The 57,671-nt window shown below is 41.3% G+C and carries 46 protein-coding genes and 3 tRNA genes (1 of these 49 running past the window's edge); 4 read left to right on the top strand and 45 right to left on the bottom strand.

All coding sequences use genetic code 11. The annotated features are described in order from the left end of the window. The 4 genes from CST_RS00260 to CST_RS00245 form a co-directional block, all read right to left on the bottom strand. Positions 1–203, bottom strand: the 5' end (the start) of a protein-coding gene (locus CST_RS00260) for an ABC transporter permease (RefSeq protein WP_015357783.1). 718 nt of this gene lie to the left of the window's left edge; only the first 203 of its 921 coding nucleotides appear in the window; the start codon lies at positions 201–203; the stop codon falls past the left edge of the window. 217 nt (positions 204–420) lie between these two features. Continuing rightward, positions 421–2,121: a peptide ABC transporter substrate-binding protein gene (locus CST_RS00255; protein ID WP_015357782.1), complete on the bottom strand. Its 1,701-nt coding sequence runs from the start codon at positions 2,119–2,121 to the stop codon at positions 421–423. A 103-nt stretch (positions 2,122–2,224) separates the two neighbouring features. After that, positions 2,225–3,397 carry a MalY/PatB family protein gene (locus tag CST_RS00250; protein WP_015357781.1) on the bottom strand — a complete coding sequence of 391 codons (1,173 nt, stop codon included), beginning with the start codon at positions 3,395–3,397 and terminating at the stop codon, positions 2,225–2,227. A 116-nt stretch (positions 3,398–3,513) separates the two neighbouring features. Then, positions 3,514–4,101 carry a GntR family transcriptional regulator gene (locus tag CST_RS00245; protein WP_015357780.1) on the bottom strand — a complete coding sequence of 196 codons (588 nt, stop codon included), beginning with the start codon at positions 4,099–4,101 and terminating at the stop codon, positions 3,514–3,516. A 197-nt stretch (positions 4,102–4,298) separates the two neighbouring features. Here CST_RS00245 and CST_RS00240 point away from each other — a divergent pair, with 197 nt between their 5' ends. Then, the gene (locus tag CST_RS00240; protein WP_015357779.1) at positions 4,299–4,901 is read left to right on the top strand and encodes a GntR family transcriptional regulator; all 603 of its coding nucleotides are present in this window, start codon (positions 4,299–4,301) and stop codon (positions 4,899–4,901) included. Between the two features lie 13 nt (positions 4,902–4,914). Here CST_RS00240 and CST_RS00235 read toward each other — a convergent pair whose 3' ends face one another. From CST_RS00235 to CST_RS00200, 8 genes are all read right to left on the bottom strand, one after another. After that, positions 4,915–6,288, bottom strand: a complete 1,374-nt coding sequence (locus CST_RS00235) for a TldD/PmbA family protein (RefSeq protein WP_015357778.1) — start codon at positions 6,286–6,288, stop codon at positions 4,915–4,917. Positions 6,289–6,290: 2 nt separating this feature from the next. Further along, positions 6,291–7,676: a TldD/PmbA family protein gene (locus CST_RS00230; protein WP_015357777.1), complete on the bottom strand. Its 1,386-nt coding sequence runs from the start codon at positions 7,674–7,676 to the stop codon at positions 6,291–6,293. 280 nt (positions 7,677–7,956) lie between these two features. Then, positions 7,957–8,766 (bottom strand): MetQ/NlpA family ABC transporter substrate-binding protein, encoded by an 810-nt coding sequence (locus CST_RS00225; RefSeq protein ID WP_015357776.1) that lies wholly within the window; start codon positions 8,764–8,766, stop codon positions 7,957–7,959. 33 nt (positions 8,767–8,799) lie between these two features. Then, positions 8,800–9,462 carry a methionine ABC transporter permease gene (locus CST_RS00220; RefSeq protein ID WP_015357775.1) on the bottom strand — a complete coding sequence of 221 codons (663 nt, stop codon included), beginning with the start codon at positions 9,460–9,462 and terminating at the stop codon, positions 8,800–8,802. Further along, positions 9,455–10,453: a methionine ABC transporter ATP-binding protein gene (locus tag CST_RS00215; RefSeq protein WP_015357774.1), complete on the bottom strand. Its 999-nt coding sequence runs from the start codon at positions 10,451–10,453 to the stop codon at positions 9,455–9,457. The genes CST_RS00220 and CST_RS00215 overlap by 8 nt, the downstream gene beginning before the upstream one ends. A 318-nt stretch (positions 10,454–10,771) precedes the next feature. After that, entirely contained in the window at positions 10,772–12,727 is a 1,956-nt protein-coding gene (locus CST_RS00210) for an FAD-binding protein (protein WP_015357773.1), read from the bottom strand. A gap of 39 nt (positions 12,728–12,766) precedes the next feature. Further along, positions 12,767–13,534: a 3-ketoacyl-ACP reductase gene (locus tag CST_RS00205; RefSeq protein WP_015357772.1), complete on the bottom strand. Its 768-nt coding sequence runs from the start codon at positions 13,532–13,534 to the stop codon at positions 12,767–12,769. 47 nt (positions 13,535–13,581) lie between these two features. Further along, positions 13,582–14,805: a Gfo/Idh/MocA family protein gene (locus tag CST_RS00200; RefSeq protein ID WP_015357771.1), complete on the bottom strand. Its 1,224-nt coding sequence runs from the start codon at positions 14,803–14,805 to the stop codon at positions 13,582–13,584. A 209-nt stretch (positions 14,806–15,014) separates the two neighbouring features. On the opposite strand from CST_RS00200, the gene CST_RS00195 reads away from it, so the two are divergent. Further along, the gene (locus CST_RS00195) at positions 15,015–16,343 is read left to right on the top strand and encodes an oxidoreductase (protein WP_015357770.1); all 1,329 of its coding nucleotides are present in this window, start codon (positions 15,015–15,017) and stop codon (positions 16,341–16,343) included. A 42-nt stretch (positions 16,344–16,385) separates the two neighbouring features. Here CST_RS00195 and CST_RS00190 read toward each other — a convergent pair whose 3' ends face one another. The 10 genes from CST_RS00190 to CST_RS00140 form a co-directional block, all read right to left on the bottom strand. Further along, positions 16,386–19,502, bottom strand: a complete 3,117-nt coding sequence (locus CST_RS00190; protein ID WP_015357769.1) for a glycosyl hydrolase family 2 protein — start codon at positions 19,500–19,502, stop codon at positions 16,386–16,388. An 18-nt stretch (positions 19,503–19,520) separates the two neighbouring features. Continuing rightward, entirely contained in the window at positions 19,521–19,979 is a 459-nt protein-coding gene (locus CST_RS00185) for a RidA family protein (RefSeq protein WP_015357768.1), read from the bottom strand. 205 nt (positions 19,980–20,184) lie between these two features. Next, entirely contained in the window at positions 20,185–21,123 is a 939-nt protein-coding gene (locus tag CST_RS00180; RefSeq protein WP_015357767.1) for an MTP-1 family protein, read from the bottom strand. A 630-nt stretch (positions 21,124–21,753) separates the two neighbouring features. Continuing rightward, the gene (locus CST_RS00170) at positions 21,754–22,977 is read right to left on the bottom strand and encodes a DNA polymerase Y family protein (protein WP_015357764.1); all 1,224 of its coding nucleotides are present in this window, start codon (positions 22,975–22,977) and stop codon (positions 21,754–21,756) included. A gap of 150 nt (positions 22,978–23,127) precedes the next feature. Further along, positions 23,128–24,096, bottom strand: coding sequence for an ABC transporter ATP-binding protein (locus CST_RS00165; RefSeq protein ID WP_015357763.1), 969 nt, complete (start codon positions 24,094–24,096; stop codon positions 23,128–23,130). A gap of 55 nt (positions 24,097–24,151) precedes the next feature. Beyond that, complete coding sequence (locus CST_RS00160) at positions 24,152–24,973, bottom strand: ABC transporter permease (protein WP_015357762.1); 822 nt, start codon at positions 24,971–24,973, stop codon at positions 24,152–24,154. Next, complete coding sequence (locus CST_RS00155) at positions 24,970–25,800, bottom strand: ABC transporter permease (protein WP_015357761.1); 831 nt, start codon at positions 25,798–25,800, stop codon at positions 24,970–24,972. Before CST_RS00155 ends, CST_RS00160 begins: the two co-directional genes overlap by 4 nt. Before the next feature lie 450 nt (positions 25,801–26,250). Continuing rightward, complete coding sequence (locus tag CST_RS00150) at positions 26,251–26,697, bottom strand: Hsp20/alpha crystallin family protein (RefSeq protein ID WP_015357760.1); 447 nt, start codon at positions 26,695–26,697, stop codon at positions 26,251–26,253. A 264-nt stretch (positions 26,698–26,961) separates the two neighbouring features. Continuing rightward, complete coding sequence (locus tag CST_RS00145; RefSeq protein WP_015357758.1) at positions 26,962–28,518, bottom strand: putative polysaccharide biosynthesis protein; 1,557 nt, start codon at positions 28,516–28,518, stop codon at positions 26,962–26,964. Positions 28,519–28,631: 113 nt separating this feature from the next. After that, complete coding sequence (locus tag CST_RS00140) at positions 28,632–29,282, bottom strand: TraR/DksA C4-type zinc finger protein (RefSeq protein ID WP_015357757.1); 651 nt, start codon at positions 29,280–29,282, stop codon at positions 28,632–28,634. A gap of 160 nt (positions 29,283–29,442) precedes the next feature. On the opposite strand from CST_RS00140, the gene CST_RS00135 reads away from it, so the two are divergent. Next, the gene (locus tag CST_RS00135) at positions 29,443–29,928 is read left to right on the top strand and encodes an LURP-one-related/scramblase family protein (protein WP_015357756.1); all 486 of its coding nucleotides are present in this window, start codon (positions 29,443–29,445) and stop codon (positions 29,926–29,928) included. 42 nt (positions 29,929–29,970) lie between these two features. On the opposite strand, the gene CST_RS00130 is transcribed toward CST_RS00135, so the two are convergent. The 18 genes from CST_RS00130 to CST_RS00040 form a co-directional block, all read right to left on the bottom strand. Next, entirely contained in the window at positions 29,971–31,338 is a 1,368-nt protein-coding gene (locus CST_RS00130) for a GerMN domain-containing protein (protein WP_015357755.1), read from the bottom strand. Next, positions 31,338–31,895, bottom strand: a complete 558-nt coding sequence (locus CST_RS00125; RefSeq protein ID WP_015357754.1) for an RNA polymerase sigma factor — start codon at positions 31,893–31,895, stop codon at positions 31,338–31,340. Before CST_RS00125 ends, CST_RS00130 begins: the two co-directional genes overlap by 1 nt. Before the next feature lie 434 nt (positions 31,896–32,329). Next, positions 32,330–32,406 (bottom strand) — tRNA-Arg (locus CST_RS00115). A gap of 391 nt (positions 32,407–32,797) precedes the next feature. Further along, positions 32,798–33,739, bottom strand: coding sequence for a magnesium transporter CorA family protein (locus CST_RS00110; RefSeq protein WP_015357752.1), 942 nt, complete (start codon positions 33,737–33,739; stop codon positions 32,798–32,800). Between the two features lie 146 nt (positions 33,740–33,885). Further along, the gene (gene gnpA, locus CST_RS00105) at positions 33,886–36,072 is read right to left on the bottom strand and encodes a 1,3-beta-galactosyl-N-acetylhexosamine phosphorylase (RefSeq protein WP_015357751.1); all 2,187 of its coding nucleotides are present in this window, start codon (positions 36,070–36,072) and stop codon (positions 33,886–33,888) included. A gap of 59 nt (positions 36,073–36,131) precedes the next feature. Continuing rightward, positions 36,132–38,072: a glycoside hydrolase family 127 protein gene (locus tag CST_RS00100; RefSeq protein ID WP_045750373.1), complete on the bottom strand. Its 1,941-nt coding sequence runs from the start codon at positions 38,070–38,072 to the stop codon at positions 36,132–36,134. A gap of 191 nt (positions 38,073–38,263) precedes the next feature. Then, positions 38,264–39,880, bottom strand: coding sequence for a mannitol dehydrogenase family protein (locus tag CST_RS00095; protein WP_015357749.1), 1,617 nt, complete (start codon positions 39,878–39,880; stop codon positions 38,264–38,266). Between the two features lie 117 nt (positions 39,881–39,997). After that, positions 39,998–40,693, bottom strand: a complete 696-nt coding sequence (gene sfsA / locus CST_RS00090) for a DNA/RNA nuclease SfsA (RefSeq protein ID WP_034842229.1) — start codon at positions 40,691–40,693, stop codon at positions 39,998–40,000. A 36-nt stretch (positions 40,694–40,729) separates the two neighbouring features. Then, complete coding sequence (locus tag CST_RS00085; protein ID WP_015357747.1) at positions 40,730–41,125, bottom strand: secondary thiamine-phosphate synthase enzyme YjbQ; 396 nt, start codon at positions 41,123–41,125, stop codon at positions 40,730–40,732. A gap of 50 nt (positions 41,126–41,175) precedes the next feature. Further along, complete coding sequence (gene mutT / locus CST_RS00080) at positions 41,176–41,562, bottom strand: 8-oxo-dGTP diphosphatase MutT (protein ID WP_015357746.1); 387 nt, start codon at positions 41,560–41,562, stop codon at positions 41,176–41,178. Between the two features lie 32 nt (positions 41,563–41,594). Beyond that, positions 41,595–42,422: an AmmeMemoRadiSam system radical SAM enzyme gene (amrS, locus tag CST_RS00075; protein WP_015357745.1), complete on the bottom strand. Its 828-nt coding sequence runs from the start codon at positions 42,420–42,422 to the stop codon at positions 41,595–41,597. Next, entirely contained in the window at positions 42,419–43,804 is a 1,386-nt protein-coding gene (amrA, locus tag CST_RS00070; RefSeq protein ID WP_015357744.1) for an AmmeMemoRadiSam system protein A, read from the bottom strand. The genes amrS and amrA overlap by 4 nt, the downstream gene beginning before the upstream one ends. Before the next feature lie 751 nt (positions 43,805–44,555). Next, positions 44,556–44,632, bottom strand: a tRNA-Met gene (locus CST_RS00065). Between the two features lie 26 nt (positions 44,633–44,658). After that, positions 44,659–44,745: transfer RNA gene (locus tag CST_RS00060), tRNA-Leu, on the bottom strand. Between the two features lie 188 nt (positions 44,746–44,933). Next, positions 44,934–46,229 carry a serine--tRNA ligase gene (gene serS / locus CST_RS00055; protein WP_015357743.1) on the bottom strand — a complete coding sequence of 432 codons (1,296 nt, stop codon included), beginning with the start codon at positions 46,227–46,229 and terminating at the stop codon, positions 44,934–44,936. A gap of 27 nt (positions 46,230–46,256) precedes the next feature. Beyond that, positions 46,257–46,727 carry a DUF4446 family protein gene (locus CST_RS00050; protein WP_015357742.1) on the bottom strand — a complete coding sequence of 157 codons (471 nt, stop codon included), beginning with the start codon at positions 46,725–46,727 and terminating at the stop codon, positions 46,257–46,259. A 200-nt stretch (positions 46,728–46,927) separates the two neighbouring features. Next, the gene (locus tag CST_RS00045; protein WP_034843548.1) at positions 46,928–47,782 is read right to left on the bottom strand and encodes a ParB/RepB/Spo0J family partition protein; all 855 of its coding nucleotides are present in this window, start codon (positions 47,780–47,782) and stop codon (positions 46,928–46,930) included. Further along, positions 47,779–48,546, bottom strand: a complete 768-nt coding sequence (locus CST_RS00040) for a ParA family protein (protein WP_015357740.1) — start codon at positions 48,544–48,546, stop codon at positions 47,779–47,781. Before CST_RS00040 ends, CST_RS00045 begins: the two co-directional genes overlap by 4 nt. Positions 48,547–49,520: 974 nt before the next feature. On the opposite strand from CST_RS00040, the gene CST_RS00035 reads away from it, so the two are divergent. Then, the gene (locus CST_RS00035) at positions 49,521–50,591 is read left to right on the top strand and encodes an IS30-like element ISCth3 family transposase (RefSeq protein ID WP_003511744.1); all 1,071 of its coding nucleotides are present in this window, start codon (positions 49,521–49,523) and stop codon (positions 50,589–50,591) included. A 919-nt stretch (positions 50,592–51,510) separates the two neighbouring features. On the opposite strand, the gene gyrB is transcribed toward CST_RS00035, so the two are convergent. From gyrB to dnaA, 5 genes are all read right to left on the bottom strand, one after another. Further along, positions 51,511–53,442 (bottom strand): DNA topoisomerase (ATP-hydrolyzing) subunit B, encoded by a 1,932-nt coding sequence (gyrB, locus tag CST_RS00025; RefSeq protein ID WP_015357739.1) that lies wholly within the window; start codon positions 53,440–53,442, stop codon positions 51,511–51,513. A 27-nt stretch (positions 53,443–53,469) separates the two neighbouring features. Beyond that, entirely contained in the window at positions 53,470–53,727 is a 258-nt protein-coding gene (gene remB / locus CST_RS00020) for an extracellular matrix regulator RemB (protein ID WP_015357738.1), read from the bottom strand. Positions 53,728–53,766: 39 nt separating this feature from the next. Further along, positions 53,767–54,849 (bottom strand): DNA replication/repair protein RecF, encoded by a 1,083-nt coding sequence (recF, locus tag CST_RS00015; RefSeq protein ID WP_015357737.1) that lies wholly within the window; start codon positions 54,847–54,849, stop codon positions 53,767–53,769. Between the two features lie 24 nt (positions 54,850–54,873). Then, on the bottom strand, positions 54,874–55,965 hold the full coding sequence (dnaN, locus tag CST_RS00010; protein ID WP_015357736.1) for a DNA polymerase III subunit beta: 1,092 nt from the start codon (positions 55,963–55,965) through the stop codon (positions 54,874–54,876). 283 nt (positions 55,966–56,248) lie between these two features. Continuing rightward, the gene (dnaA, locus tag CST_RS00005) at positions 56,249–57,571 is read right to left on the bottom strand and encodes a chromosomal replication initiator protein DnaA (RefSeq protein WP_015357734.1); all 1,323 of its coding nucleotides are present in this window, start codon (positions 57,569–57,571) and stop codon (positions 56,249–56,251) included. Positions 57,572–57,671 lie beyond the last annotated feature (100 nt).

Raw genomic sequence — 57,671 nt, 5'->3', positions numbered from 1 at the left:
TTCATATAGGTAAAGTACTGTTCTATCAACGGCCTGTCCAGGCCGTAATAAGCCATCATTCGTTCCTGCACTTCAACGGATATAAGCTTTTCGGTCTGAAACGGGTTACCGGGCAGCACGCGCAAAAGAAAAAAAGTTATTGTTGCGAGGAGCCATATTGTCAGTATTGAAATGATTAACCGTTTAATTATGTACTTTACCATTTTAAGTCCCTTCTGTTTAATTACATTTTAAGGAAATTCAGATTATAACAGATGAAAAAACTGATTTGCCTTTTCAGTTTTCTTATCTGTTATAATAGACCCCCATTTGATGAAATTCAAATGATTTTTATGGCAAATTGTCGCCCAGAGCCCTGACACAGGCTCCGGGCTTAATTTGCCATTCCCCCCCTGTTAAAAAGCAACATTATTTAAAATTTTAATGAGCCAAAATCCTTGCATATATAAATTCTATTGAACCCGTCTCACGCCCGTAATAGAGTCCGTCTACATAATCTCTAAACAGGTATGCCGTGCCCGGTAGCCACAGCGGCGCAACGGGGCATTCGTCCAAAATCAGCTGGTGAGCCTGCTGCAGCTTGGTAAAACGTTCTTCAAGGCTATCTGCATTTGTTGAAGCATTCATCAGCTCGGTATATTTGTCATTGGACCATTTGGCGTAGTTGTTCGGATTGTCTTTTGTATAATTGTCCAGAAGCGTATCGGGAGACACTCCGGTGCTCATACCGTTAAGGAATATGTCAAACTCGCCGGCCAGAAGGCTTCCAATGGCCTGCGGCACGGGCATGATATTGATGTTTACATTCACTCCCAGCACATCTTTCCACTGTGCCTGAAGGGCCTCGGCATATGCTCTGTGGGTCGGGGAATCCAGACATACGTAATTTATTTCCGGAAGCTCCGAAGGTGAAGAAAGGCCCATTTCTGACAAAGCAGCATTCAGATATTCCTTTGCCTTTTCGGGATCTCCGTTCGGCGGAACATGACTGGAAGCAGGATACTTTTCAATTATTGATTCACCGTTCAAAGATATTTCGGGATCAATCATGCTGTCTGCGACAACGGTTCCCGGCGGTGATATCGCTTTTACGATGGATTCACGATCTATTGCATAGCTTAATGCCAGACGAAGGTTTTTGTTCGACAGCACAGCCCCTTCCTTAGACATGAACACCAGATGCTGCAGCGTGCCTCCTGCGCGGGTTCCGTACTCGCCGCTGTATTTTACCGTCTGAACGGCGGAAATACTGTAGATACCGTCGACTTCACCCAGGTCATACATGCCGACACGGGTGTTTTCATCACCGACAATATACTCAACCACTTTTTCAAGAACTATATTGTCTGCATCCCAGTACAGGGGGTTCTTCTCCATAACGATTTTCGACCCCTGAGACCATTCCGTAAGAACAAAAGGCCCGCATCCGATAAAGGTTTCAGGACTTGAACCGTAATTTTTCCCGTACTTTTCCACATAATCCTTCCGGATGGGATAGAAATTTATCCCCTGTGCCATTTCCTCAAGGAAAAATGGATCGGGTTTGGCAAGGGTAATAACCAGCGTTTTTTCATCTGCGGCCTTAATACCAACCTCAGACGGATCGGTTATCTCACCGTTGGCATATGCCATTGCATTCAACACCGAACTGAAGGATTCAATCTGGGAAGAGCCGGTGTCAGGACTCAGAAGACGCAGATACGCATACTCGAAATCATAAGCCGTTACAGGCTCACCGTCGGACCATTTCGCATCGTGCAAATGGAATGTGTAAACAGTGCCGTCATCCGAAACTTCATACCTCTCGGCAATACCCGGGATTATTTTCCCTTTGCTGTAACGTATAAGCGCTTCATTTACAGCGTACATAACCAGCGCAGACATCTCGTCGTTCATCAGACTTACGTCAAGGGTAATCATATCATTATGTCCGACAAAAGTAAGAATCTGCTCATCCGCCAGCCGTGATTCGGTTGAAGAAGCGTCCTTTTCTCCTTCGATAGCACCGGTTTCGGTTTTTACACCCCCGGAATCTTTTTTATTCCCCGTGGTGGTACAACCGGCAAGGACACCACAAATAACGGCAAGTACCAAAAATAATGCGGACAGCTTTCTTATCATTTTCTCTCCTCCTTACAATACTCCGGATATATTGAGCTTCCCTGCATACCGGCACAAATCCTTAAATAACGGCATAGTCAGGAAGCGCTTTACAACCCCGATATTACTTAATAATACCGCGCCTTTTTCCTGCTTCCAGAAGCCTTTCCAGGGCAGTTTCAAGTTCACTGCGCGGTATGCCGACCTGAAAACGGCAAAACCCCTCGCCCCCCGGGCCGTATTGACTGCCGCGATCCATTAAAATTCCGGCGTCATTGGTTAAGAAATCGTGAAGCTGCTCCTCGGTAAGGCCAAGTTTGTTAAAGTCAGCCCACAAAAGAGTCCCGGCCCTGTGCCTGCATATTGTCACGTCGGGCAAATATCTGCTGAAAAAATCCTTAACTTTTTCTATGTTTTCAGTGACAAAATTTATCAAGGCGTCGATCCATTCCTTGCCCTCCCTGGAATAAGCGGCGACAACGGCGGTATACATGAACGGATCCAGGCTTCCGTAGTGTTCGGCATCCCTTTGAGTGACGTATTTTTTGCGAATTTCCTCATTGGGAATTATTATGTTGGAATGGCTTGTCCCGGTAAAATTGAAGGATTTTCCGATTGACGTACATACAATACAATTATCCGCCGCTTCGGGTATTGTGGAATAAGGTGTAACCCTGTTTCCGTAAAATACATGTTCCGCATAGATTTCGTCAGCCACAACCAACACATTGTATTTCTTCGCAAGCCTGGCTACCGTTTTCAGTTCCTCCTCTTCCCAGATATCCATAATCGGGTTATGAGGATTGCAAAGTATCATCATTTTGTTTTCAGGCCTGGCCATTAAATATTCGAGGTTTTCAAAGTCCATTTCATAATAACCGTTCCTGTATATCAACGGATTATAGACAATCCTGCGCCTTGCATTAGTTATTACGCGGCTGTACAGCACATAAACGGGCGGCTGCACAATTATACCGTCATTTTCATCCGTAAAAGCCCTTATCGATGTGCTTATTGCTTTCAGTGTCCCATAGGAAGGAACTATCCACTCTTTTTTTATTTCATAAGCCCTTACTTCTTTCATCCAGTTTTTAACGGCATTTATATAAGCCGGACGATCCGAAGCCGTCCATCCGTAAAGCCCCGACGCAGCTCTTTTTATAAGAGCCTCTATCACGCACGGGGCTGTTTTCAAATGTAACTGCGCCCCTGACAAAACAATTAAATCAGGATTATAGTCAGTGCCTAAATCAACGTCCTGTGCATCAGCCAATGTTTCAAAGTCGAAATTCCTCACTTTAAACGCTGCCTCTTTTCTGGATTATTTACTGAACATTTCAGTGAGTTAATTAGTTACATTATATTGTTCCAACCGATTAATTGTCAATGCACTTTTTAAGAAAATCTGAAAGATTATTTTCCAAAACTTGAGTTTCCGAGTTTCAAATCCATCTCCAGAAATTTAAGGGCCTTTTCTTCGTCACGGGCTTCAATCGCGTCAACAATTTCGAGATGATAGGTTTTCAGATTACTGCCGTTTAAACGGTTTTTTAAGTTAAGGGTACGCGTTGAAATATCAAGAAGATTTGCTACAATGTCCCTTAAAAATTTATTTCCCGTAAGTTCGGCCATTTTACAGTGAAATTCGGTGTTTGACACACAGTCACTTTTATCAGCCATCGCCCTGAGTATTTTTATATCTTCAGGGCCGGCCTCCCTCACGAGGATTCTCACAGCAAACCCTTCGTTAATTAAACGCAGTTGCTGGGTTTGGTAAAATTCCATTTCATTCAGCGAAACAATAAGATAGCCTTTTCTCGGATAGCTTATAAGGCGCCCTTCCCTGCATAAACGGTGAAGCGCTTCGCGCACCGGAGCCTTGCTTACGCCATAACGCTCCGCCATTTCCCGTTCCACGATAAACTCGTCCGGGTTTAACCTGAAATTGTTTATATCATCTTTTATCGCCCTGTACACTTTATCGCTCAAAGTTTCCCTCATGTAACTCCACCCGTTTTGAAAGCATATAAACCTTTCTTTGGCTTTATTAATTTTTTTGTATAATAAATAAAATCTTTCTACAGGATAAATTAAGTTTAACTTATAACGGCTATAACTTCAATAATCAAATAAGTGTTTGATCAAAGGCTGAAAAACTGATATAATCTTCTGCGTGCCGGAAAGGATGAGCGAGACATATGAGCCAGTCTGTTTCGGATAAGGTTTATGAAATTTTACGGGACAGCATTATTACTGGGAAAATATCCAACAGAGAAGTGCTTCTCGAACAGTCCATAGCCGATGAATACGGAATCAGTAAAATAACGGCGCGTGGAATTCTGCAAAAACTTTGCCACGAAAAATACCTGATTTGTTACCCAAGGAAAGGCTACCTTGTTAACGAGATTACTCCGGAACAATGCCGGAAAATCCAGCAGCTTCGGTATCAGATTGAAGCACTGGCCCTTCGTTTAATTGCAAGGCAGAATCCCGGCAAAGGCCTGGCAACGCTTAAAGAAATTCTGGAACAACAGGATGATTCCAAGGATCCGTACCAAACCATCAACACCAGGTTTCATCTTGCCCTTGCAAAACTGTCGGGTAACGAGTACATATACGACGTACTTTACCCGTATCTGGGATATGTTGCCCGTTACGCGATAACAAGCATAGAACGCGGGCGTTTTTCGCCCGAGAACAATTTCCACCGGGAAATTGTATTTTCCCTTGAAAATAACGACATTAACGCCGCATTGAACTTCCTGCGCCTGGATCTGCAGCTTGACGAGGATGAAATATGATTTCTGCTTTCTCCTATTTCCCGTTTACCTGCAGCTTCGTTAGGCGGATACTCGGCGATCCGACGCAGTAACTTCTGAGTAAAAATTCGTCTATAAGCAGATCATTGCCCGTCTCCTCCACATTTCCGAACAGCTCTGTAAGGTTCCCGCATATGGTTAAAGCTGAAACGGAACGGTAAGGCTTCCCGTCTTTTATGACAATGCCCCTGCACGGAATTGCAAAATCCCCTGAACCGATATTTATTGAATGGAATATATCATAAGATTCGGTTATATATACACCGTCACCCATGCTCTGAAGCATTTCCCCGGCCGGACGGGTGCCCGGCTTTATATAGCATATTTTCGGAGTTACAATTATTTCCGTCGGTATATTGCCCGTCAGCAGTGCAACCCTCCCGGCATTCCCGGTGGGCTCGGCATTTAACTGCGACGCACTGAACAAATTATGCATAAGGCCTGTGAATTTCCCATTGTCCACCAGTATTGTTTCCCTTCCCGGCGTGCCTTCACAGTCAAATGGAAAGCAGTAACCGGTACTGTTGTGGAAAGGTGTGTCAATAATACTTAACGCCGGTGAGCCAATAACCTCGCCAAGCCTTCCCTTCAGTGCGGTTGAGCCGTCACAGTATTTAAAACCGCTGAACAGCTGCCACGCTGTCATCATGATGTTTACGCCGACATTCGGGCTTAATACGACGGGATATTCCCCCGGCCTGAAAGTGCCGGGTTCCATTTTGGTTCTGAGGAAATCTTTAACTCTGTCCGTCAGAGAATCAAAATCAAGCCTTTCAAGAGAGCCGGACGAAACCGATGCCTCGGCATCCACATTTTCCCCATGCAGCTCGGCGGTAATTTTTATCTGGGCATAATAAACATTTCTTTCAAAAAACACATCAACGCCCTTTGAATTAATAACTCTGGACGAAAAGGTATCCACCCTTATACCCGCGTAGGAACTTCTTAAGGACGGAACCGCGTCACGGACAATTTTTTCAAGTAATAACGCCTTTTCAATGATACCGGAATATTTTACGCCGGATTCCCCGAAATACTTTTCAAACTTTGGGGCGTTACCGGAATTAAATGCGGTTTCAGGCGCGTTTATTACGTCCCTTTTGCTGACGTCCGAAACAATGCCGTTATTGTAAGCCTTTAAAATCACTTTATCCGGTTCTTCATCAAGATCTTCGGTATATGCATAACCTGTTTTTTCCGACGACGCGCGCACATATACCGATGTAACGTCCGAATCGGCGCTTTTTACAATCTGTCCGCCGCTTACGCCGATAAGTATGCTCTTTTTTCGTTCTATGTCAACCTCAGCTTCCTTTATGTTTTCAGGTAAATTACTAACCGCTTTCTTATATCTGTCAATAAAGTCCATGTTTATCCCTCCCCGCCTACAGTCATCGACGAAACGCGTATTCTCGGCTGAAAGCTTGTTGTAGTAACGAGCCCCGAAACAGAACCGCAAAAACCTCCGCTGTCGGGTTTTAACTTGCTTCCTACCCGATCCACCTTGTTTATCAGGTCAATGCCTCTTGCATTAAGTGTCAGACCTTTTACCCGGGGGCCTATTTTTCCGTCCTTTATCCAGTAGCCTTCGGTCACCGCTACCGAGAATTCCCTTCCGCTGTCACCGCCGCCCAAACGTTTTACAAAAAGCCCCTCGTCAATTGTCCTGATCATCTCATCCTCATCATCGGTGCCCGGAGCCAGGTATGTGTTGGTCATCCTTGCGGCGGGAGGGAACATATACCCCTGACGTCTTCCGCTGCCCGTAGACGGCATGTTCAGTTTTCTGCCGCCCAGTCTGTCACACAAATACCCCTTCAGGATCCCGTTTTCAATCAGTACGTTTTTTTGTGTCGGATGCCCCTCATCATCAATGGCGGCCGAACCATACATCCCCGGTATCGAACCGTCGTCAATAATCGTGACTTTTGTAGAAGCAACCTTCTGGCCCAGTTTTCCGACAAAATCGCTGTTATTCGCCGCAATTGCAGTCGCCTCCAGCGGATGCCCGCAGGCTTCATGCCATAATACCCCGCATGAGCCGGCTTCAAAGACGACAGGAACGACGCAGGACGGAACGGTTACGGCATGGAGACTGTCGGCCATATCATTAATGAAATTCCTTGCAAAGGAAATATAATCATTTTTGTCTCTGAATGTTTCAAAACCGTGCGGGCTTGGAAAGTCGGCCCATTCGTAATGGCTGTTGTTTCCATCCTCTACAGTGGCCTGTATACGCAACCGGGTTGTTATCCGCCTGTCTTCGGCGTATAATCCCTCGCTGTTCACTATAAGGATTCGCTGATCGGTATCGAAATAATCAACATTCAGCTGCCTTACGGTGTGCCCTGTGCTCCTTGCGGCGGCATCGGTTTCCCTTACCACCTGAATTTTTTTCAAAATGGGTACAGTTCCGGGATATTCGGTTACCGAGTTAGGGTTCTTCACACGTTGCATTGAAAAAATAATTTGCCCTCTGTCCAGCCTTTCGCAGGAATCCAGCAGTTCCGCTGCTCTTCTTGCGGCGTCCAGAAGTCCTGAATAGGATAAATTATTCGTGTAAACATACACACTCCGTGTTCCCGAAAGCACATAAATTCCAGCTCCAAAGATGTGCACGCTGGTTACGCCCTTCAAAACCTGCTGGGAACATTTTATATTTAACTCGTCCTTGTCTTCGAAGAAAAGCTCTGCAAAATCTCCGCCGCCCGAAAGAGCAGTCTGAAGGATTTTTTCCATTTCACCCGTCGTTAACAATGTGAAGCCCCCTAACTAAAATGTTCAGTGAATAGTTTAAAAATAGTATATTGCCGTTTTGAGCTGTTTGTCAACTTAATCAGTCAATTTCTTAATCCTGAATAACTTTTACAAATACAACCTCTTTTGGTCCGGGCGATTAATTTGACAATGAACCGAAGTTTTCTGAAGAAGACAAAAAGTCATATAAACTTGCAGCAAAAAAAAAACAATGCCGGTTTTTTTCAAAGTTAACCCGGCATTGTTTTTAAATATTTGGGGGATATTAATTTAAGCCATTTTAGAATACCGGTATAACCGCACCTTCATACTTTTTATTTATGAATTCTTTTACTTTCTCGCTCTTAAGTGCTTCTATCAGCGCCTTAATTGCTTCGTTGTTTTCATTTCCTTCCTTTACGGCCACTATGTTCGCATATGTCTGAGCGGCTTCGGATTCTTTGTCTTCAATTGCAAGTGCGTCCCTGTTGACGTGCAGTCCGGCTTCAATGGCATAGTTCCCGTTAATAACCGCAAGATCCACATCCTGTAATGCCCTTGCAAGCTGAGCGGCTTCCATTTCCTTAATCACAAGTTTTTTCGGATTCGACTCGATATCAAGCACCGTTGCGGTAAAGCCCACATCCTCTTTTAACTTGATTAATCCCTGAGCCTCCAAAAGTTTCAGCGCCCTTGCCTCATTTGTACCGTCGTTAGGAATTGCTATAACCGCTCCGTCCTTAAGCTCATCAAGGGACTTTGTTTTTCCGGGGTAAATCCCGAAGGGTTCATAGTGAATGGCTGCAACCGAAACAAGCTTTGTTCCGTTTTCCTCATTAAAATTCTGTAAGTACGGAAGGTGCTGGAAATAATTGGCGTCAAGTTCTCCGGTGTCGGTGGCAATATTGGGGAGTACATAGTCGTTATACTCTATAATTTCAAGATTATATCCCTTCTCAGCCAGAATTTCTTTTGCAACCTGAAGAATTTCGGCGTGGGGTGTAACACTTGCGCCTACCTTGATGGTGGTGTTCTTTTCGGTTTTGTTGCAGCCTGTCAGCAAAGAAGCAAACAATGTAAGAAAAATAAGTACACTTAAAAATTTTTTCATATTCATCCTCCTTTTATATTTTATTTAATAAATTTACTTAATCCTTTTGTCCGAATGCTTTGCAATTCGCATACCGACTTCCTGAAATATCTGAACAATGATTACAAGCAAAACCACCGTAACAGCCATAACATCACGCTGATACCTGTAATATCCGTAATTCACCGCTATCGTACCAAGGCCTCCGCCCCCGACAAAACCCGCCATTGCCGAATATCCAAGTATCGTGGTTATCGTAATTGCGGCTCCTATTATGAGCGAAGGCTTGGCTTCGGGAAGAAGAACCTTGTATATTATCTGAAACGTGGTGCTTCCCATTGACTGAGCCGCTTCGATGACTCCTCCGTCCACCTCTTTCAGTGAAGACTCAACCATCCTTGCCACAAACGGCGAAGCGGCAATTACAAGCGGTACAATCGTTGCGGTGGAACCTATTGTCGTTCCCACAATCGCCCGTGTAAGCGGAATAAGGAACACAAGCAAAATCAGAAAAGGAACCGAGCGAAGAAAGTTGATTATAAATCCCAGTATTTTATTTACAGCCGGTATCGGATAAATACCGTCCTTGTCGGTCACGTATAACAGTACACCGAGGGGCAGGCCGAATGCATATGCCAGCGCCGTGGAACCCACCGTCATATACAGCGTTTCCAGAATTCCCATTCCCAGTAATTCAAGCATTCCCCTGTCAAACATTTATCTCTTCCTCCCTGTAATAAATTCCTTTTTCGTCGAGGTACGCAAGTATCCGCTTTATTGACGTTTCATCGTCGGGAAGCTGCAGAAGCATTTCGCCGTAGGCTTTTCCTTCAATACTTTTCGTGTTTGCATACAATATGTTCACAACCGCCCTGCACTCAAGGGTCATGTTTGAAATAATGGGTTCAAAGGCGGAATTGCCGTCGAAAATTATGCGCAGGCATTTTTTCCCGGTCATTCTGTGTATTTCGCCGCTCTTTGGCAGGATAAGCTGCTTTGCGGTTTCGGAACGGGGTCTGAGGAAAACCTCCTTAACGTCACCCATCTCCACAATCCTGCCACCGTTGATTACCGCAACACGATGGCATATTTGCTCAATAACCTCCATTTCATGAGTTATCATCACTATCGTGACTCCCATGGTACGGTTTATGTTTTGCAATAACTCCAAAATAGAGCGGGTTGTGTTCGGATCAAGCGCGCTGGTGATTTCGTCACACAGCAGGACTTTTGGATCGGTTGCCAGAGCCCGCGCAATTGCAACCCTTTGCTTCTGCCCGCCCGATAACTGGGACGGGTAAGCGTTCAGTTTATCCGCCAGCCCGACCATCTCCAGCAACTCAACAGCCTTTTTCCTTGCCCTGTCTTTCGGAACATGGGCAATTTCCAGTGGATAACACACGTTTTTTAACGCCGTCCGCTGCTGTAAAAGGTTAAAACTCTGAAATACCATGCCCATGGACTGCCTTACTTTAAGAAGTTCCTTCCTGCTTAATTTCATCAGATTCATTCCGTCGAAAATTATTTCTCCTGAAGTGGGCTTTTCCAGAAGGTTGATACATCGGACCAGCGTACTTTTTCCCGCACCGCTCAGCCCTATAATGCCAAAGACTTCACCTTTTTTTATATCCAGATCGATATTTTTCAGAACCTCCACTGGCCCATTGGCCGTTTCAAAGGTCTTGCACAGATTTCTCAGGCTTATCAATTAATATCCCCCTCAAACCAAAAAAAAGTAGGAAGCTTTCTGCTTCCTACTTTTTCTATGATAAATCATTCATAAGATCTTTCTATATGTACAGTGATACTAAAGATAGGAGCAGAAAGCAATATGAGAACAGCACGGCATGGACATGCACATACACATGTACATATCTGAAAGACACATATCGGAAGCATTCATATTCAAATATGCCGATACGTTGGTTCTCATAATGCACTCCTTACCTCAAAATAAAATAAGAACTGATTAGTGTGATAATATAACAGTTTTTCTTATATGTCAATAGGGTTTTGGAATTTTTACCTAATAAACACTACCGTTCTCCCTGAAAAGCCGCCATATATTCTCAAAGAAGCCGTCTTCGGCAGGGATCGGTCTTACCGGACGCCAGTTAAACTTTACACCTGTTCTGGTGAGGGTTACTTCCTGCACCATGTTGCTCATGCCTTGATCATCGGGTTTAAACCTGAACATTTCAGGCAGATTTCCGATTAATTCCCCGTCGGGATCATAATACAGCGCAGAACCCCTGCTTTTTCCCCCGCGCTCGATGTAATCTTTCATTGCGTTTAAATACACATACTGGCTTATCAGCGTGTCGTAAAGGATGAATACATCTTTAAGTTCCCGCCTGTCGCTGATGCAAACCTTTTCGGCAAAATTTTCAATCAGGCCTGCAACATACCGGATATATTCCTCAATTCTGTGGATATCCCGCACGGCTGCAGCAACCTCACTCATCCTCCTGCGGGTATAATCCAGCAATTCATTCACATTGGAACGGTTTTTAAAAACCTTTGCGGCGAGCCCCGTTATTTCTTCAATCTGAGGACGGCTTATTTCCTCAAAGGATGCAATATCCGCAGGATCACCTGTGCGTTTTGACGCAATGAACCTTGCGGCCCTGAAAGCCCCTACCTGACCCGCGTTCAACGCACTGCCGCCGGGCCGGTATACGCCATGGGTCGCCGCAACCTCTCCGACGGCAAACAAGCCTTCAATATTGGTCCGCCACCAGATGTCAACATCAAGCCCACCGTTGTTATGCTGCGCACAGAGGGCTATTTCAAGTGGCTCCTTTGACAGATCAATGCCGTGGTTTTTATAAAACTCCACCGCCGGAGCGTTCATATGAAGAAGCCTCTCCACCGGGGTGCCAAACAGTGCCCCTGCTTTTTTAAGGTAATTGTATGCTTCATCATTCAATACCGAAAAATCAATATTCTGAACAGGATTTTTTGTGAAATCAAGAAAAACACGCCGGTTTTTTAAAAACAGCTCAATATAAACAAGAATATCTATTACCGACGACCCTTTTCTGGCCTTTCTCACGTCAAACGGCCACTGATATCCCTTCAAAAAGGTTTTTGAAAGAAGTTCCCCGTCATTTTTAAAATATTCCCTTAAGAATTCTTTCCTGTCGGAACCGTCCTGCCTTGTGGAAAAAAAGCACGGTAGGCACTGCATATATGTTCCCGACACATTCCACCTCGGCTTTACCGACGACAGGCCATACTGCCATTCGGTAAGGTTTTTGCCCCTCACTCCCGCCAGAAAAGCCACCCCGGTTGCGCCGTGCTGGCTTTCGGGGTACACTGAATGGGCATACATGCCCGCCGGGCCGCCTGTGGCGTAAACAATGTTTTTGCAGCAGAACGCGGTAAACATCTTTTCCCTGTCACAGCCGGGCGTCAGATTCAGGCACAGTAATCCGGCAACTTTATCGTTCTCTTTCAGGATTTTAACAATAAGGAGGTGCTCAAAAACAGGTATGTTTTTTTCGCGGACTTCTCTTTCCAAAGCCTCGGTCATCAGCCTGGACGTAAGGGGACCTGCAGAGGTTGCCCGTTTCCGCGGGTCGTGATCGGTCTTGTAGCCGATAAATTCCCCGTATCTGTTCACAGGAAACGGAACGCCCATATCCACCAGTTTCATAAAACATTGAACCGACAATGCGGCCTCCACCAAAGCTATGTCTCCGTCCACACACTGTCCTTCAAACAAAGTTTCAGCCATTTCCCTTACCGAATCGGGTTCAGAGCCTTCAAGCGAAAGCTTGTAATACGTCTGCTTATCCGAGCCGGTATTCCGGGATGTGCCGGCTGAAATGTCCTCGGTCACTATTGCGATATCCTTCTGACCGAAATCATAAAGCCTGACCGCGGCACTCAGGCCTGCGGCACCGCTTCCTGCAATAACGGTGTTGCAGGAATACACGGGTATCTCATAGTCTCCGACGGTGATTTTACAAAATCTCACCGGATTATCCCCCTTTTATTCCATAATCGTTTCACACACTTAAAGCCGGCGGATATGGAAACCTCCGTCCACGTAAATGCATTGTCCGGTGGTATACCTGAATTTGCCAGAACACAGAGCCGAAACCGCAAGACCTACATCTTCAGGGGTTCCCCACCTGTTTATGGGACATATTCCTTCCTGAAACATCCGATCATATTTGTCCTTGACTTTAGCCGTCATATCTGTTTCAATTATACCCGGCCGGATTTCATAAACATAAATGCCCTCGGGCGCAAGCCTGTCGGCATAAAGCTTCGTGAGCATTGATATTCCGGCCTTCGAAATACAGTATTCCCCCCTGTTTACCGAAGAGACTTCGGCCGAAATAGAGGATATATTTATTATTATCCCGCGGACTCCGTTTACAGGCTCCTGAATCATCATTCTCTTGGCCGCGTACTGAGTCATAAACATCGTACCTTTGGTGTTTATATTCATAACGTAGTCATAGCTTTCTTCGGTCATGTCAAGAATGTCTACGCGTTCTTTCGGAGCAACGCCGGCATTGTTGACAAGTACGTCTATTCTGCCATACCTTGCAACCGCCATGTCAACACATTTTACTCTGTCACTGTGTTTGGCTATATCACCCTGAACATATAAATAATCCACATTTCTTTTTTTCAGTTCATCAAGCGTTCCCCTGTATTTTTCCTCCGGTCCTGACGACATTATAACCACTGAAAAGCCGTCGGCCCCAAGCTGCTTGACAATTCCCAGCCCTATTCCGCGGCTTCCCCCGGTGACTACCGCCGTTTTTTTCACAGCCTATCCCTCCTTTTCATCCGGTAAAAGTATAATTTTCTTCTGAGCTAAAGAGTCTGCGCAGGAAAGAATGAATAACCCGTCAGGTTTATTTCCTTTCCGGCTTTTGCCCACGCAATACCCTTTTCGCTTGGTAACTTCCAAAGCTCATAGCATTCGGTCAGGGTATTCTCAAGACCTTCGACGAAAATTACCTCATCCCCGTCAGAGAGTTTTTCCCTCTTAATCAGATTATCCGGGAAAGTTACAATCCCGGGCATTGATTCCTGCATGCCGTTAACGCACAAAATGTGGGAATAAGCCGCTTCAGGGCCGCAGGAGACCGGTTCATTGTTCCCTACCTGTTCAATAAATCTGCAAAATTTTGAATAGCTGTCAAGAGACGGATTATTATAACGAATTACCGAACCATTTTTCAGACGGGCTTCAAAGGAAATGTTTCCTCTCTCATCGGAATAGTAAATCGTGCCTTCGGTGAATTCATAGCAGAATTTCAGTATTTTCCCTTCAGCTGCATGGGCATGGGAGGCAAAAAACATCATTTCGGTGTTATCATCAGTAAAAATTCTTGCCGCCACGGTGTCAAAGTTTTCAATGTCGTTCGCCCGGTACAATTCAGCCTGAACGGTTTTCGGAACCGCACTGATGTATTTGCTTTTTCCGGTTACAAAAAACATGTTATGAAGATAATGTGCTGCGGCGTTGTTGGCAATACTGTCAAGGATCCATCTGCCCGACGCGTCCCTTAACTTGCCTGCCCAGCTTCTGCTGTAATATTTAACGCCCCTGGACCACAAAACAATTGTTTTCAGTCTCTTCGGCCGGCCGTAAAGCCCCGAAAGTATATTCTTTTTCAGCTGCTGAATTTCATCACTGAACGACCACTGATAGCCTATTGCGAGAATTTTTCCCGATTTGTCCCTTGCTTTCATCATTTTTCTTGCGTCCTGCACCGTTGCACTGATAGGTTTTTCGCATAAAACATGGCTCCCCATTTCCAAAGCGTAACAGACCTGATCACTGTGGAACTGAATTGGTGAGACGATAACTGCAAAATCTGCAAAACTGCTTGAATAAAATTCCTGAAGACTTCTGAAAACGGGTATGTTTCTGTTTTTTATTTCGGCAATGCATGCGCAGTTTTCCGGATACGGCTCGACAACCCCCGCTATGTTTATCTTGCATCTGTCCCCGTTATGGAATATTCCTTTGAGATAACTGTAACCAAACCCTCCGATTCCGACAACAACAACCGAAACCGACCTTTCCATTGATAAATCCCCCCCGTTTTGTATCCGGCATAAAAAAAGCAAATTAATAAGCAAGTATGTTGTAGAATTTCAGGCAATGATAATATATACTATCTTTAAAGGCATGACCTATTAACTAATTTCATCTTATCACAACTTTCTCCACAATAACAGGAAGTAAAATTTTTGCGGTAATTTTTTATATTTAAAAAGAACAGGGTGAAATCATAATGGAATTTAGACCTTTCAGTTATCGCAATATCGAAGAGTTCAAAAACGACATTTCAGAAAACCGACTGGATATCCCTCTTTCCCTTAACACGGAATACTTATCAAGAAAAGTCAAAATCGGCGGTTTCACATTGGCGAACTCGCTGGCAATAAACCCGATGGAGGGCTGTGACGGGAAATATGACGGAAGTCCTGACGAACTTACGTTCAGAAGATATGAACGGTTTTCCCGAAGCGGGGCCGCACTGATTTGGTTTGAAGCAGTGGCCGTCGTGCCCGAAGGAAGGACAAACCCTCGCCAGTTGTGGATTCACCGGAATAATGTCTCGTCATTCCGGAAACTGTGCGGCAATATAATTGAAAATTCCAATAAAGAATTTGGTTTTACCCCGTTACTGATTATGCAGCTTACCCATTCGGGAAGGTTCAGCAAGCCCGACGGCAGGCCTGCGCCGGTGATAGCGGCTCATAACCCCTACCTGGATCCCATGCTTGACATTGACGAAAATTATCCGGTAATCAGTGACACAGAGCTTGAACAACTGGAAGACAAGTTTGTTGAAGCGGCGGTACTTGCAAAAGAAGCAGGTTTTCACGGCGTGGACGTCAAATGCTGCCACAGGTACCTTAATTCCGAGCTTCTTTCGGCATTCACCCGCAAAGGCAAATACGGCGAAACATTTGAAGGAAGGACAAGGTTTCTTCTTAATACCGTGAAAAAAATCAGGGACAGGCTGGGTGATGATTTTATCATAACCACCCGTTTGAACATTTATGACGGAATTCCGTATCCGTACGGATTCGGAGTGGATAAGGAGGATTATTTAAAACCTGATTTTTCAGAACCCGTTCGGCTGGTTAAAATCTTAAAGGAATCAGGAATGCCTCTTATTAACATTACTATGGGAACACCATACTACAATCCTCATGTGAACAGGCCTTACGACAGGGGAAGTTATATTCCCCCCGAACATCCTCTTGAGGGTATTTGCAGGCTGATATCGGGCATAGGGGAGATACAGAAAAATGTTCCCGATATTGCCGTTGTCGGTACAGGCTACAGCTGGCCAAGGGAATTTGCTCCGTTTATTGCGGCGGGAGTGCTGGAAAAAGGCCTTGCAAAGATTATAGGTTTCGGTCGCCAGTCTTTCGCATATCCCGATTTTGCAAAAGACATCCTATCGGGCAAAGGCCTTGATAGGAACAAATGCTGTATTACATGCGGAAAGTGTGTGGAAATAATGCGCGCTGGAGGAACTACGGGCTGTGTTGTCCGCGACGCGGAAATATATGCCCCGCTATACAGAAAATACTGCATGAAACAGTAAAAAGGCATCCGGGTCAGGCTGCCTTCTATACCGCCTTTTCATTTATTCAATATATATAAGCGGGGCGGCTATAATTCCAAATTCACGAAGCTGGTATTCGTAGGCGAAAGCGTTCCCTTTCGTACGCCAGGTATTAGGGCCGTAGTATTTTTCAACCCTGTTACAGTTGTGCAGCTGGCCGAACATGTTAAACCTGTTGCCGTAAAGGGTTATCTCAATCGTATGCTCTCCCTGCGATACGTAACCCAAATTCAGCCTGTACGGCGAGAATATAATATCCCCTTTTTTGGCATTATCCAGCGCAACTTCCACAAGGGCACCCCTGTACTGCGGGATTTCTACTGTCATTTCCCCCTCAGGGACGTCAATATTTACAATATACGTAATATTGCCTCCGTAAAAACTCAGTCCCTGCCTTGTCACGTCACCGAAAAACAAGCGTTCCGGAGGATTCGTAATAATGACTTTATCACCTTTTACGCACGTTCCGAAATTGCCTGTGATAAAACACCACTCCAGGTCGGTTTTTTCCCCGAACGGAACGGTCAATACAAGCTGATTTACGCCCTTTTTTATCCCCGGTAATTTCATAACATTAAAGCATTTATCGATGAAAAAGCCGTCCGCCCGGTCTGTTACAGCCACGTTATTCCATTCCGCGGTGACTCCTTTCCCCTCAAAGGCGAGCTCCGCTTCATGCACATCGGTTTCCGACTCGATTTCGAAATACAGTTTTACCGTATGCGGGCATTCGGCCTCAGCCGGTGAAAGCCATGGCTGCGGAAAACTGTCGGTCCTGAGAGGGTAGCCGAGTTTTGTTCTTATTTTGTCGTCAATCCTGAGTACTTCTTCCCTTTCAGAAATTTCGCCGTTATCAAGGCTGTACCTGGCCATGTCCAGCAACAGTACGTTCTTTTCTGAAAGCCTGTATTCCCACGGGCCGTTTAAATATTTGATATATTTCACGCCTTTATTGACTTGTCTACCGACGCCGGAGCTTACGGATTTTTCGGTCGTATCGTTCGTCCCGGTTTTCAAAAGCCGGTAAAGGAAACTGTCATGCTCATATGCCGTCTGTTCAAAATATGTCCACCCGTCTTTTCCGCGCGCCTGTATTTTCTGTTTTTCTCCGGTAAAAGTGTCGTAACGCCATACCTCATAGCTTCCCCTGACCTTTACGGTCAAAACCTTTTCTTCAGGCAGTTTCAATGCCTCCACCGGTTTGCCCGGGGCAATGAACAGCCATTTGCATTCGGCTTCATCCCGTAACTGGTACAGGTAATTTTCATTCCTTGAACTGTCACGGTTGACAATGTCTATCTGTCTGAAAGGCTCCAGCGCGTCCAGCAAATCGTACTTGGAATTGTTAATAACACATTCTCCCAAACATTCTATGTCAAATTTTCTGTCTGAATCCCCGTCGATTATTTTCGGAAGGTTTCCGAGTATTATGACCTTTCCGCCGTTTTCCAAATGGTTTATCAGCATTTTCACCGTCTCGGAACGAATTGTAATCAGCTCGGGTACAATCAGTACTTCATATTTCATATCTCCGAATTGAGTATGCCTGTTTCCGGAACCCCTGTACAATTCTTTTACCATTGACTCGGCAATAAAATCAAAATCCAGATTTGAAAACAGAAGCCAGTCAATTATGCTTTCGAACTCCTGCTGGAGTTTAAGCCGTTTCTGTTTTGTCTGACTGTCGGGCCCCCACAGGAGCCAATAGCTTTCTATCGGATGGATAACGGCGATATTGACGCAAGGTACACCCCTGGTCATGCAGACATTTACCCTTGAAAAATGATCTTCTATGATATGGTATTTTTTGTACCATGGAGAATGATAATCAACCGGCGCGGGATAATCCCTTTTGGATTCTCCGCCCATGCCGAGCCAGCTCAGATGCGGCACCCTTACGCTCACTCCCATTGCGGCCTGCCAGTCGCCCTGAAGTTTATGCCCGCGAAAATCAAAATCCCAGTTCGTAACCCCGTACAACTCGCTTAAAACCCCCGCCTTTCCAAACTGCCTGGCCACACTCTGAGCCTGTTTTACCGTGCTGTATTCGTATTTGTTTGCCAATATATCAACGCCGGGAAGATCAAAGCTGCGATAGGATCTCATGGCTTCGCCCAACGCTCTGGTTTGGGATTCCAGAGTGCTTTCAGCCATCATATGGCCTGTCAGCATGAGATTGTGTTCCCTGCACCATCTGCCCACGGTATCTGCAAAGGAAGAAGCAAATAATTCGGCTATGTGTTCATGGTACCAGTATCTTATACGGGAAAATTTACCTCCCTCAAGTTCCCAGAATATTTCGGGCAGACTATCAAGAAAACTGCATCCGAATCTTTGCCTGAAGGATTCCTCAAACAAGTCTGTATACGGAATTCCCACTTCCTGTCTGCTGTCGGGTTCAGGCAGGTTTTGTTTCAGAACAAACTGAGGTTCATCGGTAAAAACAGCGGGTACCGATTTTGAAAATTCCCCGCCCAAAATTTCAAAATACTTTTCATGGGTGACTTCAATGAATTTCTCTACAGCCTTTTTATTAAGCGTATCTACGTAGGCCTGGTTGTTAAACCATGGTAAATCCCCTGATATCACCCGGTAGGCATACCAGGTTTCACCTTCCGCACTATCATTATCACCGGATTCAATTCTCTTATACGAGCTTAGGTATCCGTTTTTAAGCACCACTTTATACTCGGCGATTAACGAAAGATACCCGTCTATGCCAAGGCGGTTTTCCCGGGGAATATGCCGTTCATAATAACCGCTCTGATGATAGAACGGTGAGAACAGCAAATACCTGCTCCTGAAATTGTGGTCTTTCGTGACAAAGCCTCCTCCAAATCCCGACGGCCATTTGTCTTCATCGTAGAGCCAGGTCAACATTCCCAGTTCTTTGGCTTTGGCATTGCATTTTTTGACGTAATCGAGGAATTCATCGCTTAAATACGGAGTGTTAAGACCTATTCTGGAGTGGATATGAAAGCCGCCCATCCCCATTTCCTTAAAAATTTCTATATGCCTCTCCATGTCTTCCCAGTCCAGTTTTTTATTCCAGGCCCAAAACGGAGCACAGCGATATTCCGAAGTGGGGTTGCGGAAAAGAGACTCGTCAAATTCTTCCCGGCTATTTTTAAAAAACATGTCAGATGCCTCCTGATGTCATTCTTCAATTTCAATTATTCCCTCTACCTCAACCGTAACATTAAGCGGAAGCTGGCTTACGCCAATTGCGGACCTTGCCGCCCGTCCCTCCTCTCCGAATATGTCTATTAACAGTTGGGACGCACCGTTTGCAACAATATGCTGTTTGTCAAAATCGGCGTCGCTGTTAACCATAACGGTAATCTTCACTATCTGTTTAATTTTGTCCAAATCTCCCACTTCACTTTTAACGGCGGCCAACATATTTAATACACAAAGGCGTGCCGCATCCTGGGCATATTCAATATCACGTTCCTTACCTGCCCTGCCCCAGTATTTCACTTCTCCGTTGACCCAGGGTATTTGCCCTGAAACATAAAGAACATTCCCCACTCTTCTCACTGGTTTGTATAATCCTGCGGAAGATACCTCTGGAAGTGTATATCCGAGTTCGGATATTTTGTTTTCTATCCTCATAACCATCCCTCCGGATTTTTGTTTGACGGCATAATATCAAAAAGTTAAGAAATGCGGATATTTAAGTACAGTATATTGTTATTTTTTTTTAGCTGTCAATAAAAAACCCATTTTCCCAATTTCCAAAAAATAAAAAAACAGCAGAAGCCTTTCAGCTCCTTTCTGTTTTCCGCAGTTTTGTAAGCAGAACCAATCTTTTTCCGATTTAATTTTCATATTGAATAAACGGATCGGGAATTACTATTTTGTGCGCTTCTGCATCGCTTACACCAACATAAAGCTCTGCGTATCCGTCTTCCCGTCTGATAAGGCCTCCGCTGAAAACCACGTTTTTTAAATCGCTTCTTTTGAATTCACCTTCTTCAAAGTTTTTCCTCGCCGCAATGATTTTCAGAGGCGAAGCCTTTTTAGTTACAGGATCAAACATAAACACCATGGGATAATAATGCCTGTTGCCCTCATCGTCAAAGCGGGCGATATGCCCCAATACTCCTATTTTGCCGTTTTTCAGGAGATGAAGCTCATTAACTCCTCCCCACTCTTCGTCTATAAACTGGTTCTCGATAAGCGGCGCCCGTTCAATTACTTCTTCGTTGAGTTCCTCCAAAGTATTTATGACAGTAAAGCCTATCTTTCCTCTTCCCCCGATTTTTCCCTGTGGTCTTGTAAATATCCCGATTTTTTTATCGGCCAGTTCCACCAGTCTGATGTCTTTCATTCCCAACGGGCCTTTTGCAAAAAATTTCAGATCATAAATGCTTTTTCCACGGTAGAAAAAAGTTCTCCACAGCAGCTGGTGCGGAGCGTTTTCATTTTGGAAAACATCTACGCCGCCGAAAATAATTTCATCATTGATTTTGGTTACAAACGGATCCTGAAGATCAAATACCGGCGTACCTTTCATAGGAATCCAGGTTTCACCGTCGTTTACAAAAAACATCACTTGCGAGAATTCAGAGTCCCGTTTTTCCACTCTTGCAGCTATTACTTTTTTCCCGTCAACATCAAAGGGAGCAGTTATGTTATAAACATCTCTGCCTTCCACATTGGCAAACTTAATTTTTTCGCCCTTTGCCATAAGCTGCGTTTTTTCAAAATTTTCAAGCAACTCAATGCAACTTTGAGCCTTAATGTTTACTTCCATAACTATCCCCTGTCATTAAAATTTATAATATCCTGTAATATTTTATATATATAATCGGCTGTTCGGCTACAAATATAAGAGAACTTCAAAAGCACAGATGCCCCGCCGAACACCCTTTCAAATACGGTTTTCAGCCTTTCTACCCGGATATCCGGTTTTATTAAATATAGCGCGGAATCATCGGCACAACACCGGAAAAAATTTTCTTGAAGTGTTTGGATTTTTTAATCCCTTTATTTTTATTTTTTCTATTATTTATTTACCCGGACAAACGTAATTATAAAAAAATTTTTAAGATTTTGTTGCTTTCAAAAAAAGGCAAACTTCCTGCCTTAATCGCCGCCGGTATTCTCAAATTTTACTGCGGAAATTTCAATATCAGTTATATTTAAACTAAAGGTGTTGTATTTTGGTACAACACCTTTAGTTAATTGTCAATATGTGCTTTCTCCTTTTAATCGCATATTTGGTTAGCAATGATTTCCGGATATTTTTCCGGAAACATTCAATCAACGGCGGCAATGCCGTGACAGGTGAAAATGTGGTATACCAGCCTATTTATTAAATTCCTGCTTTTTTCAAAATAATCCGGGAAATAAAAAGGCGTAAAAAAAAGGCGCAGGAATACAACTACATGTTTTTGCCGAAGTCTTTGTTAAAATTCAGCAAGGATGCTCTGACAATATATTTGCTTCCGTATTTTTCCCTTATCCTGTCTATACTTTCATTAAGCTTTTTCCTTTGATATATTTTTTCCGGCAGGCTGTCAAACATGCTTAACTGTATTACGGGCTCCTTTACAAGGTCGGACGTCGCAACGCCTATAAGGCGGATGGGATCTTTCCTCCAGGCCAGATCAAACAATTCGGTGGCAGTTTCAAATATTACATTTGTATCCTGAGTCGGAACGTTCAGCTTTTTTCTTCGGGAGTAGGTTTCAAAACTGCTGTTCTTAATATTAACGGCCACCACTCCGGCATACAGGCCTGCTTTCCTGAGACGAGTACCGACAGTTTCGCATAAGGACAGAATATACATCCTTGCCGTCTCCCTGTCGGTAATGTCAAATTCCACGGTGGTTTCGTTGCTTAAATCCTTTGCCTCGCTTTCCTCGGTCTGTACTTTGGAATAGTCTATGCCGTTGGCATATTCCCATATCATTCTCCCGTATTTTCCGAACTTCTGTTCCAATAACGAAACGTCGTATTTTGCCAAATCACCTATTGTTTTAACACCCAACGCGTGCAGTTTGCCGCATGTAGCCCTACCTACCATAAAAAGCTCTGAAACCGGAAGGGGCCACATTTTTTCCGGTATTTCTTCCTTGAAAAGCGTATGAATCTGATCGGGCTTTTTCAGGTCCGACGCCATTTTCGCCAGCAGCTTGTTCTCCGATATGCCTATGTTGACCGTAAAGCCCAGCCTGTCCCTTATCTGATCTTTTATTAAATAAGCCAGTGAAATAAAATCATTCCCGTATTTTAACTTAAGTCCCGTGACATCCATGAAGCATTCGTCAATACTGTACTTCTCTATGTCAGGAGTAAAGGTCTGAAGCAGATCGGTCATGGCCTTTGAATATTCGGCATAGGCGGCATGGCTTGGCGGAACGATAATCAGACCGGGACACTTTTTCAACGCGCTGACAACGGGTTCACCGGTAACTATGCCGTATTTTTTTGCAGGAATGGACTTGGCCAGAACCACGCCATGCCTTTTTTCGGGATCGCCCGCCACAATCGCCGGCACTGTCCGAAGATCGATATCACTTCCTCTTTTCAACCGTTCCAGAGCTTCCCAACTTAAAAAAGCCGAATTTACGTCAATATGAAATATTACTCTGTCCGATATCATAAAAACCACTTAAACCGTTTGGATAACCCCCAATACAGTAAAAATTATAGCATAAATAAAATACAAAATCCTGTATTCCGTCTGCAAAATCATATCCCGACGGAATACAGGAATAACAAACCGGGCAATAGAGGGGAATTTCCCAAAAATTCAAGCGGTATATAATTTTTTTATTATTTCTTCCAGTTCAGGCCCTTCTATGGACATATCCCTGATTTTACTTTTCTCGTTTATTTGCTGTATGAACTCATTAAGGTTTATTTTTGAAAGGTCAAGCTCCACTTCCACATCCCACTCCGACGGCCGTTTCCTAATGTCAATTCCGTCCCCGCCTGCAAGATTTATTTTTTCCCACGTTGCAATACGCAAGGTCCGTTTTTCTCCCAAATGTTTTTTGAGCTTATCCATGCTGCCGTCAAATACAATCTCGCCGTGATTGATGACAATGACACGTTTTGCAAGCCTCTCCACATCTTCAAGGTCATGGGTTGTCAATATAAAAGTAGTACCCTTTTTGTTCTGTTCCCGGATAAAATCCCGGATTTTTTCCTTGGCTATGACATCCAGACCTATGGTAGGTTCATCAAGGAAAATTATAGGCGGCTTATGCAGCATTGCCATTATGAATTCGCATTTCATGCGTTCGCCAAGGGACAGCTGGCGGGTTGGCTTTTTGACCAGATCTTTCAGATCGAGCATTTCCACCATTTCATCAACGGTCTTTTTGAATTCATCGTCCGGGATCCTGTAAATGGCCTGATTCAGATAAAAGGCATCGAGGGGAGGGATATCCCACAGAAGCTGGGACTTCTGCCCAAAAACCGCACCTATGTGCCGGACATATTTTTTTCTTTCCTTCCATGGCGTGAACCCCATAACATTCACGGTTCCCGACGTGGGGTGCAAAATGCCCGTCAAAATCTTTATTGTTGTTGACTTTCCCGCGCCATTCGGCCCCAAAAAACCAACCAGTTCACCCTCCTCAATGTCAAAGGATATGCCTTTTACCGCTTCCACAATCTTTTTCTTCCTCACAAAAAGGCTTAACAATGCTTCTGTGAAGCTGCTCCCGCGCTCATACGAGACAAATGTCTTTTTAAGTTCGGATACATGTATCATAATGATCACCTGAAGCTACAAATGTCGCGTTTTCGAAAATAACAGGTGTTCTGTATCAGCCACCAGCGCTGGTATAATTTTTTACCATCCTGTAATAAAAAAGAAAACCCAGCAGTAAAAAAACAATTGAAGACACCAAGGCCAAAATAACGGTCTTGTCCACACTCCCCAGCAGCGCCGATGCAGGGTATGACGCCAAAAGGCTTACCGGAATTATATAAGTCAGAACCGACTGAAATGATTTTGTGAATATGGACTTAGGATACATACCAAACTCCATCACCGACATAAATATGTCGTATATTCTGTAGTTTCCGACCCAAATTATTCCGAGCCCCGCCATAAACAATCCGAAAGCGAACATAAGTATAAGGGAAAACAGAAACAGTATGAAAAAAGAAATCCAGTGAGACAGGGGCTGGGGAGGCAGTTTTTTAAGGGCAAATCTGAAAAGCAGAATCCCGCCTATCAGTTTTCCCAAATCCTCACTGTCGAAGGAAGTTGCCAGAGTCATAAGAAGTATTGAGCGAGGTTTTATAAGCAGCAAATCAAAGGTTCCTTCCTGTACCCGCCCTATTGTATTCCATACCATTCCCATGAAAAAAGGAAATGAAATTCCACGGGAAAGCAGAAATATGCCCTGGAGAAGCAAAACTTCATATTGGCTCCATCCAGGGAAAGACGCCCCGTTTTTATATATTATCAGCGTAATAACTGGCCCTGCAAACTCAACCACCATCATAATAAACATACTCATGATAAAATCGCCGCGGTATGCCATACGGGATGCCAACGCCGTTTTCATGCCCTGCAGATACACGCCCAGCGCGGAAAAACGCAGACTTCTTATTCCGGAAGCATTTTTCTGTTTTGTCATGCTCCCACCCCCGTAAAACGTTTTATGCCGAAATACCACAAGATACGGTTAAACAGAAACATGACAATAACCATTACCGCCTGGATAAACACTATATGCGGGATGGGCATGCTTATTCCCGCCAGTTCGTATTTTCCGATAAAAACTCTTACCGGCACGTAGGAGACAAACTGGAAAGGCAGGAAAAAAAGAAATTTCTGAAAACCGTAAGGATACAAATTAAGCGGCAGAAACGCGCCCGAACAAATGCTTGTTAACACAACCACCGCCCTGCTGATCCCGGCGGTTTTTACAAACCAGAAAGCTAAAGTTCCGATTGTATATCGTATCAGGAACGACAAAATGAACCCGAGAATCAATGAAATCAAAGCCCAAAACGGTTCGGCAGGAATCAGTCTTACGCCGAACAGTATGTAAAAACACATCACCGGAATAACTTCTATCAAAAAAGCAAGTAACCTCTGACCTATCTTCTGTAAAAACGAAAAATATATATGGGATACAGGCCTTAGCTGGAAAGTAATAAACTGGCCTGTCTGTATCAGCCTTTGCAGGATATTCTCCGAGTTATCCCAATTCAAAAATTCAATCAGTGAAGATACGGCGAAATAAAGTATCATCTGATCAAAACTAAATCCCGAAACCTGGTCCCTGCTTTGGTAGATCGCTCTCCATATAAAATAATGGACCAAAAAATAGACAGGCTGAGAGAAGATTGAAACGGCCATCTGGCTTCTGTATGCGAAATTTTCTTTATATGTAGTCATTATAACCGTTTTAAAAACCCGCGGCGGCTTATTTTCTTTTTTTGTAATCCTGTCTTTCATTACATTACTACTCCAATTCCTAAGCGCAGCAAAAGCATAACGTTCTCGCAAAAGAAAAATATGTAAATGTAATACATAATTATATTTATATTAAAATGAATTTTCAATATGAACCTGGTTTTGTAAATTTATAATAACACCTCTTTCGGTTTGCCGGAAAACAATATTCTGCTTTAACGTTGCAATAAAGTAAAAAAGGCAAAATAAAAATTTATTTAAATAAAAAAAAGGCTGAATCTAAATCCGATTCAGCCCAATCTATGTAAAGGCCCTCGCAAGGCCGGATATTTCTCTTTTTAGCTGCCCTTTAATCGGGCACCCCCAAGCCGTTAAAGCGGGACAAGCTTTAAAACGTGCGGGAGCTTAGGGGGTGTACCTGATTATAAATTTATATAAACAATGGCAGTTGACATTTGTTATGTTGTAATGTAATCTTTATATGAAGTCAAGTCAGTTCTGAACATCGATTTGGATTTTGCGTTTGTTGTCGGGTTTTGCCTTTGGCAGCGTAATGGTAAGTATTCCGTTTTTATATACGGCTTTAATGTCGTCCTCCTTCACATTGTTGAGGAAGAAAGATCTTCTGAAGCTACCGTATGATCTTTCTCTTCTCACATAATTTTCTCTTTCTTCGTTTATTTCCTCATTCTGTTCAACCGAAATGGTCAGATAACCGTCATCGACTTCTATGTTTATGTTATTTTTATCAACTCCGGGAAGTTCGGCGTCTATTATCCATTCCTTGTCGGTCTCACGTATGTCTGCCTTGAACGGCGAGCCCCATCTTGCAAAAAACGGATCGTTGAAAAATTCATCAAAGAATCTGTCAATCCCGAAGAAGTCATCCCTTCTTACCGGGTTTCCAAATCTTTTTGAGAACGGTACCATACCGAACATTTATAACACCTCCATAAATATCACTCTTTTATTTAACTTTGACTTTCTTTGACCTTTCTGCTTACATTTTAATTTCTGATATAAAAAAATACAACTTTTGATTTTGACTAACTTTGACTAATTACAGCCATTATAAAAAAATAGATTTAACTTTCATTAAAACGCAAGGTAATTCTTTTAATTTCTCATCCGCATAAAAAATTTTCGGGTAAAAACTTATCAGAAAAGTTTCATTGGGAAAAAGCAATGCTACATATAAATATCCTAAAGTTTTCGGTATTTGTCAATATTAAACGGGATCATATGCCGCATATCCCTTATTTCAAAAACGCCCATGAATATAAGCATTGCAATCATCATTCCCCCGCAAATGCCGGCTGATACTAAAAGTATTAACAACTGTGAGTTTAAAACCGAGGATACCGCCATTTTTATGACCGGTGCCGCAATGATCCCTGAAATTGAGGCAACAAGTGGTTTTATAATCCAATCACCTATCTCAAGGGACATGCCTGTGGTTTTTATTACCGTCCTCATATTAAGCATCGCTCCGGCAAAATTGCTTACTATCAGGCTCGCAATATACGCATTCAGTCCTAAGTACGGGATTCCGAACCATACAAAACCAAGCCGGATCAGGCTTGTTATCATGGAATGCTTCAGCGTGGCGGTCTCTTTTCCAAGCCCGTTCAGTATGCCGAGCAGAGTCTGCTGGAGATAGAAAAACACAGCGGTAAATGACAGAAGATACAACATATGTCCGACGTTCTGACCGGGATATATCAGATCGGAAATTTCGTATGCGAAACATATAAAGAGACTTGTGAACAAAAACCCCAGCACAAGGGTAACGCGCACTGACCTTGAAATCTGTCTGTTTGCTATGTTCATTCTCCTTGTTGCCACCGCTTCCGCTATTGCGGGGACAAGCGCCGTGGCCAGTGCGGCGGTAAGCATTGAAGGAAATGAAATAACAGGGGATGCCATACCCGTCAGTTTGCCGTACTGGGTAAGGGCTTCCTCATGGGTCATTCCGTAAACCGATAATCTCTGCGGAATCCAAAGAAATTCCACCGTCCCAAGAAGTGATAATACCAGCCTGTTTGCCGTTATCGGCAACGAAATACGCAAAAGCGCGACGGCAATATCCCTTTTTCGCATAATTCTCTGACGTGGTGTATGTTTGTCGGATTTACGGAATTTATACGCAATAAACACCGTCAGGACGTTTGCAATCTCACCTGTAATAAGGCCGATTGTCGCAAAAAGGCATTTTTGTTCCAGATCGCCGTTAATAAAAAAGCCGGCAATTAAGTATACCACAACGAGTTTTGTAACCTGCTCTGCGACCTGGGACACGGCATTGGGTATTACTTCCTGTCTTCCGTAAAAATACCCCTTTAACGTCGATAATGCTGCGATGAAAGGAATGGTAGGCAGCAGGTAATATATTGCGCTTTTTGTACGAACATCCCCTACAAAAACATCTACTACAAAGTCAAGGTTAAGCAGTAAAACAGACACAATTACGGTTCCTGCAATGAATACCGCAACCCCTGAGACAACGGTGATTCTTTTCGCATTCCTGTGATTGCCCAGTGCCGTCTCTTCAGCGACGAGCCTTGATATTGCAATACCCAGACCTGCAGTCAGACCCAGCAGAATAAAATTATAAACCGGAAGCACGAGCTGAAAAAGTCCCATTCCTTCGGCGCCAATGGAATTTGCGACAAAAATTCTGTAGAAAAAGCCAAGAAGTTTTACAACAAAACCTGCAACGGTGAGGATAAACGTATTTTGCTTAAGAGATTTTTTTCTCATAGACCCCCGGAACAAATATTTTGAGTTATAGTTTGTTCATATAAAAAATATATGGCCGTGCCTTCAATAACATTCGGAATAAATTGAAAAAGCCTGCGTGAAAGCAGGCACAATTATGTTAACTGTTTTTTATACATTTCATTGCTTATCTGGTCTACATCGGTAATTTCATGAACCGATCTGTCATTTTCCTTTGCATCCTGCCTGTTCCCCAGCGGAGCGCCGTCCTGTGGTGAATCGGATGAACCGAAGGACAATACCTCCTCAAGGGCCTGTTCTCCGTCGTAAGGCTCATCGCCTTCAATGTCATGAATGTAATCACCTCTTATCTCCTTTTCCAGTACATCCTCTTCCACGGGCCTGTGCCCCGATTTGCTTACCATGTCGTATTTAAGTTCCTGTTCTTTCAGACTTTCGCATTTTACACAGTTTCTCGCGTAGGGTATTATTTCAAGCCGTTCAGGTTCTATACTGTTTCCGCATGTTTTACAAATCCCGTAGTTTCCCGCTTCAATTCTGTTCAGCGCGTCGTCTATTTCCTTTATTATATACTTCTGCCCGCTTTTCAACGCCGACTGCATCTCGGCATCAAAAAGTTCTGTAGCTGCGTCGGCCGGATGGTTGTCATAACGAGACAGTTCACTGTCCTCTGTTACTTCGTATCCTGAAGGAAGCCCTTCATGCATATTGTCAAGAACTTCCATATGGTTTTCCTTCAATTGTTCCAGAAGGTATTTGTAATGCCGGTATTTTTCCTTTTCCATTTAAATCCTCCTTATATCTGAAATTCCCTTTGATTCTTTATTATTTCCTGATTCTTTTCAGAAATAAAAATAATTACCTAAAAGTATAAAAAGCATTGTCTTTGATTGTGCATATAACGACGGCATGATATAATGAAAAAAACAGTGTGAGGTTCGGGAAATGAAATATTTGATCAGACAAAAAATTTTTTCGCTGAGAGACAGCTACACAATTAAAAATGAATTCGGAGAAGACTGCTTCATTGTTTACGGCAGGATTTTTTCACTGGGTGATAAGCTGCACCTAACCGACATGCAGGGAAGGGAACTTTTCTACATTGAGCAGCGTATTTTCCGTCTGTTGCCCGAATACACCATTTACCGGAACGGCGTTCCGGTGGCCCAGGTAAAAAAGAACTTCACTCTGTTCAGACCAAGTTTCACTATAACCAGTGTATTCGGAGAATACAGCATAGAAGGCAATTTCTGGGCTTATGATTTCACCGTTTTTAAAAACGGCGCGCCTGTGGCAATTGTATCGAAAAAATGGTTTACTTTCTCTGACACTTACGGCGTCTCAGTGGACGACAGCGAAGACGCAGCATTCATTCTCGCCTTGGTCATTGTTCTCGATCAGGTTTATCATGACGGAGAAAACAACACTTAAAAAGCCTCTGAATTTCCAGAGGCTTTTAATAATTCCCGTTTTTTATATTGTCCATTCGTCATGTACCACACCGACAAGATACCATTTTCCTTCCTTTTCCTCAAATACAAGCTTGAGGCTTTTCCAGTCCATTCCTCCGTATTCCTCGTTTCCGCTGAAATAGTATTCAATTACGTGACTTCCCTTATAAACCTCAAATACGTTGTTTATTGTGTTTCCCCTGTCATATCGTACATCATAGATAATTTCGTCGGCATTTATGAAATCCCTGTCATACACAAATCTGCTAAGGTATTCTGAAAAAGTAAGCTCTATTGGCTCACCCGAGCCGTCATAAAGTCCCCATGTATACACCTTATCACTTTCCAGCAATGTCTTAATTTCTTCTTTTGAAATTACAACATCCCTTTCCAATTCCACATACGTGTATGGGGAGAAACGTACTCCTTTATCGGGATGGACATACTGCGAAAGAGTCTGCATGTCTTTATCCCTAAAAGCAGTAAGCACTTTAAATCCCAGTTCACGAATACTCCTTTCAATTGCTTCGGGAGTATTCTCGGCTGTTCTTATAATGCTTTCATTTCTTTCAAAAGGCTCGTCAAAAACCATATGACTATAAACCTCCCTTTTCTCCCCCTCGATCAGAAACTGGACCTTTTTAATTTCTGGAAGTTCTGTAAGGGAGTTTACCACCGAATTTATAAGAACATTTTCAAAGGCGCTTCCGCCAGGATTGTTTTCAACAAATTCCTTTGAAAGATTAAGGTAACAAACGCCGTCCCTTACTTCGGACGATAAAAGCTTTGTTCCCTCGGGTATAACCGTATTCCTTCCGTCTCCTTCCGGACCTTTCTGAAGTTCTCTGAATACAACTTCTTCAATCTTTTCGCCGTTTTTTATTTCAACCCTGCGCTGAACCGGAACTACAAATTCTGCACTCTGATTTGGAAAATACAGCGTAAGATTGACGGTTTCAATTCTCACGGTGGGTACAGGAGTGTCTGCAGGAGTTTTGGTTATCTGAGTCTCCTGAGATCGGTCAGGTTGGGTGGCTGTATTGCGCTTAAGCGAATCGTATTTCGTTCCGAAATAGAAAGCCGTCCCGACAAACGCGCATACTAAAATTAATGATAACACAGGTTTTAGAATACTTCTCCTTTTGATTAATGTTTTATTTCCAGCACTTTTATATTCGCCTTTTTTCAACGAATTCATCACCCTTTCTGTAAACATATCATCTATATAATCCTCTTCCGCGAGGTAATTTTCGGTATCCAGCAATATGCCGTATTTTGCCCGGCATATACTGCATTCGTTTAAATGCAGCTTTATTTTTTCCCTTTCCCTGGCTGATACATTTCCTTCGATGAACGCATCCAAATCTTTCACCGATAAATGAATTCTCATCAAAATTCACCCCCGTGCCTTTCCATATATTTTTCGCATATAGTCTTTTTTGCCCTGAAAACCCGCATTTTTGCGGCCTCTTCGGAGATTCCCAGAATATCTCCTATCTCCGCATAGGAACAATTTTTTACATATTTCAGTATCAACGGAATTCTCTGTTTGTCCTTTAAATTTCTTATAAGTGAAATAATTTCCCGCCTCCGCTCGTTTTTTTCATAAACATTCTCGGGATTCCCGTAAACTGCGGGGTTTTCACTCACCATCGCGTCATCAATTGGTATTGTTTTATTCCGTTTTTCTTTCCTCATATAGCTTTTATAGGTGTTCACAGCAATGCGGTATATCCACGTGGAAAACATCCATCTGTCATCATATTTGTTAATATTGCTGAAGGCACGGATAAAAACCTCCTGAAGTATCTCTTCGGAGTCATGCCTTGAACCGGTCAGCTTTACAAGAAAGGAAAATAACCTGTTTTTATATTTGTCCACCAGTTCTCCGAATGCTTCTATATCCCCATCCCGTATTCTTCTTATTTGCGTCAGGTCCTCCTGCATTACACCACACCCAAAAAACTCATACTTTTGTCTTCATATACTTTATACTCCTATTTTTATCTGAAGTAACGATTTTTAATAAGAAACATGCTAAAGCAGAGTTTTAAAGACATGTACCGAATTATGACGGTATATTTAACTGACCTTTAAATCAGTAAAAGTGATATACATATCAAAATCGTATTCTGAGGAAATAATCAAGAAACGTAAAATAAAAAAATGCTCCGGTCTCGATATTTTTCCGTTTGCCGGGAAACCGGCAAACGCACTTTGGATTTCGTACAGGCTTGGTATATTTACTTGTTCACCGGCATATAAACCATACTTGAAATTACACACATGCTGACAAAAAAAAGGGGCCCCGACCGGCAAATCCAACGCTTATTCAGCGCAGTCAATCCGTAGTCAGAGCACTCCTTACACGTTCCAAACTTTGGTGCGCCCAGCAGGAATCGAACCCACAACCTTCTGGTCCGTAGCCAGACGCTCTATCCAGTTGAGCTATAGGCGCGTTTTTTAACGTGCAATATATATAATAATATAAACCTTCAAAAAAATCAACCATGGATTAAAAATAATTAATGTAAATATATTACAATTAGTGCAGGTTATTGAACAGGAATGTAAAAAAGAGCATTCATGCCTTTACATTTCCAATAACAAAAAATATAATATAGTTAATACAGGTCATGGTTAATGGAGGCTCATAATGCGGATTTCCGGTATAACATACGTAAAACGGAAAAAAAGATGGCTTCCAAAGCTGCTTTCGATACTGCTCATTATAATTGCTGTTGCGCTGGTTGTTATATTATTTTTATTAATGTTTACCAACGTTCACATACCATATATAAGTGAATGGTTGGAATCATAGGGCCTCATGTTTTCCGCGGCTCTTTTGGCTAAAGAAGTTCCTTGCGGTTTAAAATGATTACAACCACCAAAGACAGCAGCACAGTTCCTACAAGTACCAGAACCCAGCTTAAGGGACTGTTTGCGAAAGGTAATTGCATGTTCATTCCGTAAAAGCTGAAAACAATGGTGGGTATGGAAAGCACTATAGTCACCGATGTTAAAAACTTCATTACAATGTTCAGGTTGTTGGAAATAACCGATGAAAAGGCATCCATCATACCATTCATAATGGTACTGTATATACTTGCCATTTCAATAGCCTGTTTGTTTTCTATGATTGCGTCTTCCAAAAGGTCCTGATCTTCCTCATAAAGCTTGATATATTTTCCGCGCAGAAGTCTTTCCAGCACCACATCGTTGGATTTCAGCGAAGTGGTGAAAAACACAAGGCTTTTTTCGAGCTCCAGAAGCTTAAAAAGCTCTTTATTCCTCATCGACTTGTGAAGACTGCCTTCAAGGTATTCGGTTCTTTTGTCTATCTGTCTCAGATATTTTAAATAATCCCTTGCATTATTATACAGAATCTGAAAAATAAACCTTGTTTTCTTATAAGTGTAAAGCTCCTTTACCTGCTTATTGATAAATGGTTTCAGTACCTGTGCTTCATGGGCGCATATTGAAATAAAATAATCGTCCCTTATAACAAGAAGCCCCAGCGGTATCGTTTCAAACTTTAACGTTTCTTCGTCCTGATAGGCATACGGAATATCTACAATTATCAATATCTGATCATCTTCAACGTCAATTCTCGGCTTCTCTTCTTCATCAAGCGGGTCCCGCAGAAGTTTCGGGTTAATATTCAGCGCTTCCTGAATCATATTAAGCTCTTCTTCGGTCGGATCAGTTATATTAATCCAGCATCCTTTTTCAATGGTATCAATACGTACAAGCTCATTATTGGTTTCCATCGTTTTAAAAATCTGAATCATTTCGGGTCACCTGCCTTCTTTAAAGACTACCTTAAAATGATAAACTAATAAACTTAATAACTCAAGCCCAAAAAAACAGTCCGCAAAAAAGCGGACTGTTCGGATGTATTCCGGTGTTGTGAAATTATGCAAACGATATCACATTTTTATATTTCAAGTATTTTTACCGCATAAGGCTCAAGGCTTACTTCAATCCTGTTTCCTTTATCGTCGTTAATTACAGTTGTCTCACGGTTCTCCCCGTTATTTATCACCACAAGCCTTCGGCTGTTCGGGAAGTAAGCACATTCGGTGTTAAAGTTGCCGCATGTCCAGCGGTTAATATACTCTTCCCTTCCCATAGCCCAGAGTATTGCTCTGAACAGCAGTCTTGTATTCTGCGCGTTAAACCTGAATCCTGAGAAATAAACACCTCTGCCGTCAGCAAATTTTCTTGCCGCTATTCTAACATTTCCGCCTTTTTCAGCCAAAACATCCGTTTCACCGTCAATTGCATATACATTGTCAACTTCGGTGCCGAAATCGGTATCTTCTTTTACTTCATCAGTAATGAAATGCTTTTCTGTCAGGGTATATTTGTATTTGTTCCTCGACAGCGTGCGTCCAATCTCCCTGTCAACGCCAAGTATATGTGAAAGCTGGAAATACTGGCTGCTGAATATCGTTGCAGTTGGTTCGGCAATTCCTATAAATCCCCCTCCCGCTGCAACCCACTCGGTAATTTTCGCAACAATCTCAGGATCTTTCCAGTTATCGCCGCCACTCCATGCACTGTCCAGTCTGCCGCAGTTGATGATAATTTTAACGTCATCGGGGATTCCTTTTTCCCTTATATCGTCAAAGCTGATATATTCCACATCCAGCGGCAGTCCGGCCAAAGCCTCGTTAACGTGGTTCAGGTCCAGTTGAGGCTGCTCATGCATGTGCCCGCTGCAAATCCATGACCTGAGTCTGCCCCAGCAGGTTAAAACCGCAACTTTGCCCGGAACGGTATAAGGCTTATCATTTTCATGCAGGCTTTTTAAAGTTCTGAACTCATTTGCGAGCTCTTCTATATAATCAATAAAATCGGGGAAATCCTTAACCAGATGCAAATACCCTCCAAGGCCTATTCTCTGTACCGGTGCACGCAAAAGAGCACGGCGAACCTTCATCCAGAAATTTTTCGCATCTTTGGTTGGGTTTCCGCCTTCCTTGAACGTCGGCTCGCCTTTCAAACCCGTCGGAAAAAGATACGGATGAAGACGCAGTTCGTGAGTTTCGACCCCGGTTACGCCTGCGCATTTTCTTGCCTCAAAGGCGTTAAACACGCACTTTATAATTCCGTCGAAATTAAAATCCTTAAATCTTGGGCTGTATGGTTCCACGCCAATCCAATGATCGTCATAGAACACATAAGCTTTCTTTCCGTACTTATGGACCAGGTCTACGCATTTTCTTCCGAAAGTAACCACGAATTCATTTATAAAATCCATCCATGCCCTTATTTTGGGCGAAGGGACATTATGGGTATTGTTCAGCAGCCCTTTGTTGATAAAATCTTCCGAAGTAAGCTTAATACCGGTCTTCTCTTCAAATTTTGTCATTGCGTAAGGACTGACCGAAAAATCATAAGAGCCCCAGTCGGAATAACGGTACCTGAAATGTTCAGGATCATCGCCCCATAACCAGCAGAAGTTATAAAACATGGACGTAAACCTTACAACATTTGTGTGCGGGTGTTCCTGCAACCATTTTTCCAGGTGACTTAATATGAACTCCTGGGTTTCGGGGTAAATTGGATCTATCGGCATGAGATGTTCCCTGTCACCCCAGTTGTTCGTAATATGATTGTACATTGATATGGCTTCCCATATCCTGTATGCAAGAAAATTTACAGTATACTTATGCCACTTTTTTGCGTTCTTTATAACAACGGTACCCGTCTCTCTGTTGAATTCCCAGTTGTCCTTCGGTACCTCTTCCCCCGTAGTCCTGTCAAAAACCTGCCACCACTTTTTCGGATCGTCGTTGCAGTTAATTTCAAACTGCTCTCTGAAATACCCTTTGAGCAGATCTATCGTAACAGTGCTTTCTGACGCTATTACCGGATCCGACATGAGGAAATTTTGCTGAAGTTTGTCCCTGTGTGCCTTTGCCCAGTCATTGACACCGCGTATAAGGCATAAAGTGGAATATATCTCATAACCGGATGTCAAAATTCGTGGAGACAGAACAGTACCGTCGCTGTCCCTTATTACATCGGCTCCCCACTTTTCAGCAAGTTCAAGGGTCAAATCTTCATATCCCGCTTCTCCGGGTAAAGTAAAAAATCCTTTGCTTTTATCTGTCATAAATATGCCTCCTTCACTTTATTCTTCCTATTCCGCAGACAATTCAGCATTTCTTAATATTATCTGGCTCGTATCCATACCAGCATTTCGCCTTCACCACGATTACCCCACAGATAATACGGAATGGCCTTTATTTTTACCGGTCTGGTTTCGACGCTCCGATACGGTTTGTAAAGTTCGTCATTCCATCCTTCTTCAACGGTTCTGAACCCTTCACCGGTTATTATTACCGTGCCCTCGGGAAGATCATTTGCATTTCCGGTTTTAAATTCCTTGTCAACACAAAGGCTTATTGCTGAGAGATTCGGACCGTTATCAATTTCCTCAAGGCAGTATACAAGCGGACCACGCATAATGCAGACCTTTCCTGCGTTTTCCCTAACTTTTGGATTTGACGCGATTATCTCAACGGGCATTTCGAAAAATATCCTGATACTTTCGCCGTTATGCCATGTCCTGTTTATGTATGCATATCCTTTTTTAATTTCATACCCCGCTTTCTGATTGTTTATGTATATTTCAAATTTCCTGCACCAGGATGGCACCCGTACGGCGAACTTAAAATTCATAGGCTGGTTTAAACTTATTGAAAACTCAATTTCCCCGTCATACGGATATTTTGAATTTTGACTGATTAAAACTTTCTGATTGCGGATATTTGCCTCAACGGTTCCCCCTATATACAAATGGGTGAACAAGGTATCATTGTTCACGGAATAAATATAATCGCCGAGGGATGCCAGAAGTCTTGCTATATTCGGAGGGCAGCACGCACAGCTGAACCATTTCTGCCGCTTTGCCTTCACATGATGTTTGCCCGGATCTTTTTTACAGGCTTCGGGCCATACTTCAAGAGGATTGACATAGAAAAATTCCTTTCCGTTTCGGGACATTGAACCGGGAACTAAATTATAAAGAATTTTTTCCATCACATCCCCGTATTCGCCGGACGGATCCATTTTCAGCATTCTGTGGGAAAAGAAAACAAGCCCTATTGACGCGCAGGTTTCCGCGTATACCGTATCATTCGGAAGATCATAATCAAAAGTAAAAGCTTCGCCATGACGCGTGGAACCTATACCGCCTGTTATATACATTCGGCGCGTGGTTATATTTTCCCATAACTTTCTGCATACTTCAAACAGCTCTCTGTCGGAGGTTTCATAAGCAATGTCGGCCATTGCACTGTACATATAAACGGCACGAACCGCATGACCTACCGCTTTGTCCTGCTGACGCACAGGTCTGTGTGCCTGGTTGTATTCAAGGTTTGGCGCAGGTTCTTCCCTTTTTGTCCAGTGGGATATCCTGTTCCTCACGTTTTCCCATTCATACAGGAAATAATTCGGTTCCTTTCCCCGTTCGTTGATGAAGTACGAACTTAACTTCAAATATTTCGGGTCTCCCGTTGCTTTATACAGCTTAACCAGTGCCAGCTCAATTTCCTGATGACCGGGATAGCCTTTTATTTTCCCTTCCTCAGAACCGAAAATAGAATCAATTAAATCGGCAAACCTGCAGGCAACTTTAAGGAGCTTATCCTTTCCGGTAGCTTCATAATATGCCACCGCAGCTTCAATCAAATGACCAGCGCAGTACAGTTCATGGCATTCACACAGATTTGTCCAGCGCTTTTCGTTTTTGTTTATTATGAAGTATGTATCCAGGTAACCATCAGAGCATTGAGCCTTTTCAATTAAATCTATCATTTCGTCGGCCGTTTTCTCAAGCTCCGGATCGGGGTGAGTCATAAGGCTGTGACCTACCGCCTCAAGCCATTTTGCCACATCACTGTCCTGAAACACAAATCCATGAAAATCTCCTTTTTCAAGTCCCGCAGCTATTTTAAAATTTTTAACCGCATGGCTTGGCTCAGCTTCGGGAACTCTGTCATTCAACACTTCCCACTGGTAAGGAATCATCGTATCTCTTACAAGCCGGGTATAAAATCCGAAGAAGCCATCATCAATTGTGACATTCTTCTTTGATACATGCTCCATAATTTTCACAACAATCCTCCTCAAAGAGCTTTTGGAAGAATCAGTTTAAAAAAATTCCCGATGATTTAAGAATACTGTAAATAGGAAAGATTGTCATTAGGATTTTTTATTAAAAGTTTAGGATAAGGAAATAAAACAAAACGGCACACGGTATTCATTACCGCATGCCGTAACTGTTATTCCGTACCATTTTAATTTTGCAGGTATTTTTTAAGCGTAGCCCTTACGGCTCCCGGACCCTGTACAAGTTCTTCGAAATATCCAAGAACTTTGTCGGCAAGCCCTGCTTCAAAAAGATTTACTCCGAAGATGGATGTATCTGAAAGAATGGGTCTTAATTTTTCATCAAAGGGCCCTTTATCACCGAGTTTAATCCCTTCGGTTACCTTCCTCAGGTGCTCCATAAGCGGATCAGGGCTTAGAGTAAACGGCTTGCCTTCATCGTCCACGGCAAGCAAATACCTTAACCATCCCGCCAGAACAAGAGGAATATACTTTAAGTCTTTTACGTTCAAATCTTCCCTCTTCTGATAAGCCTTTATGGTTTCCCCGAACCTGATCGCCAGCTTCTGGGACGTATCGGTAGCAATTCTCTGAGGCGTGTCGGGCATAAACGGGTTGGGTAACCTTACTTCAACAACTTCCTTTATAAAATCCTTAGGATTGATTATGCCGGGATTGATTACCACGGGCAGTCCCTCTTCATAACCCACTTTTTCCACCAGTGCCTTAAGCTGTTCATCTTTCATTTCATCGTGAATTGTATTATATCCGAGAAGGCATCCGTATACCGCAAGGGCGGTATGAAGGGGATTCAGGCAGGTACAAACCTTCATTTTTTCAACCTTGTCAACCGTTTCCCGGTCGGTGAAAATTACGCCTGCTTCTTCGAGGGGCGGCCGGCCGTTCGGAAACAGGTCTTCAATAACAAGATACTGCGGCTCTTCAGCATTTACAAACGGAGCAGTATAGGTATTTTTTGAGGTTATAATAAGTTCGGTGCTCTCAAGCCCACATTTTTCAAGCATTTCCTTAACGCCCATATCAGGTCTCGGTGTGATTTTGTCAATCATGCTCCATGGGAACGATACCTTTTCGGGATTTTCAATGTAGTCCACAAATCCTTCGTCAACAAGTTTATTCTTGGCCCACTCCTTAGCAAATGTGCTTACCGCTTCATAAAGCCTTGAACCGTTATGAGAGCAGTTGTCCATACTCACAAGGGCAACGGGATACTTTCCGCTTTTATATCTTTCATAGCACAAAGCTGTAAGTTTTGCGATAAAACTTTTAGGAGACTCGGGCCCGGCTTTAAAATCACTTTCCACATCAGGGTAATATTCACCCTTGGCGTTTTTCAGGCTATAACCCTTTTCTGTTATCGTAAAACTTACCATCTGCAGTGACGGATTTGAAAAGATATTTTTCAGTGTTTGCCAGTTATTTTTATCGCCTGTATCCGCTGTAAGCGCTTCCACAACAGAAGCTATTACCTTTTTATCCATATTTCCGTCGTGCTTCAGAACAACCAGCACACTGAGATTATCATACGGTTTGTAAGCCCTTTCAATAATCTCATAATCATAGCCTTCGCATACGATTATTCCCCTGTCGCTTTTTCCTTCGTCAAGAAGCTTCTGCTGGAGAGCAGCCGGAAAAGCCCTGAATATATTCCCTGCGCCAAAATGCAGCCATATGGGGTTCTTAAGCGTGTTTTCCCTTACCATTTCACGATCAAACCTGGGCATTTCAAACCCGGCTTCAAGCCAAGGCTTCATGTCTTTCAGCCCTGAACTGTTTAAAATCATGTATTTCACTCCTTCTTGTTTAATAGTATAGGCCATAACCTGCTTAACAAAGTTTATAGAATAATATTATCATGCAATAAAAAGCCGTTCAAGCCGATAATATAGGTTTTGCTCAAACTACAGCAAAACCCTGCATTCCCTTCCGTTGATTTCAATAAAATCCGGCTTCACGTCGCATTCAAAGGCCTTAACGCAAACACCGTTTTTTTTTGCATACCTAAGAGCTTCTCCGAATTCCAGGTGGGTTTCGTCATTTGGTGTAAAGTATCTTATATTATTCATCTGAATAATAAAAATTATATATGCGTCAAAACCGGCCTCTTTTGCCTTAACCAGCTCATATACGTGTTTTACTCCCCTCAAGGTAGGCGCGTCAGGAAATTTTGCAATGCCGTCATTTTCAAGTGTTACACCCTTTACCTCAATGTAAGCTTTACGGACTGTATTTTCAATATAAAAATCAAACCTTGACGCACCATATGTACTTTCCCGTTTTATTTGGCCGATTTCGTCAAATCCCGGAAGGATTAACTTTTTCTCAGCCAAAGCTTCATAAAACACTGCGTTGGGAGCCTGCGAATCAATATTTACAATACTTTTCCCTTTTTTAACCGATATCAGCGAGTATCCCGTCTTTCTCATTGAATTGCCGCTTTTTTCAAGGTAAACCGTAGCCCCTTCAATAAGCAGTTCTTTCAGCCTTCCGGTATTTTTAACGTGGCATATTGTTTTTTTTCCTTCAATCATGACCTCAGCCGAAAACCGGTTCAGCCTTTTTATGAATTTCCCCTCGCAAATATTTGAGTACTGCAGTTCTGCCACTGTCCTTTCATTAAAATGTTGATAAATTTACCCTTCAAGGACTTTTACGTAAAAATTCCTGTTTCTTGGCCCGTCAAATTCGCAGAAATATATTCCCTGCCATGTTCCGAGAAGAAGCCTGCGGTTTTCAACAATAACCGTAACACTGCTTCCCATAAGACTTGCTTTTACATGAGCAGGCGAATTGCCTTCAAAATGCCTGAAATCAGCAAGGTGAGGTACCAATCTGTTTAGAGCCAAAAGCATATCGGATTTAACATCGGGATCGGCATTTTCATTAATGGTAAGACCTGCGGTTGTATGTGGGCAAAAAACCACGCATACCCCATTATTTATACCGCTTTTCGCAACTGCTTCGCTTACCTGGGATGTTATATTGTAAAAACCTTCAGCTCCGGTTCTGATGCTGTATTTAAACACCACCCAAATCATTCCTTTCTTATCATTGCATTTCTTATCTGAATTCTGTCTATTTACCCGCTTTCCTCATGAAGCTTTTTTACTATTTCTATATCTGCCGGGCAAAACTCATATTCTGTAAGTTCTTTCGGAGTAACCCATTTTATTTCCTCATGGACCGTCGGACAAGGTATCCCCTCTTCAATTTCGGCATTAAAAAAGGTAAAGAATATTTCCCTGTCGGGATATCTGTACACAACTGTATCAAAAACACCTTTAACTCTTATTTTCACCCCAAGCTCTTCGTTTAATTCCCTTTCAAGGCATTCAGTTAATGTTTCTCCGTCTTCCTGCTTTCCGCCGGGGAATTCCCACAGATGACCGCAGTTTCCGCCGGCACCTCTTTTACATATTAAAATTTTACCATTCTTTCGTATAATAGCCGCTGCCACTTTTGTCATACCATTACTCCGTTTCCTTTCAGACCTTCAAGTCAGATGTTGCCTTCATATACATAACGCAGATTCTTTCTTGCAACGTCGGCCAGCTTTAATATTTTGTCAACCGGCGTAGGCTTTTTTTCCGTCATAAGGTATCTTGGGAAAAAACGGGTTACATGAAGCGGTATTTCCGGACTTATTGATGCAAGCCACGCCGAAAGCTCTTCCATTTCCTCTCCACTGTCATTTTCACCGGGGATAATCAGTGTCGTAACTTCAACATGACAGTTTTTCGCCGCTAAAGTAATTGTGTTTTTAACCGTTTCCAGGTCCCCTTTTATATTTTTGTAAAATTCATTTGAAAAAGACTTCAGGTCGATATTCATTGCGTCTATATACGGAAGAAGTTCTTCAAGCGGCTTTTCACAAATATATCCGTTTGTAACAACCACGTTTTTCAAACTTTTTCGTTTTGCAAGCCTGGCGCAGTCCATTACATACTCATAACTGATAAGTGGTTCGTTATACGTATACGCAATACCGATATTGCCTCTGCTCACCAGGCTTTCAGCCATGCCGACAAGTAACTCGGGCATCACTTTTTCGGTACTGATTTTACCCCCGCAGGTCATTGATATTTCATAATTCTGGCAGAACGGACATTTTAAATTGCACCCGTAACTTCCTACCGAAAGGATAAAACTACCGGGAAAAAACCGCTTTAACGGTTTTTTTTCTATTGGATCAAGAGCTATTGAAGTCATCTTACCATAATTTTCACACACTATTTCTCCGTTTTTGTTGGTACGGGCTCTGCAAAAACCCAATTGTCCCTCATCAATGGAACAGTGGTGGGGACAAATTTCGCAGACTGCTTTCAATGGTGTCTCACCACCTCAAAGCGCTGCATGGTGTATGGTTCATCAGGCCTGATACCAGCTTTTCTGAGGGCGATCTCAACCTGCTGTTCGGGAGTGTCTATACCTTCAAGGTCGGGAAGCAAAAGCCCTCTGCGGTAACCACAGGTGACAATAACTCCATATTTCTTTACATCAAGCTGATCCATTGACGAGATCGGTTCGGGTTCAGAAAGAACATCTACGCTGTATACAAGTTCATCAAGTTCTTTTTCGGTAACAGGAGGAAATCGCGGATCTTCTGTACCGGCACTTACGGCATTCCTTAATATTTCCTCCGCAATACATTTTGTTACCGCACTTATCGTTCCTATACATCCTCGTAATTGGCCATGTTTTTTAATGGATACGAAAACACCTGCTTTTCTATTAAGCATTTCGGCAGGTAGATCCTTTGGTAACTCGGCGAATTTCCCCGTTCTCACGTAAGTTTCCAGTGAAAGTCTTGCGAGTTTTACGTAAGCGTCTTCGCCAGATTTAATTTCGTTTATTCTTTTCCGCTGTTCTTCCTCATATGCAATATCAAAATGCCTTGTGCGATCATCTCCCGTGACTTCAAATGAAGCCACGGCATACCCCACACCAAACGGACCTTCGTAAGACAAAAGTTTTGATTTTACTTCTTTTCCGTCCAGTGCACCGGCCATTATTATAAAGGATCTCAGTCCGCATTCCGCAGCAGCCTCGCAAAATGACGGATCAAAATTTAAAAATGTGAGAAAATCAGCTTTTTCCATTGCCTCGGTAACCTGTCTGTCAAATACAGGACCTTCCTTCGCAAATCCGTAAGGTCCTTCACTCAAAAGTTTGTGCGACAAATCGCCGCTTGCCACAAAAACAGCATTTCGGCCAAGTTTTTCAACCGTTCTTGCGATTACTTTTCCAAAACGGTAATGTTCCAAATGGCTAAATCCCGACAGGCCAATCCGCACAAGTTTGTATTCCCTGTAAAACTTATTGATAAAATACAGCGGTATGAAAGTTCCATGATCAAGTTCCGGGTTCCGCTCTCCTAAAGTCCCTGCCGGAATGTCATCTTTTTCAGCTTCGGCAGACAATGCCTGAACAAATTCACTGTCGTACATTGCTTCGATTGTCAGATTTTTAACTCCGAAACGGCGCATGTCACCTTTTGCCTTTTTTCCCGGTGATATATGAAAATAATCGGAATAAAGAATTGAATGCGGCGAAGTGACAATTATTGTTTCGGGGCGAATCTCGGAAATTTTTTCGGCTATTTCCATATAGGCATCGGTAGTTTTCTGAATTTTCCTTTCCTCGCCCCGTCCTATCTCCGGCAAAATAATCGGAGGATGCGGAACTATAAAGGCCGCTTTAATCGGCATAATTTCCCCTCCTTTACAATGAAAAAGGGTTCTATTCTATTATACCCATAAAAATCGGACGGTTCTTTATTTATTAATTTATTATATCATTATGATTGCTTTTTTAGCAGTCGAGCATTAGCTTGACCGAGTAAACAATTTTATTTTGCGGTTGGTTTCAATTCAACGTAAGTATTATATTTAAAAATGAAGCTTTTCCACTTATCATGCCATAAATATATTAATTTTGAATATCATAAAAAATTCGTCATTCCGTGCGCTAATACCGTCGACCAACAGTCCTTTGCTTTAAATCTGTTAAATCCAAGTGCTGTCCCATAACCTATTTCTGATGCAATTTTAGATAATTGTAATACGTCCCAATTGCCTGTCATTTTACATTAAAATAATATACTAAAGATGCCATGACGGAAATAGGGCAATATTCCAAATAAAAATATTAAGTTTACTCGTTGTCACTTGTCTAAACCTGTTCAAAATATACATTAGAAAAGAATTCTTCACAGACCGGTGTTACAGTACTGCCATAAATAATTTTTTAACCGATGTGAATCCCTTGAATATAGTAAGGCCGAGCCATAATTAACAGCGCGGTTTCAATTACATGCTGTTTGGAATAACTTTTCAGGACAGTAGGAAAAGGAACTTATCATATCAGCAGTAGGCAAATAGGTTAGCAAAATAAATCTTTTTGCGTTATGCAGTAATATATTAAAAACCCTGAAAGACTTCTACTTTCAGGGTTTCTCACTGGTTGCGGAGGGAGGATTTGAACCTCCGACCTTCGGGTTATGAGCCCGACGAGCTACCGGACTGCTCCACTCCGCGTCGTTATATTTCCTCGTTTCCCATAGTGCCGGAGACCGGAATCGAACCGGTACGAGGTTTTAGGCCTCGCAGGATTTTAAGTCCTGTGCGTCTGCCAATTCCGCCACTCCGGCCTATACCTTCCATCCAAACGACTCTATCATTATAAGGCACTTATTCACCAATGTCAATAGATAAATGCAAAGATTTTTATGGATTTATAAGGTAATTTCAAAAAATAGCTTTATAAATTTCCGCATTGTTTTATGTATTTTTTTATTTTGCCACCGCTGCAGTACTAATACCGCAGCGGTGAACAAGACTAAATTTTCTTTTCAGGTTTTCTGATTACGTCGGTACCAACCCATTTTCTCAGTACTTCAGGAACTACAACGCTTCCGTCTTCCTGCTGAAACTGTTCAAGGATTGCCGGGATAATTCTGCTAGTTGCGAGCCCCGAAGCGTTAAGGGTGTGAACAAACTCCGTTTTTCCCGTGTCTGAACGCCTGAACCTGATATTTCCACGTCTTGCCTGATAATCGTAAGCATTCGATGCCGAGCTTACTTCTTTGTAATCATTCATACTTGGTATCCAAACTTCTATGTCAAACGTCTTCCCCATCGAAGCACTGCAGTCTTTGGCAGCGAGCTTTGTAACCCTGTGGTGCAGTCCTAACCCCTGAACAAGCCTTTCCGCTTTGTTAACAAGTTCCTCCAGCGCCTTTTCCGACGTCTCAGGTGTTGTATACTGGAACATTTCAACCTTATTGAACTGATGCCCCCTGATCATTCCGCGTTCTTCAGCTCGGTAGCTTCCTGCTTCCTTTCTGTAACATGGAGTATAAGCAAAATATTTTCTCGGTAAATCTTCTTCATTTAGTATTTCATCCCTGTGGAAATTTATAAGCGCCGTCTCGGCGGTCGGAAGGAGAAAATGCATGTCTTCGCTGGGCTCACTTGCTTCTACCTTAAAAACATCGTCAACAAATTTGGGAAACTGACCGGCGGTGTAACCGCATTTATACGTCAGAATATGCGGCGGCAGCATGAATATATATCCATCCTTTAAATGTTCTTCAATAAAATAGTTCAGTAATGCCCATTCCAATACTGCGCCCAAACCTGTATAGACCCAGTAGCCGCTGCCGCCAATCCTTGCGCCGCGCTCATAATCCACCAGCCCAAGGTCGGTTGCAAGATCAACATGATTTTTCGGTTTAAAATTAAAAACAGGTTTCTCGCCCCACGTCCTTATAACCTTATTGTTTTCCTTTCCACCCGGCTCAACATCATCGGCGGGTATGTTCGGCAGAGATGAAAGAAAATTGTTTATTTTCTTTTCCAGTTCTTTTATTTCATCGTCTGCTTTCTTTATGTCATCCGACAATAATTTCATTTCCGAAAGCAACCCGGAAATATCCTTACCTTCTTTTTTCAGGCGGGGTATTTCATCGGATACCTTGTTTCTCTTTGCCTTTTTCTCATCGTTCGATGCTATTAATTGCCTTCTTTGCTTATCCCATTCAAGCAATTCGGTAAAATCAACATTGTCCATCCTTTTTAACAATGCCCTTCTTACTTCTTCGGGATTATTTCTTATTCTGTTAATATCAAGCATTTGAAACACCTCTTTGACTAATAATTTCTATTTATCAAAAGCCTTATTAATTGCTTCGAATTCTTCAGAAGACAATTTCCTCTGTGGTTCTCCCTTAACAATCTCTTTCGCATAAACGTAGGAATTTTCCCTTGTATATATGCCGGTCAATACAAATCCGTCCCTGTTTTCATCAAGTAATGCCACCGAAAAGCTCATATTGTTGCCGACATTATCAAAAGCATTATAACTTACCATTCCCACATGTTGCAAACACCCAGGAATCTTGTTTTCCAATTTCTCAATCCTTTTATTTACGTCGTTATGTACTTCATTCTTTAATTTTTCCAAATTATCAAGATATGATATCATCAGATTTTCCACATCGCTGTCTCCCAACCCATGCATAAAATGTTTGTATTTTTTTATCATTCGGTTAACTCTAAAGTTAAGTATGAGAAAAAAAACAACGGAAACTGACGACATGGCTAAGGACGCATATAAAATATATTTTTCCACCAATATCCCTCCATAAGATAATGAAACCAACCTGTGCTGATTTTAAAAAGGCATTCTGAAGGAATATTATAATTAAATTTCCATGTTATAGCAACATCAGTAAAAGCCTTTATTTTAGCTTTAGACAGTACAAGCTGGGACTTAATGAAATTATATTACCATGACATAAAAAATGCAATACAACCAAAAATAAACGCATCCTAAAAATTTACATCTTTAGTTATAAATTCTATAATCCTGTTAAATTCATCATTTGAATAATATTCAATGACGATTTTTCCTTTGTTCTTGTTATGACGCAGTTCCACTTTTGTTCCCAATATGCTTTTAAGTTTTTCTTCAATATCAAGTATAGTTGGATCTTTTGCAGCCTTTCTTTTCTGTTTCTTTTCATTTTTCCGTTCATTCACCAACTTTTCGGTTTCGCGCACACTTAAGTCTTTTTCAATAATTTCCTCGGCCAGTTTAATCTGTCGCTCAGGATCTTCCACCGTTATAAGCGCCCTGGCATGGCCCGGCGTCAACTGTTCGTTAATCAGCATATCCTTTATTTTATCTGGCAATGATAATAGTCTTACAGAATTGGCTATTGCTGCTCTGCTCTTTCCGACTAGTTTTGATAACGCCTCCTGTGTAAGCCCATGCTCATCCATTAATTTCTGATAAGCTTCGGCTTCTTCAATCGGATTTAAATCCTCCCTTTGCAAATTTTCTATAAGCGCTATTTCCATAGTTTCCCTTGAGGATAAATCCTTAACTATCGCAGGAATTGTTTTCAATCCCGCCAGTTTTGCGGCACGCCATCTTCTTTCCCCTGCAATAATTGTATATCCTTTGTCCTGTTTTTTTACTATAATAGGCTGAACGACACCGTGCTGTTTTATAGACTCCGCCAGTGCCTGAAGTTTTTCCTGATCAAAATTTTTTCTCGGCTGCTCCTTATTGGGTTCTATATCAATGATTTTTAACTCCATTACACCGGAATCACCCGATAATATATTATCGGTGTCTAAAAGAGCCCCCAATCCTTTTCCGAGTCCTTTTTTCATTTTCATACCCCCGAATATTCAATAACTTCATCGGCCAGATCCATATAGCATTCAGCACCTTTTGACTTACTGTCATAAAGAATTATAGGAAGTCCATAACTTGGCGCCTCGCTTAACCGAACATTTCTTGGTATAATTGTTTTGTAAACCTTATTTCCAAAATATTTCTTTACTTCATCAACTACCTGTATTGATAAATTCGTCCTCGCATCAAACATCGTCAAGACTACGCCTTCCACTTTCAGATTGGGATTTAAATGTTTCTGGACCAACTTTACCGTATTCATCAACTGACTCAGTCCTTCAAGTGCGTAATATTCGCACTGAATAGGGACCAATATTGTGTCAGCGGCAGTTAATGCGTTGATTGTAATAAGCCCAAGGGACGGTGGGCAGTCTATTATAATAAAGTCAAAATCTTCTTTTATATCATTAAGAGCATGTTTCAGCCTTGTTTCTCTTGATATAACAGATACAAGTTCAACCTCTGCTCCTGCCAGTTGTATGTTTGACGGCGATAATGTAAGATTTTTTACCTTTGTTTCTATAAAAGTCTCCCCGATAGGAGTTTCATTTATAATAACATCGTAAATTGACTTTTCAACTTTTGACTTGTCAATTCCAAGTCCGCTTGTAGTATTTCCCTGCGGATCAATATCAATTAAAAGTACCTTTTTACCTTTTACAGCAAGACACGAACTTAAATTTACCGCAGTTGTGGTTTTGCCTACCCCACCTTTCTGGTTTGCGATTGCTATAATTTTTGACATTACATACACCCCACACCTGATACCACCTAATACTTAAAACATTATAGCATATAGATATTTGAAAATAAACTTTAAACAGTAAAATGTTTCACGTGAAACAATATTAATACAAACGAATTATGTCTTATAAAGAGATATTATTTCCTTAATAAAATATGACTTTACTTATTGGAATAATGAAACGGTCTATAACGAAAAAATTATAAATAGATTATTTTTAAAAATAATGCTATATTTTAACACTTTACAAAAATTTTAATTGCAATAATAATGATATTTAAAACTTTACATTTCATGTACTACTTATTAAGTATGACAACTTTTGACACTTGGGTTCAGGTAATTAATGAAACACGGACAGAATATGTTTTAACTGATGATGCTTTAGTCATAACATTGACAGGAAAAACTGATGTTTTTGCTGGAAGCAATGATACAGATCCTCGGTTTACATGCTCAGGAAATATTATGAAGGCTTACACAGCTGGAGCAAATAAATTTACTGTCTTTAGCTAATTTTAATTCAGACCAGTATTATGGAAGCCATGTTTACTGCCCTTTCAGGCAAAAAATTAAATTAAAAATTCTGTTCATGTTGTACTAATAAAATTGGCCTATAGATAAATTATCAAAATTAATTAAAACATTTTTTAAGAAATAAAACTGTATTTAAGATTAAAACGTGATACCAAAAAAATTTGTGTTAAATATCAGCCGGCTGATAAAAACCTTAATGTATTGCAGCTGAAATTCATTATTTTTAAAGACAAAATTTTGGTTAATATTCAAATGTAAATATTCTCAAATAATTATCTGTCAAAAATTAATAATTACGTGTAAAATAATAAAAAATTATTTAATGGTTCGTTGTAAAATTAAATGCAACAGTAAAATGAAATAAATAATTGACAACCATAGTGAGAAATCATGTATGATTTAGGTGTCCAATCCAAACATACAGGAGGTTCTCAACTATGGCTGTACAATATAAGTCTACCACAACTGAGCATAAGTTTAAACACTTAAGTGTTTATGAAAGAGGGCAGATTGCAGCTCTTTTAAAAGAAGGAAAGAGTCAACGTTATATTGCTAATAAACTAGGTCGCTCGCCAAGTACAATTAGCCGTGAAATTAAAAGAGGGACAACAATGCAGATGAGAACTGATTTATCGACATACAAAGTATATTTTCCTGAAACAGGGCAGGCAGTTTATGAGAAAAATCGTATGAATTGCGGAGCAAAGCGTAAATTGGCTCAAGTTGAAGATTTTCTTAAGTTTGCAGAAGATAAGATACTACGCGAAAAATGGTCTCCAGATGCAGTTGTTGGTTTATGTAGGAGAGACCCCAAGTGGCAAAATTCTACTATTGTATGTACCAAAACACTGTATAATTATATAGACCTGGGACTCATAAAAGTACGAAATATAGATTTAAATCTTAAACTACGTTTAAAATCTAAAATAAAAAGGATACGTCAAAACAAACGGGTTGTAGGGAAAAGCATTGATCAAAGGCCGGAAGAAGTACAATCACGTCAAACCTTTGGGCATTGGGAAATTGATACGGTAACAGGCAAAAAGTCTAACGATTCAGTAATTTTAACCTTAACTGAACGAAAAACCCGCTACGAGTTATTGTTTCTTTTGGACGCAAAAGACAGTAATACTGTTAACGAGGCACTTTCAGAACTTAAGAATTGTTATGGTAAGGATGTTTCAAATGTATTTCGCACTATAACGGCAGACAATGGTTCTGAATTTAGTAGACTATCCGAAATGTTACAAGGGCTAGGAATTGAAGCTTATTTCACTCATCCTTATTCCTCATGGGAGAGAGGAACTAATGAACGTCATAATGGACTTATTAGGCGTTTTATTCCTAAAGGAAAGGCTATAAAAGATTTTTCTGAAGAAACGATAAAACGGATACAACAATGGTTAAACAGCCTTCCACGAAGGATATTAGGTTACAAAACACCTGAAGAATGTTTTAATGAAGAGATACATAACCTGGTAAACAAAAATATATCAGCAATAGCCTGAGCCCTTCATCCAAGATATTTTAAAGCTCATTTGAGGGTAGTCAAGGGTAAAGACTTTGTCTTATCTATCGATAACCCTTGACTACCCTCTGCACTCGCTCAAGATAGTAGTTAAGAAGGGCTAAAAGATGATGTTGTACTTTAACACCTAAAATTATGGATGATTTCCACTATAGGTGTTGCATTTAATATTGCAATTTACAAAAAATTATTTAATACAGTTATGGAAAAGTATGCATAGTAATATTTAGTGATTGGCAGATATAAAAATAAAAAAATTGCTGCAGAAACTATGTCGAAGAGCACTTTTTTGTAAAATATTATAATACTGCAAAAAAAAATTTTATGGTTATGGTACAGTATTTCATTAATAGAGTCCGCATAAGCCATATGCAAACTCCTCAGTCAAAATAGGAGCTATGAAAAAACATTCTATTAGTGAGTAATCTAAATAAGTCAAACATAAGATTACCTTAACAGACGAACGCTTGAAGTAATTTTGTCAGTTTAATGGAAGCCATGCTTAAGATTTTTACAGACGCAGGACACATAACTGATGCATGTTGAAACTTACGCGCACATAAAAAAATATCGCAGCGGTACGTACTTACTCTTAAAACATGCTTAATATCGCCGTTCTAAATGAAAATTTACTATAGAATTGTTTTTGTGTATCAGAAAAGCGAAAAATCATTAATTTTGGCTTTAATGAAACGGCAATTTACAGAATTTCAAAACAATAAGGATAAGTCAAATAATCGACGAATTATGTGGATGCTAAATATCAATATCAGCCATTTTTGTTTGTGTTAAAAGCCTGACTCTCCGGTTATTTAATAGCAGCTTAACAACTGCATATTAAAAATTTCCATTACAAATACTTAAGATAAAAAAAGAAATGTTTCACGTGAAACATTTCTTCATACATCAAGATTATTAACCTTTTTTGCATACTGGTGTATAAATTCTTTTCTCGGTTCCACCTTTTCTCCCATCAGTATCGTAAATATTTCCTCAGCTTCAACAGGATTATTGAGATCCACCTTTAACATTTTTCTTGTCTTAGGATCCATTGTTGTTTCCCATAACTGTTCGGGATTCATTTCCCCTAAACCTTTAAATCTTTGAATGATCAGACTTCCTTCTCCTCTTTTCCATCCTTTTTCCTTAAGCAGTTTTTCAAGTTCATTATCATTATATACATAGTATTCTTCTTTTCCTTTGCTCACTTTATACAGAGGAGGCAGAGCAATATAAACATGGCCGTTTTCAATCAAAGGTCTCATATACCGGTAGAAAAAAGTTAAAAGCAGCGTTCTGATGTGATGACCGTCTACATCTGCATCAGCCATTATTATAACCTTATGGTATCTCAGTTTGCTCAGATCCATATCGTCACCGAAACCGGCGCCCAATGCCGTTATTATCGGAGTTAATTTATCGTTTCCATAAACTTTGTCCGCTCTTGACTTTTCAACATTCAACATTTTTCCCCATAACGGAAGAATTGCCTGGTATCTTCTGTCTCTTCCCATTTTTGCGGATCCGCCGGCTGAATCTCCCTCCACAATAAATAATTCACACAGCCTTGGATCTTTTTCCTGGCAGTCAGCAAGTTTTCCCGGTAAAGAGAAATTTTCCATTGCAGATTTTCTCTTTGTCAATTCTCTTGCCTTCCTTGCAGCTTCCCTCGCTCTGTACGAAGCCAACGATTTTTCGACTATTATTCTGGCTGTTTTAGGATTTTCCTCCAGAATGTACTGTAGCTTTTCTGTTACGAGATTTTCAACAAACTGACGCACGTCTGCATTTCCAAGTTTCGTTTTTGTCTGCCCTTCAAACTGAGGATCGGTCAATTTCATATTTATAATGGCAGTAATTCCTTCCCTTACGTCTTCACCAGAAAGGTTTTTGTCATTGTCCTTAAGCATATTAATTTTCCTCGCGTAATCATTAATTACCTTTGTTATGGCCGCCTTAAAACCGGTTACGTGAGTGCCGCCTTCCGTAGTGGGAATATTGTTTGCATAGCTGAAAATATTTTCGTTAAAACTATCGGTATATTGAAAAGCTATCTCTATCTCCATATTTTCTTTTTGGCCTTCCAGATATATGATGTCGTCGTGAATAACATCCTTGTTCTGGTTTATATATTTAACAAAAGAAATTATACCGCCTTCATAATGCAAAATATTTTCTTTTACCTCATCGCCTCTTTCGTCTATAAACTGTATAGTCAGCCCTTTATTTAAAAAAGCAATTTCACGAAACCTTTTCAGCAACATCTCATAGTCAAATTCCACTACCTCAAAAATCTCAGGATCGGGCTTAAACGTAGTAATGGTCCCGGTAGAATCAGCCTCACCGACTATTTCTATTCCTGTTACGGCCTTTCCTCTTTCATAACGCTGTCTGTACCTTTTTCCGTCCCTCATTACTTCGACTACCATCCATTCCGACAGCGCGTTTACCACTGCAGCACCAACGCCGTGAAGCCCCCCTGAAACCTTATAACCCGAGCCTCCGAATTTTCCCCCTGAATGAAGTGTGGTATGAACAACTTCAAGAGTTGGAATACCCATTTTTGGATGTATTCCTACAGGAATTCCCCGGCCGTTGTCAATATTGGTTACACTGTTATCCTTATGAATAATTACCTTTATTTTGTCGCAAAAACCGGCCAGAGCTTCATCAATACTGTTATCGAGAATTTCGTATACCAGATGATGAAGCCCTCTGACGGAAGTTGAACCTATATACATACCAGGTCTTTTTCTTACCGCTTCTATGCCTTCCAAAACCTGTATCTGTTCTTCATCATATTTTTTATCCTTTTCTACTTCACTGTTCATTTAAACTATTCCTCCATTTCTTTTTTATTACTCTTTTTTCATAAACCGCTTATATAAAGTGGTTGTTGAAATTGGAGAGAGGTAAACTTTATTACTGTATTTTCCCTGTGTTATTATAATTGATTTTGGAAGTTCATTTTCATCCACGTTAACAATGAAACCTTCTTCCTCCGATGTTTTCAAAAAATTTCGTGTATCCTGCGATACGGTTGATCTTTCCATATCAATTATTGCTACAATATCTTTAGTAAAAACCATATAATCTCCGCCAATATGCAAAAACATTATATCACCCAATCAGATTTGGTAATATTTAATAATAATTTAAATTCTAACCACTGTACCATTTCTTATTTTTACGTACGATACCTTATCATCTGAAATCCGGAATTGGGTCTTATCGGTAGAAGTTATAACAGCCTGCTTATCCTTTATTAAATCATACAAATAATTACGGCGATTTTCATCCAGTTCCGACATAACATCATCAAGGAGTAAAACAGGGGTTTTTCGCGTTTTTTCCTCTATTTCCTCCATAACTGCAATGTTCAATGCAAGGGCCAAAGATCTCTGCTGTCCCTGAGAGCAGTAATATCTGGAATTCTTGCTGTTTAACAGTATTTCGATCTCATCCCTGTGGGGGCCGTATAAACATATTCCGTGTTCAATTTCCTTTTCTTTATTTTTTGCCAGTATATCCATTAAACTCCGGTATTCTTCCCCATCCTCACCTATACTGGTTCTGTAACGCAAACTCACATCTTCGGTACCTTCTGATATCCCCAGCATAATCCTTTTCATTCTTTTTTCAAGGCTTGATACCAGTCTCCTTCTTTCCCGTATAATATCGGCTCCGGTCTTTGCCAGACTTTCATTCCATACATCTATCTGTGAATTGTATTGCTTTTTTTTTAATAATACATTTTTATTTTTAACTATTTTACTGTACTTTTGCAAATTGAAAAGATACTTTTTACTTATTTGACATAACACAATATCTATAACCTTTCTTCTTTCACCCGGCGATCCTTTTATGCATGAAAGGCTTTCAGGAGAAAAAAGGACTGAAGGAACAACACCCAAGAGGTCGGACATTTTTTCTTTTTTTACATCATTGATAAACAGTTTTTTCCTGTCTCCTTTTTCATATTTTATTTCCATGCTCTGTAAATAATTATTATCTTCAAACTCAAGCAGGATATCAAAAAAAGTTTCTCCATATCTTATAAGTTCGTTTGTATTGCCGGTCCTGTGAGATTTGCCGGTGGAAAACAAATATAATGCTTCAATTATATTTGTTTTCCCCTGGGCGTTTTCTCCGTAAATAAGGGTAATATTATCCGAGAAATTTATCTCTTCATCTATGTAATTTCTGAAATTTTTAAGCCTGATTCTTTTTATTCCCATCTATTACACCGTCCAGTCGGACCGTCAAATCCTTACCGGCAAAATCATAAAGGTAAATTTATCACTTTCTATCGGCTTAACCACACATGGCCCCACAGGTGAACTGAAATAAATCTCCACTTTCTCATCCTCTATCACTCTGAACGAATCAAGCAGGAACCTCGGATTGAAACCTATTGTCATATTGCTTCCGTTCGTGCTTACTTCAATCTGTTCCTTTGAAATCCCGAACTTCGTACTTGAAGTAATCAGCATACTGTCCCCTTCAATAATCAGCTTTACAGGATATTTGTTTTCTTCACTCATTATAACCGAAGCTCTCTCAATTCCTTTTGTAAATTCCTTTACATTTACTTCTACCTGAGTTTCAAATTTCTCAGGTATAAAGCTTCTGTAATTCATATACTCTCCGTCTATAAGCTTTGAAATTATTCTGCAGTTTTCAAACTCAAACAAAGCCTGATTAGTTGAAAGGGTTATCTTTACCTTTTCATCAGACTGTTCCAGGACCTTATATATTTCTCCAAGATTTTTTCCGGGTATAATTGCTTTAAACGAAACAACTTCCTTTATGAAGGTCTTAGCTATAGCAAGCCTGTACCCGTCAAGGGAAACCATTGTTATTTCCCCGTCACTTGCTTCCATCAATGAACCCGTCAAAATTTTATTTTTCTCATCATTACTGATTGCATATATTGTTTTCCTTATCATATCCTTTAAAGCAGACTGCTGAACGGTAATTTTATCCTTTTCTTCGATCTCCGGAAGCATGGGATATCCTTCCGGAGAAAGGCCTTTAATTTCAAAATATGAATTACTGCATTCTATGACTACAACATAGTTTTCCTTTTCATGTATGAATACTTCTGAATCCGGAAGGCCTCTTATGATGTCACTGAACATTTTAGAATTAAGCACAATGGATCCTTTTTCCTTTATGTCCGCATTTACGTAGTATTCAATGCCCATGTCAAAACAGTTTCCTACAAGCTTAAGTGAATCCCCTGCTTCAATGTAAATTCCTTCCAATATTGGTAATGTAGCTTTACTCATAACAGCTTTTTGCACTGTAGTAATTGCTTCCAGTAAATCTTGTTTATTACAGGAAAAATTCATGTTCTAAACCTCCATTTATCTTCATATCATATTATTGATTTCTTGATCCCGTATTAGGAGTAATAAGGGCTGTGAAATTTGTTGAAAAATCTTTTTTCCCCTGATATTTCCCGGTTATTGCCTGTTGAAATTTCTGTTGATAACCTGTTTTTTAATTCACAGAAACAAAATTTTCGGTTGAACATATATGTTATCCACATAAAAAAAACAAATCATCCACTGGATTTTGTTGATAAAATTTAGGCCAAAAAAAATACAGGATAAGGGCCAAATGTAAATAAGATTAAGCACCGGTAATATTTTTCTTCATTTCCATAACTGCCCTTCTTATTTCAGAATTTCTTTCTATGTCTTCCAGCACTTTTTCATAGGCGTGCAAAACGGTTGTATGGTCTCTTCCTCCAAAGGCCTGTCCTATTTTCGGCAAAGAAAGATCGGTCAGTTCACGGCAGAGATACATGGCTATCTGCCTCGGGTAACTTACATCCCTTGATCTTTTCTTTCCGACAATCGACTCAGGATTGATGTCAAAATAACGGGATACCGTTTTTATTATCACCGACGGATTTATCTCTTTTGTTTTATTGTTTGATATCAGCTGCTTAAGGCATTCTTTGGCCAAATCAACGGTAAGGGGACTATTTGTAAGCGACGCATAGGCAACAACTCTGTTCAGTGCCCCTTCCAGTTCCCGTATGTTTGACACTATGTTTTCGGCAATATATGCCATAACGTCATCAGGAACTTCAAATTTTTCCATTTGCGCTTTTTTCTTTAATATGGCAATCCTCGTTTCAAAATCAGGTGCCTGGATATCCGCGATAAGCCCCCATTCAAACCGGGATCTGAGCCTGTCCTCCAGGGTTGCAATTTCCTTGGGCGGTTTGTCGCTTGAAATAATGATCTGTTTCTGGGCTTCGTATAAAGCGTTAAAGGTATGGAAAAATTCTTCCTGTGTTCTTTCCTTACCGACAATAAACTGAATATCGTCAATAAGAAGCACATCAATGTTTCTGTATTTGTTTCTGAATTCTTCGTTTTTATCATCTTTAATTGAGTTAATAAGCTCATTGGTAAATTTTTCAGATGTTACATACAATACCTTTGCATTTTTGTTCTGTTCAAGAATATAGTGGCCTATGGCGTGCATAAGATGAGTCTTGCCAAGACCCACTCCGCCGTAAATGAAAAAAGGGTTATACCTTTTTGCAGGGCATTCGGCCACCGCAACAGCGCCTGCATGAGCGAACTGGTTACCGCTGCCCCTTACAAATGTATCAAAGGTATATTTCGGATTTAATAGTGAGGAATAATAATTTGAACCCTCATTGGAATTCTGCTCGTAGGTCGAATTGTAAGAATCCTTCACTACTACTTCAATATGGTATTCTTTGTTTGTAACGGTTTTTATTGCATTAGTTATCAGAGGAATATAACGTGTTTTCAGTATGTCCCTGTTAAATTCTGACGGAGCTTCTATGGTAAACGTATCCTGTGTCATGCTTAAAGGTTTGGCGGTTTTAATCCATGTATCAAGACTTATTCTGGTCAGTTCTGTTTCCAAAAGCTTTTCAACTTTGCTCCAAATTTCCTGTGCTGATAACATTTTTATTCCTCCAGGCAAAAAATTAACCGTTATCTTTTACTATATCAAACTTGACCTTATGTTTCAATAAAGCTATCGGCCTAAAAAATTGTCGTAAAAA

The organism is Thermoclostridium stercorarium subsp. stercorarium DSM 8532 (assembly GCF_000331995.1).
Classification (GTDB): Bacteria; Bacillota; Clostridia; order DSM-8532; family DSM-8532; genus Thermoclostridium; species Thermoclostridium stercorarium.
Note: the sequence above shows the minus strand (reverse complement) of the source record. Positions and strands in the feature narration are given on the sequence as shown.

Excerpts from the sequence above, each read along its gene's own strand:
- CST_RS00255 (WP_015357782.1), bottom strand. The coding sequence starts at position 2,121 with ATGATAAGAAAGCTGTCCGCATTATTTTTGGTACTTGCCGTTATTTGT.
- CST_RS00245 (WP_015357780.1), bottom strand. The coding sequence starts at position 4,101 with ATGAGGGAAACTTTGAGCGATAAAGTGTACAGGGCGATAAAAGATGAT.
- CST_RS00240 (WP_015357779.1), top strand. The coding sequence starts at position 4,299 with ATGAGCCAGTCTGTTTCGGATAAGGTTTATGAAATTTTACGGGACAGC.
- CST_RS00235 (WP_015357778.1), bottom strand. The coding sequence starts at position 6,288 with ATGGACTTTATTGACAGATATAAGAAAGCGGTTAGTAATTTACCTGAA.
- CST_RS00225 (WP_015357776.1), bottom strand. The coding sequence starts at position 8,766 with ATGAAAAAATTTTTAAGTGTACTTATTTTTCTTACATTGTTTGCTTCT.
- CST_RS00220 (WP_015357775.1), bottom strand. The coding sequence starts at position 9,462 with ATGTTTGACAGGGGAATGCTTGAATTACTGGGAATGGGAATTCTGGAA.
- CST_RS00200 (WP_015357771.1), bottom strand. The coding sequence starts at position 14,805 with ATGGAAAGGTCGGTTTCGGTTGTTGTTGTCGGAATCGGAGGGTTTGGT.
- CST_RS00195 (WP_015357770.1), top strand. The coding sequence starts at position 15,015 with ATGGAATTTAGACCTTTCAGTTATCGCAATATCGAAGAGTTCAAAAAC.
- CST_RS00190 (WP_015357769.1), bottom strand. The coding sequence starts at position 19,502 with ATGTTTTTTAAAAATAGCCGGGAAGAATTTGACGAGTCTCTTTTCCGC.
- CST_RS00185 (WP_015357768.1), bottom strand. The coding sequence starts at position 19,979 with ATGAGGATAGAAAACAAAATATCCGAACTCGGATATACACTTCCAGAG.
- CST_RS00180 (WP_015357767.1), bottom strand. The coding sequence starts at position 21,123 with ATGGAAGTAAACATTAAGGCTCAAAGTTGCATTGAGTTGCTTGAAAAT.
- CST_RS00170 (WP_015357764.1), bottom strand. The coding sequence starts at position 22,977 with ATGATATCGGACAGAGTAATATTTCATATTGACGTAAATTCGGCTTTT.
- CST_RS00165 (WP_015357763.1), bottom strand. The coding sequence starts at position 24,096 with ATGATACATGTATCCGAACTTAAAAAGACATTTGTCTCGTATGAGCGC.
- CST_RS00160 (WP_015357762.1), bottom strand. The coding sequence starts at position 24,973 with ATGACAAAACAGAAAAATGCTTCCGGAATAAGAAGTCTGCGTTTTTCC.
- CST_RS00155 (WP_015357761.1), bottom strand. The coding sequence starts at position 25,800 with ATGAAAGACAGGATTACAAAAAAAGAAAATAAGCCGCCGCGGGTTTTT.
- CST_RS00150 (WP_015357760.1), bottom strand. The coding sequence starts at position 26,697 with ATGTTCGGTATGGTACCGTTCTCAAAAAGATTTGGAAACCCGGTAAGA.
- CST_RS00145 (WP_015357758.1), bottom strand. The coding sequence starts at position 28,518 with ATGAGAAAAAAATCTCTTAAGCAAAATACGTTTATCCTCACCGTTGCA.
- CST_RS00140 (WP_015357757.1), bottom strand. The coding sequence starts at position 29,282 with ATGGAAAAGGAAAAATACCGGCATTACAAATACCTTCTGGAACAATTG.
- CST_RS00135 (WP_015357756.1), top strand. The coding sequence starts at position 29,443 with ATGAAATATTTGATCAGACAAAAAATTTTTTCGCTGAGAGACAGCTAC.
- CST_RS00130 (WP_015357755.1), bottom strand. The coding sequence starts at position 31,338 with ATGAGAATTCATTTATCGGTGAAAGATTTGGATGCGTTCATCGAAGGA.
- CST_RS00125 (WP_015357754.1), bottom strand. The coding sequence starts at position 31,895 with ATGCAGGAGGACCTGACGCAAATAAGAAGAATACGGGATGGGGATATA.
- CST_RS00110 (WP_015357752.1), bottom strand. The coding sequence starts at position 33,739 with ATGATTCAGATTTTTAAAACGATGGAAACCAATAATGAGCTTGTACGT.
- gnpA (WP_015357751.1), bottom strand. The coding sequence starts at position 36,072 with ATGACAGATAAAAGCAAAGGATTTTTTACTTTACCCGGAGAAGCGGGA.
- CST_RS00100 (WP_045750373.1), bottom strand. The coding sequence starts at position 38,072 with ATGGAGCATGTATCAAAGAAGAATGTCACAATTGATGATGGCTTCTTC.
- CST_RS00095 (WP_015357749.1), bottom strand. The coding sequence starts at position 39,880 with ATGATTTTAAACAGTTCAGGGCTGAAAGACATGAAGCCTTGGCTTGAA.
- mutT (WP_015357746.1), bottom strand. The coding sequence starts at position 41,562 with ATGACAAAAGTGGCAGCGGCTATTATACGAAAGAATGGTAAAATTTTA.
- amrA (WP_015357744.1), bottom strand. The coding sequence starts at position 43,804 with ATGCCGATTAAAGCGGCCTTTATAGTTCCGCATCCTCCGATTATTTTG.
- serS (WP_015357743.1), bottom strand. The coding sequence starts at position 46,229 with ATGCTTGATATTAACAGAATAAGAAATAATCCCGAAGAAGTAAGAAGG.
- CST_RS00045 (WP_034843548.1), bottom strand. The coding sequence starts at position 47,782 with ATGAAAATGAAAAAAGGACTCGGAAAAGGATTGGGGGCTCTTTTAGAC.
- CST_RS00040 (WP_015357740.1), bottom strand. The coding sequence starts at position 48,546 with ATGTCAAAAATTATAGCAATCGCAAACCAGAAAGGTGGGGTAGGCAAA.
- CST_RS00035 (WP_003511744.1), top strand. The coding sequence starts at position 49,521 with ATGGCTGTACAATATAAGTCTACCACAACTGAGCATAAGTTTAAACAC.
- gyrB (WP_015357739.1), bottom strand. The coding sequence starts at position 53,442 with ATGAACAGTGAAGTAGAAAAGGATAAAAAATATGATGAAGAACAGATA.
- remB (WP_015357738.1), bottom strand. The coding sequence starts at position 53,727 with ATGTTTTTGCATATTGGCGGAGATTATATGGTTTTTACTAAAGATATT.
- recF (WP_015357737.1), bottom strand. The coding sequence starts at position 54,849 with ATGGGAATAAAAAGAATCAGGCTTAAAAATTTCAGAAATTACATAGAT.
- dnaN (WP_015357736.1), bottom strand. The coding sequence starts at position 55,965 with ATGAATTTTTCCTGTAATAAACAAGATTTACTGGAAGCAATTACTACA.
- dnaA (WP_015357734.1), bottom strand. The coding sequence starts at position 57,571 with ATGTTATCAGCACAGGAAATTTGGAGCAAAGTTGAAAAGCTTTTGGAA.